The following is a 57671-nucleotide window of genomic DNA, read 5'->3' on the forward strand; positions in this document are numbered from 1 at the left end:
CGGTCCAGAAGCCAGCCGCCCGGGATCTGGCCGGCGACGTAGGCCCAACCAAATGCGGAGAAGATGAAACCGAGGGTGACGGCGTCGATGCCGAGGCTTTTTTGCAGGCTGGAGCCCGCGATGGCGATGGTTGCACGGTCGGCATAGTTGATCGTGGTCACCAGGAACAGCATGAGCAAGATCAAATAGCGGACGTGCGTCGGCTTGGTTTTCAGCATGTTCGAAACTCCCACTAATTATTTTTTTGTGCGGGTAAACGATCTTATGTGTGTGCTGCTCGCCCCTGCCCCTAAAACAGATGCGATCTGAAGCGGTACTGCCAGGTATCCGTTAGCGAAGCCCCGAGGGCAAAAAACCGCTGATCGCTCAGCGGTTTTGCGGCATCCGGGCGGTTACTGCTTGCCCTGCTTGTCCATCAGAGCAGCCAGCAAGTCCACTTCCTCGGAAGTCAGGTCAGTCAGCGGCGCGCGGACCGGGCCTGCGTCGTAACCGGCAAGCTTGGCGCCCGCCTTGACGATGCTTACGGCATAGCCGTGCTTGCGGTTGCGGATGTCGAGGTAAGGCAGGAAGAAATCGTCGATCAGCTTGCCGACGGTCTCGTGATCGTCTTTGGCGATGGCGCGGTAGAAGTCCATGGCCATTTTCGGCAGGAAGTTGAACACCGCCGACGAGTAAACCGGCACGCCCAGCGCCTTGTAGGCGGCGGCATAGACTTCTGCGGTGGGCAGACCACCCAGGTACGAGAAGCGGTCGCCCAGACGACGGCGGATCGAAACCATCAGCTCGATATCACCCAGGCCGTCTTTGTAGCCGATCAGGTTAGGGCAGCGCTCGGCCAGCTGTTCCAGCAGTGCAGGCGTCAGGCGGCAGACGTTACGGTTGTAGACGACAACGCCGATCTTGACCGATTTGCAGACCGCTTCAACGTGGAGGGCAACGCCGTCCTGGCTGGCTTCGGTCAGGTAGTGAGGCAACAGCAGCAGGCCTTTGGCACCCAGACGTTCGGCTTCTTGAGCCATCTGAATCGCCTGGCGGGTGGGACCACCGACGCCAGCCAGAATCGGCACTGTGGTTTCGCAGGTGTCGACGGCAGTCTTGATGATTTCGGAATATTCGTCGCCGGTCAGGGAGAAGAACTCACCTGTGCCGCCCGCTGCGAAAAGCGCGGAGGCGCCGTAAGGAGCGAGCCATTCCAGACGCTTGATGTAGCCAGCGCGGTGGAAGTCGCCCTGGGCATTGAAATCGGTAACCGGGAAGGAAAGCAGACCGTGAGAGAGGATGGACTTCAGTTCTTGTGGATTCATTATTCGAACACCCTGGGGAGCTATTTTTGTGGATGAAGCACCAGTCCTGCGCTGATGTCGTAAGTCATCGTACAACTGGGAGGGTGATCACTCAATAGCGTTTTGAAATATTTATGCCGGGTGAGGATGAGTGGTGCCTGGCTGCTCTCGCAAGTGGTAACGGTGCCTGATTATCAGAAGCCGCAGCCGCCCCAAGGGCTGCGCTAAATGGCGCTATTTGTAGGAGTGAGCTTGCTCGCGACCTGGCGCGAAGCGGCAGCATCCTTTTGAAGGCGGCATGTCGGAACGAACTGCAGCTTCAGCTTTACGACTGCTGCGCAGCCGATCGCGAGCAAGCTCACTCCTACGGCCTCCGGCCAGAATCAAGCGCTTTCACCGCCCTCTCGGATTATTCCGTAGTCCAGTGATCCAAACGTTGTAGTCCTTCTCTGAAACTGCTCGCGCACCTGCCTGGGAAACCTTCTGCGGGGCGCGGCACGTCGCTAAAGTCATTGCGGTTCAAATTCAAATTCTTAATCACCGCGAACCGCAAGGAACGAAACGAAATGGCAATTGATGCATTTTTAAAAATGGCTGACATCCCGGGTGAGTCACTGGATGCCCAGTTCAAAGACTGGATTGAGATGGAAGACTTTGATGTCGGCGCCAGCCAGTCAGCCTCCGCAACCACGACGAGTTCGGGCGGGGCCAGCAGTGGCCGCGCGAAAATGAGTGATTTGTACTTCCGAAAAGCTGTCGATAAAGCAACACCTAAGCTGCACGAAGCCTGCTGCAGTGGCAGGCACTTCAAAGAAGTGACGATCGCGTTAAATCGGGCGGGCAACGACAAGATCAAATACCTGGAAATAAAGCTTGAGGAAGTGATTGTTTCTTCAGTTTCGCTGAATGGCAACGGCAGCAAAGAAACCGGTTTCCCCACCGAAACAGTCCGCCTGAATTACGCACGGATCAAGATGACCTACATACAGCAGAAGCGCTCCGATGGATCAGGCGGCGGCCAGATAGTCGGGGGCTGGGATGGTGTTGCGAACAAGGTATACGCGTAAGGCAAACTCGCAGGAGGATGACTGGCATGGCTGGTAAAAATGAGCGGAACCCGAATATTGCTTACTGCACCTATGTGCTTAACGGCGAGCCGCTGAGCGAGTTGACGTGTGAGGGAATGACTTATGAAGCTTTCTCAGGGGACGTATCAAGTTATGTGAACAATTCACGCTACCAAGACGTGGTGAAGCTGGGTCCTTTGCCGCTTGGCAGGTATTACATCTTGGACAGGGAGTCAGGAGGCATGCTGGGCTGGCTGAGACAACCCGTGAATGATTATTTTGCGGAGACTGACAGAAGCGAGTGGCTAAGTCTTTATCGTGATGACGAGGTTGTTGATGACATGACGACTATCAATCACATTCAGAGAAGCGCATTCAGGATCCACCCAGTCGGGCCAAGGGGCATTAGCCAAGGCTGCGTCACTCTGACATCACAACTGGCATTCGACGAATTAAGAACAATTTTACGCAACAGGCCAGGCGAGATACTGGACGGCAGGAATATAAAATATTACGGCGTATTGGAGGTATTCGATAAGCCTCCAAGCAAGAACAACCAATGACGGTGCTGACTACTTTCATAAAAGTCATTATTACCCTCGCCCTTACCATCCTAATGACAAAGTGCGCGATGAATACCTGGCCCATTCCAGTGATATTGCGTACTGATCAAGGCTTGCTCGCTTACGCATGGTTGCTCACTTTGCTTGACCTAGAGGGCATCGAAGAGGGCGAGGAAATGCTGATCGCCATATCCCTGTGCATGGGCCTCGCCACTTCGACAGTAGTCTGCGCGCTGCTAACTAAGGGGCTACGAAAAATTAAACATGCGTTAACGAGCCGGAGCACAAGGCAATAGCTAGCAGAAAACTCCATCGGCATGAGTGAGCGAGGGCTAATAGAAGTGTGTGCCCATACCTCACGGGGCCGCACCTTGCCGATCCATACGTAGACCAGACACAACGATGAAAGGTTAGACAATGTGCGATGAAAGGCGACACAGCTTGGCGTGCAAGGCCTTAACATACTTAATTAAGGCCGTATTCATTCTAGGTCTCACTACCTTGCTTACAAGGTGGGCAATGACCCTATGGCCGATTCCCCGGATCCTTCATACCGACTGGGGCATGGGCGCTTATCTATGGCTGCAAAGACTTTTTCACCTGAACGGCTGCGAAGACGGGGAAGACATGCTCATTCTCTTGACGCTCAGCTTGACGCTCATGGTTTCAACGCTGACATGCTTAGCCCTCACCAAAGCCTTGCGAAAATGGAGACGCGCACCGATCGATCAAAACGTCGAATAACCCAGCCATAACCTTGTTCGATCAAGGGCACCGCAGCAACGCGATCCCCTATCAATCAATCCAGATCAAGCCCGCTGCGACTCAGCCTCTTCATGAGCATGGCGCAGGCGTTCGCGGCTGTTGGTCAGGTGCAGGCGCATGGCGGCGCGGGCGGCGTCGGAGTCCTGGCGCGCAATGGCGTCGTAGATTTCCTCGTGCTCTCGGCTCAGGCGGCTCATGTAGTGCTGGTTGTCGTCGTGGGCGAGGCGCGCGGAGTTCAGGCGGGTGCGGGGGATGATGCTCGTGCCCAGGTGATTCATGATGTCGGTGAAGTAGCGGTTACCGGTCGACAGGGCGATCGCCATGTGGAACTGGAAATCGGCGCCGACCGCATCGCTGGCATGGGCCGCGCTTTCGGTGAGTGCGTCGAGGGCGGCGCGCATGTCGGCCAGTTGTTCGGCGGAGCGGCGTTGAGCGGCAAGGCCGGCCGACTCGACTTCAAGGCTGATGCGCAGCTCAAGAATCGCCAGGACATCACGCAAGGTCACGATGGTCGCCGGATCGATACGAAAACCACTCGGGCTTGGCGTGTCGAGGACGAAGGTGCCGATGCCGTGCCGGGTTTCCACCAGCCCGGACGCCTGCAGCCGCGAGATGGCTTCGCGTACGACGGTACGGCTGACCCCCTGCTCTTCCATGATGGCGGACTCGGTGGGCAACTTATCGCCGCGCTTGAGTCCGCCACTACGGATGCGCTCGGAGAGTTCGGTAACCAACTCCTGCGCGAGACTGCGGTGCTTTCGGCGGGCGCGAGGCGGAGCGCTCTGATTTTCCATATCCAACATGCATCTCTAAATACGCTGAACGCTGATGATAGCTCACCAGGTTGTGTGATCACACAACAACCCCGGTGAGGCGCCTTGTTTACGACACTTTATCGCTTCAGCACTCTACGCTCAAAATGCCGTTTCGGTGAGCGGCTGCTCATGCAACTGACCGCCGTCGATGCGCACGTGCCGACGATGGAAGCGCTTGAGGCTGCTGCGGTGGCCGATACTGAGCAAGGTCACGCCCGCCAACTCGTCCAGCAACGCCTGATACAACGCAGCTTCATCCTCCTCGTCCATCGCTGAGGTGGCTTCGTCCAGGTACAACCAGTCCGGCGCGAACAACAGGGCGCGGGCGAACGCGACACGTTGCTGCTCGCCCGGCGACAGCATGCGCTGCCAGTGCTCGGTCTCGTCCAGTCGAGAGATCAGATGACCGAGGCGGCAGGTTTCCAGCACTTCAGCAAAGCGCTCGGCAGGATAGACTTCGGGCGCCTGGGGATAACTTAGCGCCTCCCGCAGCGTGCCGATCGGCAGATACGGTTTTTGCGGCAGGAAGAAGGCACGTTTTGCCGGTAACTTCACGGCACCGTGGCCTTCTTTCCACAACCCGCCCATCGCCCGCAGCAGTGTGCTTTTACCGCTCCCGGAGCGGCCGCTGAGCATTACCTTCTCGCCTGCGGCAATGCTGATGTTTGCGTTGTTCAGCAACTGGCGACCGCCGGCGAGGGACAGCGCGAGGCCTTCGAGCTGCAAGGCATCGCCCTCGTGACTGACCTTGATGGCCGGCACGCGCGCTTCGTTTTCGTCCATGGCCTGACGGAAACTGAGCAGACGATCGCAGGTGGCGCGCCACGACGCCAGTTGGGTGTACGCGTCGATGAACCAGCTGAAGTTCTCCTGCACATTGCCGAACGCCGAGTTGATCTGCATCAGCTCGCCCAGTTCGATCTTGCCGGCGAAGTAACGCGGCGCGGCCACGACAAAGGCGAAAACGATGGCGATCTGCGAGTAACCGGCGGTGAAGAACGTCAGGCGCTTCTGCACCTTCATAATCGTCCAGAAGTTGCTCCAGACCATGCCGAAACGCGCGCTCAGGCGCTGGTTCTCGTTGGCCTCGCCATCGGACAGGGCGATGCTTTCGGCGTTCTCGCGAACGCGCACCAGCGAGAAACGCATGTCGGCTTCGTATCGCTGTTGCTGGTTGCTCAGCACGATCAGGCGTTTGCCGATCAGGTGAGTCAACAAGCTGCCCACCGCTGCATAAATAAGTGCGGCCCAGAACATGTAGCCGGGAATGGTGATGCCGAACAGCTCGATGCTGCCGGACACGCCCCACAGAATCACCGAGAACGACACCAGACTGACGACGGTGCGCAGCAGGCCCAGGCTCAGGCTGAGGGTGTCGGACGTAAAGTTGTTGAGGTCTTCGGACAGACGCTGGTCAGGGTTATCGGTGTAACCGCCCTGCTCCAGCCGGTAGTAATTCTTGTGCGCGAGCCACTTGGCGAAATGCTGTTCGGTCAGCCAGCGACGCCAGCGGATGGTCAGCATCTGGGTCAAATACAAGCGATACACGGCACCGAGGATGGCGATGGCGGCAATGCCGCAGAAATACAGAATCAGGTGCGTGAAGGCCCCCAGATCCTTGTTCTGCAGCGCGTTGTAGAAGTCGCGGTACCAGCTGTTGACCAGCACCGAAATGAAGACACTGAACAGCGACAGTACGATCACTGCGATCAGCAGCACCCAGGCCATGCCTTTTTCTTCACTGCGCCAGTAAGGCGTGACCAGCTTCCAGACCCGGGAAAAGAAACTCCCGTTTACAGCGTCATTGACCCTGGATTCGTCTACATCAAAATTCATGGCAAAAAGCTCGGCAGCGGGCAGTTATAGGCGTTGGCGCCAATGTGCCAGACGCCACAGACGATCTTCCATGAATAAATGTTTAAGAAGCTGTCCGTGCTTAACGACGGACCGGGCGCTTCTGCAACTTGCGCTGCAAGGTGCGTCGGTGCATGCCCAGCGCACGGGCGGTGGCGGAGATATTGCCTTCGTGCTCGGTCAACACGCGCTGAATGTGCTCCCACTGCAAGCGGTCCACCGACATCGGATTTTCCGGCACCAGGGTGTCCAGATCGGCGTGTTCGGAGAGCAGCGCTGCCAGCACGTCATCGGCATCGGCGGGTTTGCACAGGTAGTTGCAGGCGCCGCGCTTGATCGCTTCGACTGCCGTGGCGATGCTCGAATAACCGGTCAGGATCAGCACGCGCATTTCCGGGTCCAGTTCCAGCAGCTTGGGCAACAGCACCAGCCCCGAGTCGCCTTCCATTTTCAGGTCGACGGCGGCGTAGTCCGGAATGTCCTGCTGCGCGAGGGCCAGGCCCTCGTCAGCGGAACCGGCGGTGCTCACGCGGAAGCCACGGCGCGCCATGGCCCGCGCCATCACGCGGGTGAAGGTGGCATCGTCGTCCACCAGCAGCAGGTGCGGCAGTTCTTCGCCTTCAACCTGGATTTCGTCAGTCATGCTTCATCTCCTCGTGCGTCACGGGGCAGGCGCAGCTCGGTCAGCGTGCCGCCTTCCTCGTGAGGATAGAGTTTCACCGAGCCGCCCGCGCGGGTCACGCTGGCCTTACTCAAGAACAGGCCAAGGCCGAAGCCTTTGCCCTTGGTGGTAAAAAAGGGTTTGCCGATCTGCTCGGCGATGGCCAACGGAACGCCGGCGCCATGATCGCGGATGCTGATGCGAATCTCGGTGGCGGTCCAGTCCAGATTCACCTCGAGCCCTTCGGCGCAGGCATCGGCGGCATTGTTCAGCAGGTTCAGCAGCGCCTGGGTCAGATCGGGCGGCGGCGCCAGCATCGGCACATCGCCCTGCCCCAGGCGCTGGAAGCGGTAGGTGGCTTCCGGGCGCATCAGGTGCCAGCGGTTGAGCGCCTGATCGAGCCAGTGCGTGACGGTCTGCTCCTGAACCGACAGCCGGCGATTTGCCTCAGCAGCGCGCACCAGTTGCTGCAGCGTCTCTTTGCACAGCTTGACCTGGTCCTGCAGCACCGAAAGATCTTCCTGCAACGCAGGGTCCTTGTGGTGATGCTGCATTTCCTTGAGCAGCACGCTCATGGTCGCCAGCGGCGTGCCGAGTTCATGGGCAGCCCCGGCAGCTTCGGTCGCCACCGCCAGCAATTGCTGGTCGCGCGCGCCTTCTTCCCGGCGCAAGGCACGCATGTGTTCCTGACGGCGCAGCTCTTCGGCCATGCGCGCGGCGAAGAAGGTGATCACCCCGGCCGCCAGCGCAAAGCTCAGCCACATGCCGTAGATCTGCATGTTCTCGCGGGCCACGAAGGCATCCAGCGGGAAAAACTTGGCCAGCATCAGGGTGTACAGCGCGAGTGCGATACCCGACAGGATCAGCGAGTAACGCCACGGCAACGTCACCGCGGCGATGGTCAGCGGCACCAGATAATAAGAAACGAAGGGGTTGGTCGAGCCGCCGGAGAAGTACAGCAGCGCGCTGTGGATAAACAGGTCAAACGCCAATTGCACCGCGTATTCGAGCTCGGTCACCGGCCACGAGGTGCGCAGGCGGATGGCCGTCAGCAGGCAGACGATCGCCGAAAAACCCAGAGTGATGTCCAGCTGCAGCCAGGGCAGCGGCAGCAGATCGAACAGGTAGGCGAACCCCACCGAGCCGGCCTGCGCACCCAGCACCAGAATACGGATGAAGGTCAGGCGCCAGAGGTTCTGACGGGTAGCGGAAAGCAGTTGCAAGGGGGCGAGCATGAGCTCTCCTGATGAGCGCTCCAGGCGAATCGGAGCGAGTATAACCAATGCGACAACAGTTGCCGTCAAAGTGCGTCAAAGCGCCACATTCATTTGAGGCCTATCAGACGGCGCAGGAACAAGCCTACGGGTTCACAGTCTCATGGGCATCCGTCCGCCAAGGGCTTGCCACACGCCTCGGGACGGTTCGCCAAACAAGGAGTTTTTATGTTCAGCCTTCGCCCCACTGCCACATTGCTCACCCTCGGCGCACTCGCGCTGGCCAGCACCCCTGCCCTCGCCGACGACGTTCACTACAACCAGGTTTCGGTCCGTGCCGAGGTCAGCCAGGAAGTGCAGCGCGACCTGATGACCGTCACGCTGTACACCGAAGCGCAGAACACCGATCCCGCCAAACTGGCGGCCGGCGTTACTGAAACCCTGAACAAGGCCCTGGGCGAAGCGCGTCAGGTCAAGGACATCAACATTCGTCAGGGCAGCCGCAACAGCTACCCGGTCTACGACGACAAAGGCCAGAAGATCACCGGCTGGCGTGAGCATGCGGAAATTCGCCTGGAAAGCGCCGACTTTGCCGCCCTGTCGAAGTTGACCGGCGACTTGCTGGGCGGCGACATGAAGATGGGCGGCATGGACTTCTCGATCTCCAATCCCGCGCGCAAGACCAGCGAGGACGCGCTGCTCAAGGACGCCGTCACCGCCTTCCGCGCCCGCGCAAAACTGGTGACCGACGCACTGGGCGGCACCGGCTACAAGCTGGTCAACCTGAACCTCAACACTTCCGGTTTCCCGCAGCCGTACCTGCGCGCGCCGGTCATGATGATGAAGGCCGCGCGTGCCGACGCCGCGCCAACGCCGGATGTCGAAGCCGGCACCAGCCAGGTCAGCGTCGCAGCAGACGGTGTCATCGAAGTCGCTATCCCTTGATGCACGCGGCGGCAGCCGGTGGCTGCCGCTCTTTCCCTCGCACGCTCCCACTTTTTCCGGCCATCCCGTGGCCCCTTCCCCATCAGCGCGCCCCCTGTCTCCTACGCCTCAGGGCGATTCGACCGATTTCCACGCTGGCCGGAATACATAGAATTGTCCCCGGCAACACTCACCCTCAACACGCACCTAAGGCCGCCTGATCCACAGGGCACGGCCGTGCACAGCTAATGATTCAAGGAAGAATCCGATCATGCCTTTTCAAGCTCAACCCCTCATCCCGGTCGACATGACCACCGGCACGTTACGCAGCACGTTCGCGCTGGACCTGCTGACCCAAGTGGCCGAAAAACTCGCGCCAGATTCTTTCGCCCTGAAGATGAGCAACGTCTTCGGCAACGACATCCCGCCTCACCGCTACACGAATCTGCAGGACAAGCTGCTGGCGGGTGAAGTACACAACCCTGGGGTCCTCCTCTCCCGGGATCTGGGCTTCGAAGCGGACTACGACAACCGCGAGCGTGTCATCCGCGTCGATTGGGCTTTCTTCGCTCGCACGACCGCCAATCCGCAGCACTACTGGTGGTTGTTGACGGCACTGCTCCACGAATTCGGTCACCACATCGACAACGTCCTGCGCCGGGAACTGACCGATGAGCACGCGCCAGTGGCAACCGATGCACCGTTCGAAGAGGGCCATCTGTTTACCTTGTGGTTGACCGAAACAGTCTCCCCGTCGCGAGACGACATGACCTTCGCCACGTATGCCGAAGAGACCTCCACCGAGCGTCATTACGCGATTTCCTGGAAGCAAGCCTGCGAAGCCATTCGCGACTATCTGGCCTCGACCGATCTGCGCTTCGAGCCATCGCACGCCCATTCTGATCGTGAGGCGTTCGAAGCGGGCACTGACACCAAAGGCAGCACTCACCAGACGATCGAATGGGTGCTGCAGGACTTCAAGCTCAGCCGAATGGAAATCGACGCCGTTTACTTCGGCAACTGGTTACGGGATTACTCTCAGGTCGTTGATCCCAAGATCACCCGCGCGGCGGACATGCCGGGCGAATTCCCGGCGACGCTGTCGCGCGACGCCTGGACCCGTCTGGTCGACGTGCTGGCGGCGAAAAAATTCATCGACCTGCGGATGCGCTACCCGAACGAAATGAAGGTCACGCCGGAGAAGCTGGGTGTCTATCGGCCGACGGAGCACATCGACAATCCGTTGGTCATCGATCCGCCGTTCCCGGACCCGAAAGTGCGTGATCCGGACTTTGAAGCCTGGGTGCTGCCCGGCGACCCATCCCTGGGTGCCGAGCTCGCCACGTCGATGAAGCGCTACATCGGTAATGCGGTCGGCTACATGGAGCAGGAGCTGCGGCTGGCCATGAAACACGGCCGTTCCCTCGACGGCCTGCGCAGCTTCGGCGCCGCACTGCATGTGGTCGAAGACTTGTTCGCCCATTCGAACTTCGTGGAGCTGAGCCTGATCAAGGCCGGGCATGTCAGGGTTCTGCCGTGGACAACGCCTGTTCACGTCAAATGGAATCTGCCCCTGGTCACAGGCACGTTCGGGGCCACCGACGTGGTCGCCAGTCTGGCAGGCCCCCTGGGCAAGATCCTCTTCTCCACCGAAGAGCTGCAGTTTGAAATCTCCCAGCCGGGTTATCGCTCGGACCGGGACAAAGTGATGCTGATACTGCTGAGCGAACATCCCGAACAGGCTTACTTCACTGCATTCAACGCGCTGCTCACGGCCAGGGACGGCATGGTGACGCTCGCTCAGGCGGTCGGTGTGGATACGCTCAGGCTCTACCGCTGGCTGCTCAACACCCCGGCAGCCATTTTGATCAATGCTTACAACAGCGCAGCGCAAGGCGTTCTGACCTGGATCGGCAACAGCGTCGACGATGCACAAACGCTGCTGGGCAGCGATCCAAACGAAGATCCAGACATCGAGCCCACCCACTCACAACTCTCCAAGGATCACGCTGAACACCCGCTTCACGATCTGGCGGCGCTGCTTGCCACCGAAGCCGTGCGCAGGGTCGCGCGTTCCATGGTCGACTACTGGGAGGGCAAACCTGGCGCAGACCCGGTCGCTGTGGCATCGGCCTTCTTTTGCCACCCGGCCGACAGCGAGTGGCAATACCCGATCGTCAACGCATGGGCGGCCAGCAATCCGGCGGAAGTGGCGCGCAGTGAATCAAAGAGTGAGCTGGACAGAACCCAGCAGTTGGCGATCGACGAGCTCCGCGCCATTCAGAACACGCTCATCAAGGACAGTCAGAACTACCTGAATGAGGTGCTAAACACCAAGCTGCCTGCGCCGTCACGCCTTCAGCGGTATCTGGAGGAAGGGTTCATGAAGCTGGCGTCCGAAACCACGTGGTGGAAAGACCTGCAGCAAATCATCAAGTAATAAGCTTATGAATTTCCGAGGCTTGTTGCCCGAGTGAGCCGTGCGGCATTCTTGGCTGTCTATCATCCTGTCGATGAATTCAGGCATGAGTGCCGCACTTAATGAGGTTCACATGGACACATCCTTCAAACCCCTGCTCTTGGCAGCGGCTATGGCACTTTGCGTTCCTTCGGTCCAGGCGGCCAGCACCCTCGTGTATTGCTCGGAAGCCAGCCCTGCCGGTTTCGATCCCAGCCAGTACACCAGCGGCACCGAGTTCGATGCGTCAGCAGAGACCGTCTTCAATCGCCTGACCCAGTTCAAGCGCGGCGGCACAGACGTCGAGCCTGGCCTGGCAACCCAATGGGACGTGTCCGACGACGGCTTGACCTACACCTTTCACTTGCGGCCTGGCGTGAAATTCCACACCACGGACTATTTCAAACCGACCCGCGACTTCAACGCCGATGACGTGCTGTTCACCTTCAACCGCCTGCTGAACCCGGATGACCCGTTCCGCAAGGCGTACCCGTCCGAGTCGCCGTACTTCACTGACATGGGCATGAACACCACCATCAAGCAGGTCGAAAAGGTCGACGATCAGACCGTCCGCTTCAAGCTGAACAACATCGATGCCGCGTTCATCCAGAATCTGGCAATGAGCTTCGCCTCGATTCAATCGGCTGAATACGCGGCGCAACTGATCAAGCAGGGCAAGGCTGGCGACATCAACCTGAAGCCGATCGGTACAGGGCCGTTCGTGTTCAAGCGCTATCAGAAAGACGCGCAGATCCGTTACGTCGGCAACACGGAATACTGGAAGCCGGAGGACGTGAAGCTCGACAACCTGATCTTCTCGATCAATACCGACGCCGCCACCCGCCTGCAGAAACTCAAGACCGGCGAATGCCAGATCAGCGGGTATCCGCGCCCGCAGGACATCGAAGAAGCGCAGAAGGACCCGAACCTCAAGGTGCTGAGCCAGGCCGGTTTCAACCTGGGCTTTCTGGCGTACAACGTGACTCATCCCCCGCTCGATCAACTGAAGGTGCGTCAGGCGCTGGACATGGCCATCGACAAGCCGGCCATCATCAAGGCGGTGTACCAGGGCGCCGGGCAGTTGGCACAGAACGCTCTGCCACCGGCGCAGTGGAGCTTTGATCCGAACATCAAGGACGCGCCCCACGATCCGGCAAAAGCGAAGCAGCTGCTCAAGGAGGCGGGCGTTGCACCGGGCACGCAGATCAACTTGTGGGCGATGACCGTGCAGCGCGCGTCCAACCCGAACGCGCGCATGTCGGCGCAGATGATTCAGTCGGACTGGGCGAAGATCGGCATCAAGGCCAACATCGTCAGCTACGAATGGGGCGAGTACATCAAGCGCGCCAAGGCGGGCGAGCATGACGTGATGATCTACGGCTGGACCGGTGACAATGGCGATCCCGATAACTGGCTCGGCGTGCTGTACAGCTGTGGCGCGGTCAAGGGCAGCAACTACGCCAAATGGTGCAACCCCAGCTACGACAAACTGGTGACCCAGGCCAAGCTGACCAGCAACCGCGATGAGCGCATCAAGCTGTACCAGCAGGCGCAGAACATCCTGAAAAAGGACGTGCCGATCACCCCGATCGCCAATTCCAAAGTATTTCAGCCGATGCGCAACGAGGTTCAGGATTTCAAACTCAGCCCGTTTGGCCTGACCCCCTTCTACGGCGTCAGCCTGACCAAATAATCAGGACAAACCAACAGCGAAGTAACACTTGATGACCGAAGCGGGTGCAATCGCCACGTTGCGATGCACCCTTTTGGTGCTGCAAAGATATCGATATGCGACACGCAAACGTTCAAGAGCGTCAGAAATTACACTTATGCGACATTCGTGTACGTTCGTGCCACTGTTTGTCACCTCGCTGGCGCCAACATCTTGCTTTGGGTATGGCGCCTGCATAAGTATCCGTGGGACAGGCTCAAAAGGCCGTACCCTCAATCAAAAAATGACAACAACTGAGGCCACCATGCTCAAAAAAGCGGTCATTCCGTTTCTTCTCGGCGCAGGTTTGATCGCCAGCGCTCCCTTCGCCCATGCAGCATCGAGTCTGGTGTTCTGCTCCGAAGGCAGCCCTGCTGGTTTCGATCCAGGTCAATACACCACCGGTACCGACTTCGATGCTTCGGCCGAGACCGTTTTCAACCGTTTGAGCCAGTTCGAACGTGGCGGCACCGCTGTCATTCCAGGCCTCGCCACCAGCTGGGACGTTGCCCCGGATGGCCTGACCTACACCTTCCACCTGCGTGAAGGTGTGAAATTCCACACCACGCCCTACTTCAAACCGACGCGTACCTTCAATGCCGATGACGTGCTGTTCACGTTCAACCGCATGATCAACAAGGACGACCCGTTCCGTAAGGCGTACCCGACCGAATTCCCGTACTTCACCGACATGGCGATGGACACCAACATCACCAAGATCGAGAAGGTCGACGATCACACCGTCAAAATGACCCTCGGCACCGTCGATGCTGCCTTCATCCAGAACCTGGCGATGAGCTTCGCCTCCATTCAGTCCGCTGAATACGCCGCGCAGTTGCTCAAACAAGGCAAACCGGAAGACATCAACCAGAAGCCGATCGGCACTGGCCCGTTCGTGTTCAAGAGCTACCAGAAAGACTCCAACATCCGCTTCACCGGGAACAAGGACTACTGGAAGCCTGAAGACGTCAAAGTCGACAACCTGATTTTCGCCATCACCACTGATGCCTCGGTTCGTGCGCAGAAGTTGAAGAAAGGCGAATGCCAGATCACCGCCTACCCACGTCCGGCTGACCTCGCTCCGCTGAAGGCTGACCCCGCGCTGAAGATGCCTGATCAGGCCGGCTTCAACCTGGGCTACATCGCCTACAACGTGATGCCGAAGATCAAGGGCGAAGACAAGCCGAACCCGCTGGCTGACCTGAAAGTACGTCAGGCGCTGGACATGGCCGTCGACAAGAAAGCTATCATTGACGCGGTGTATCAGGGCGCAGGCCAACTGGCCACCAACGCCATGCCGCCGACCCAATGGTCCTACGACACTACGATCAAAGATGCACCGTTTGATGTCGCCAAGGCCAAGGACCTGCTCAAGCAGGCGGGCGTGAAGGAAGGTACCGAAATCACCCTCTGGGCGATGCCGGTTCAGCGTCCTTACAACCCGAACGCCAAGCTGATGGCCGAGATGCTCCAGAACGACTGGAAGAAGATCGGCATCAACGCCAAGATTGTGTCCTACGAGTGGGGCGAGTACATCAAGCGCGCCAAGGCGGGCGAAAACGGCGCCATGCTGATTGGCTGGAGCGGCGACAACGGTGACCCGGACAACTGGCTGGGTACTCTGTTTGGCTGTGACGCCCTCAACGGCAACAACTTCGCCAAATGGTGTGACAAGCCGTTCGATACCTTGATCCATCAGGCCAAGGAAACCACCGATCAGGCCAAACGCACCGAGCTGTACAAGCAGGCTCAACATCTGCTCAAAGATGCCGTGCCTATGACCCCCATTGCTCACTCGACTGTTTATCAGCCAATGCGCAAGGAAGTTCAGGACTTCAAGATCAGCCCGTTCGGTCTGAACTCGTTCTACGGCGTCAGCGTCAGCGGCAAGTAATACGTCCAGATGACCACTCGGTCGCGTTGCCCCAAGGCGACGCGATCGCGTTGTTATGTGCTCGATCGTTAAATGAAATTGACTATCGTTAGATGCGTAGCGATTGGCGGCTAGCGCCTGTCCGACAGCCCCTGCCTACTTACGATAAGCACTTTTCCTACAAACTTTGAAGCACGCGTAACTATGGACTGTGGGGCGCCAGAGACATACCTTCTGACAAGCCGCAAATACAGTCCGTTGTCTATCTTGAACAGTGAGATGTATCAGGTGTTGACTCTCCATTTGCGCAAACGATTGCCATGGATTGCGCAGGCATTGCCATTTAATGCGCCTCTCACGATAAGGAATATCATGCGTCCAACTATCGTTATGCCGTCACTTATTGCCGCTGGCCTCCTGGCTATGACGCCCGTTGTTCAGGCCGCCAGCAAAAGCCTGGTCTTCTGTTCGGAAGGCAGCCCGGCCGGGTTTGATATCGGTCAGTACACCTCGGGCACTGACAATGATGCCGCCGAGCCGATCTACAACCGTTTAGCCGAGTTCGCACGGGGTGAGACCACCGTGGTACCTGCTCTCGCAACGAGCTGGGACATCTCCCCTGACAACCTGACCTACACGTTCCATCTGCGCGAAGGGGTCAAGTTCCACAGCAACAAGCTCTTCACGCCCACGCGCGATTTCAATGCCGACGACGTGCTGTTCACCTTCAATCGCATGCTGCACAAGGACCATCCATTCCGCGTGGCCTATCCGACGGAGTTCCCGTTCTTCACCAGCATGGGCCTGGACAAAAACATCAAGTCGGTGGAAAAGACCGACCCGATGACCGTAGTGTTCACGCTCAACAACGTTGATGCGGCATTCATCCAGAATGTTTCGATGAACTTTGCGTCCATTCTGTCTGCTGAATACGCTGACAAACTGATGGCTTCGGGTGATGTGCGCGACATTAACCAGGCGCCCATTGGCACCGGCCCGTTTGTGTTTCAGCGCTATCAAAAAGATTCGCAAATTCGCTACGTGAAAAATAAACAGTTTTGGGACCCGAGTCGGGTCAAGATTGATCAGTTGATCTTTGCGATCAATACAGATGCGTCGGTGCGGGTTCAAAAACTCAAAAAGAACGAGTGTCAGGTCACTTTGAATCCGCGCCCTGCGGACGTTGAATCGATCAAAGAGGACAAGAACCTGAGGGTCATCGAAAAGCCTGGGTTCAACCTCGGATACATTACCTACAACGTCCGCCATGCCCCGCTGGACAACTTGCAGGTTCGCCAGGCGCTGGACATGGCGGTGGATAAGAAAGCGATCATCGAGGCGGTGTACCAGGGCGCCGGGCAACTGGCCCAGAACGCCATGCCACCGACGCAGTGGTCTTACGACGACACGGTCAAGGACGCGCCCTACAACCCGGAAAAAGCCCGCGAGTTGCTGCGCGCCGCCGGCGTCAAGGAAGGCACCGAACTGACCCTGTGGGCGATGCCGGTCCAGCGCCCTTACAACCCCAACGCCAAGCTGATGGCCCAGATGCTCCAGGCCGACTGGGCCAAGGTGGGCATCAAGGCGACCATCGTCAGTTACGAGTGGGGCGAATACCTCAAGCGCAGCAAGAACGGCGAGCACGACATTTCGCTGATCGGCTGGACCGGCGACAACGGCGATCCGGACAACTGGATGGGCACGCTGTACAGCTGCGCGTCCATCGGCGGCAATAATTACTCGATGTGGTGCGACGAGAAATACGACGCCCTGGTCAAGGCGGCCGTCTCGAACACCAACAAAGACCAGCGGATCGCGCTGTACAAACAGGCTCAGCATTACCTGAAAGAACAGGTGCCCATTACGCCGATTGCCCACTCGACGGTGATTCAGCCGATGCGCAAGGAAGTGCAAGGTTTCCTGGTGAGCCCATTCAACCGCAACAACTTCTCGGGCGTCAGCATCGCCGACTGATTCAAAAACATGCCTGGGGGCGCAACCACGCCCTTTGGCATCGCTTTATCCGCGTTTCGCCGGATAGGCAAGAAAATGGCCCATGGGGCCGCACCACCGAGCGGGCTACACCATAAAAAGCCCGCCTCTAAAAAAGCAGCAATCGGGAGCTTCAGAACGTGAAAAAAGCCAGCACCGCTGTATTCGCCTTATCCGTCCTCGCCATCAGCGTCGCGGCCCAGGCAGAGCCGACCAGTCAGGAATTCGTTCCGACCACACTGGCCACCACCAACCTCCAGGGCGAAGCAAAGGGCTTTCTGGAAGACTCGAAACTGACCGGTTCGACCAAGAACTGGTACGCCAACGAACTGCTGCGCCGTGGCGGCGAGTTCCGCCGCAGCGAGAACGGCGTTGTGGTCGACAGTGACCCGCGCCGGATCAACTGGGTTCAGGGCACCATCGTTGATTACAGCTCGGGCTTCACCCAGGGCACTGTCGGCTTCGCCACGCAAATGGCGGTCTACAACGCCGTCGCGCTGGACCGTGACAAAGACGACCTGATGGGCGGCGCCAACCGTACGCTGACCGAAAACAATGGTGACCCTGTTGGACAGTGGAGCAAGTTGGGCCTGGGCAACATCAAGGCGCGCGTCTCCAACACGACCCTGACCGCCGGCCGTCAGTCGATGAACACCCCGGTGCTGGCTTACATCGGCAACCGTGCGCTGCCTTCGAGCTTCGAAGGGGTGAGCGTGCTGAGTGAAGAGTTCAACAACATCTCGATCCAGGCCGGCAGCTTCGACCGCGTATCGCCACGTACCGAACAGAGCCTGACCAAGTTCCGTTCCGAGTACACCAACAACACCGCCACCGCCGATCGAGTTGACATGGCGGGCGTTGATTACAAACCCTTCAAAAGCCTGACCACCAGCTTCTACGCGTCCAACGTCGAAGACTTCTGGCATCAGTACTACTTCGCTTTCACCCACGAACTGGGTGACCCCGATGTACTGGGCCTGAGCACCAACCTGAACTACTACAAGACCAAGGATTCCGGTCAGAAGAAGATGGGCGAGATCGACAACGACACGTACAGCCTGTCGTTGACCGCCACTCACAAGGCGCACAGTTTCAGCGTCGCGTACCAGGAAGTCGAAGGCGACACCTACTTCGACTACGTCCACGACACCAACGCCATCTTCCTGGCCAACTCCCTGCTGTCGGACTTCAACGGCCCGAACGAGAAGTCGGTGCAGCTGAGCTACCTGCTGAACATGGCTGACTACGGCGTGCCGGGTCTGAAATTCAACATCTATCAAGCGCGCGGTTTCGACATCGACGGCACCCATTACAAAGGCACCGCTTACGATGTCCGCGGCATGGACGGCGAAAATCACTACGAATACGGTGTCGGCTCGTCGTACACCCTGCAGTCCGGCCCGCTGAAGGCCTCCACGATGCGTGCGACCTACACCACGCACCGCGCGAGCGCCAACCAGGCCGACGGCAACATCAACGAGTTCCGTCTGGTGACCACCATTCCATTCAACATTATGTAATCAGCACGATCGATCGGGCCTCAAGGTGCGGTTTACCGAACTTCGTGGCCCGATACCGACTCACTTATGGCTTCATCACTTGCGGAGTGCGTTACTTGAAATCGACATTCAAACTCGCAACATTGCGCAGCGCGATCGCACTGGCGGTATTCAGCGTCGCGGTCGGCGTATCGGCCAAGCCTCTGGTGGTCTGCACCGAAGCCAGCCCGGAAGGTTTCGACACGGCGCTCTACACCACCGCCGTGACCGCCGATGCGTCGGCGGAAACCATTTACAACCGTCTGGTGGATTTCAAGCCGGGCACCACAGAGATCGTTCCCGCACTGGCGGAAACGTGGGAGATCAGCGATGACGGCCTGACCTACACGTTCCATCTGCGCAAAGGCGTCAAGTTTCACACCACCGAATACTTCAAACCGACCCGCGACATGAACGCCGATGACGTGGTCTGGAGCTTCCAGCGTCAACTGGACCCCAACCACCCTTGGCACAAACAGTCGGAGGTCGGTTACCCGTACTTCGAGAGCATGGGTTTCAAAGAGCTGCTGAAGAGCGTCGAGAAAGTGGACGACAGCACCGTCAAGTTCACCCTGACACGCCGCGAAGCGCCGTTCCTGGCTGACGTCGCCATGGCCTTTGCCTCGGTGTACTCGGCGGAATACGCCGATCAACTGCTCAAAGCGAACAAGACCGGCAACCTCAACAGCCAGCCCATCGGCACCGGTCCGTTTATTTTCCAGCGCTATGCCAAGGACGCTCAGGTCCGCTTCAAGGCCAACCCGGAATATTTCCGTGGCAAGCCGCCGGCTGACACCCTGATCTTCGCCATCGCTACCGACAACAACGTGCGCCTGCAGAAGCTCAGGGCCAACGAGTGTCAGGTTGCGTTGTACCCGAAGCCGGACGACATTCCGAACATCAAGAAAGACCCGAACCTCAAGGTCGATGAGCTGAACTCGATGACCACCGCGTACATCGCCATGAACACCACGCACAAATACATGAGCGATGTGCGCGTGCGTAAAGCAATCGAGATTGCGTTTGATAAGGAAGCCTACGTCAAAGCGCTGTTCGGCAAGGACAATGCCACCGTCGCCGTGAACCCGTATCCGGACACGCTGCTGGGTTACAACAAAGACCTGAAAAACCCTGCCCACGATCTGGACAAGGCGCGCGCCCTGCTCAAGGAAGCCGGCGTTCCGGAAGGCACCGTGCTGACCCTGTTCACCCGTAACGGCGGCGGTCCGACCAACCCTAATCCGGCCATGGGCGCACAAATGATGCAGTCCGACCTGGCCAAAGTCGGCATTAAGTTAGATATACGCGTCATGGAATGGGGCGAAATGCTCAAACGTGCCAAAAACGGCGAACACGACATGGTGTCGGCCGGCTGGTCAGGTGACAATGGCGACCCTGATAACTTCCTGACCCCACTGCTCAGTTGCGAGGCCGCCAAAAACGGCGAAAACTACGCGCGCTGGTGTAATCAGAAGTTCCAGACGTTGATCGATCAGGCTCGGGAAAAGACCGACCCGGCCGAACGCGCTTCGCTCTACGAGCAGGCTCAAGTGATCTTCAATCAGGACCTGCCGTGGATCAGCATGGCCCACACCAAGGTGTTCACTGCAATGCGCAACAACGTGGAGGGTTACCACATCAGCCCTCTCACCACTAATAACTTCGCTACCACCCAAGTGAAGTAGAAGAAGAATCCGGCGGGCTCTGCTACCCAGAGACCTGCCGGTACCTGATGAGGTACACGAGAAGATGTTTAGTTTTATCGCTCGCCGAGTGGGGTTGCTCATACCCACCTTCTTCGGCATCACCTTGCTGACCTTCGCCCTGATTCGCCTGATTCCGGGCGACCCTGTCGAAGTCATGATGGGTGAACGCCGGGTCGATCCGGAAATGCACGCCCAAGCCATGGAACGTCTTGGCCTGAACAAACCCCTTTATGCGCAATACATCGATTACGTCGGCAAGCTCGCCCATGGCGACCTGGGCGAATCGCTGCGTACGCGCACAAGCGTGTGGTCCGAATTCACTTCGCTGTTCCCGGCAACCCTGGAACTGTCGATTGCGGCGCTGATCTTCGCAGGCATTCTCGGGCTGCTGGCCGGTGTGATTGCGGCATTGAAGCGAGGGTCCCTGTTCGACCATGGGGTCATGGGCATCTCCCTGGCGGGGTACTCGATGCCGATCTTCTGGTGGGGCCTGATCCTGATCATGTTCTTCTCGGTATCCCTGGGCTGGACCCCGGTATCGGGACGTATCGACCTGCTGTACGACATTCCCCCCAAAACCGGCTTCATGCTGATCGACACTCTGCTCAGCGATGAAGAAGGTTCGTTCATGGACGCCCTGCGTCACCTGATTCTGCCGGCCATCGTGCTGGGTACCATCCCGTTGGCGGTCATCGCCCGGATGACGCGCTCCTCGATGCTCGAAGTCCTGCGTGAAGACTACGTGCGCACCGCCCGCGCCAAGGGCCTGTCGCCGGCTCGCGTGGTGTTCGTTCACGGCCTGCGCAACGCGCTGATCCCGGTGCTGACGGTGTTTGGTCTGCAGGTGGGCACGCTGCTGGCCGGTGCGGTTCTGACCGAAACGATCTTCTCCTGGCCGGGTATCGGCAAGTGGCTGATCGAAGCCATCGGCGCCCGTGACTACCCTGTCGTGCAAAACGGCATCCTGCTAATCGCCTGCCTGGTGATTCTGGTCAACTTCGTGGTGGACATCCTCTACGGCTTTGCCAACCCACGCATTCGTCATCAGCGCTGAGATCCCTTTTTATGAGCACACCTACTCCCGTAGCAGCAGTCGATCAAAGCCTGCTCTACCCGTCCGTCTACAAAGAGTTCTGGCAGCACTTCTCCAAGAACAAAGGCGCCGTCGCGGGCCTGGCGTTCATGCTGGTGATCGTGTTCTGCGCCCTGTTCGCGCCGTGGGTTGCCCCCCATGACCCGAGCGAGCAATACCGCGATTTCCTGCTGACCCCGCCGGTCTGGCTTGAAGGCGGCCAATGGCAGTTTCTGCTGGGCACCGATGAACTGGGCCGCGACCTGCTGTCGCGTCTGATTCAGGGTTCGCGCCTGTCGCTGCTGATCGGTTTGTCGTCGGTGGTGATGTCGCTGATTCCGGGCATCCTCATGGGCCTGCTGGCCGGTTTCTTCCCGAAAATCCTCGGCCCGACCATCATGCGTCTGATGGATATCATGCTGGCGCTGCCGTCGCTGCTGCTGGCGGTGGCCATCGTCGCGATCCTCGGCCCTGGCCTGATCAACACCGTCATCGCCATCGCCATCGTTTCCCTGCCGTCCTACGTGCGTCTGACCCGTGCAGCCGTTATGGGCGAACTGAACCGTGACTACGTGACCGCCGCGCGTCTGGCCGGCGCAACGCTGCCGCGCCTGATGTTCATCACCGTGCTGCCCAACTGCATGGCGCCGCTGATCGTTCAGGCCACCTTGAGTTTCTCCTCGGCGATCCTCGACGCTGCGGCGCTGGGCTTCCTGGGTCTGGGTGTACAACCGCCGACGCCTGAGTGGGGCACCATGCTCGCTTCGGCCCGCGACTACATCGAACGCGCCTGGTGGGTGGTGAGCCTCCCGGGTCTGACCATTTTGCTCAGCGTGCTGGCAATCAACCTGATGGGCGACGGTCTGCGCGATGCGCTGGACCCGAAACTCAAGAACGCCGCCTGAGGACGTCCGAATGTCTCTTTTAAACATCAAGAACCTCAACGTGCGCTTCGGCGACGCCACGGCCACCCCGGTCGTCGACGGCCTGGATCTGGCCGTCGACAAGGGCGAAGTGCTGGCGATCGTGGGCGAATCGGGTTCGGGTAAATCCGTGACCATGATGGCGCTCATGGGCCTGATCGAGCACCCCGGCATCGTCACCGCCGACGCCCTGGTCTTCGACGGCAAGGACATGCTCACGCTCAATGCGCGGCAGCGTCGCAAGATCGTCGGCAAAGACATGTCGATGGTCTTTCAGGACCCGATGACCGCGCTGAACCCGAGCTACACCGTGGGCTTCCAGATCAAGGAAGTGCTCAAGCAGCACTTGGGTCTGTCCGGACGCGCGGCCCACCAGCGCGCACTTGAGCTGTTGCAGAAAGTAGAGATCCCGGGCGCCGCTCAGCGTCTGGACGCCTACCCGCATCAACTCTCGGGCGGCATGAGCCAGCGTGTTGCGATCGCCATGGCCATCGCCGGCGAGCCGAAGCTGCTGATCGCCGACGAACCGACCACGGCATTGGACGTGACCATCCAGGCGCAGATCATGGACCTGCTGCTGGCCCTGCAGAAAGAGCAGGACATGGCGCTGGTGCTCATCACCCACGACCTCGCCGTGGTAGCCGAAACCGCTCAGCGGGTCTGCGTGATGTATGCCGGCCAAGCCGTGGAAGTGGGTCAGGTGCCGGGGCTGTTCGACGTCCCGGCGCACCCGTACAGCGAAGCACTGCTGGCGGCGATTCCCGAGCACAGCATGGGCGCCGCGCGCCTGTCGACGCTGCCGGGTATCGTGCCGGGGCGCTACGACCGTCCAAGCGGCTGCCTGCTGTCGCCGCGCTGCCCGTACGTCCAGGACAAATGCCGCCAGCAACGCCCGGGCCTTGACCCGAAAGCCCATAGCCTGGCGCGTTGCTTCTTTCCGCTGAATCAGGAGGTGGCGTGATGAGCGAAATCGTACTGACCGCTCGTGACCTTACTCGTCACTACGATGTGTCCCGTGGGCTGTTCAAGCCCCATGCAACCGTGCGCGCGCTCAACGGCGTGTCGTTCGAACTCGAAGCCGGCAAGACCCTGGCGGTGGTCGGTGAGTCCGGCTGCGGCAAGTCCACGCTGGCCCGCGCGCTGACGCTGATCGAAGAGCCTTCTTCGGGATCGTTGAAGATCGCCGGCCAGGAAGTCACCGGCGCGACCAAGGCACAACGCAAACAGCTGCGCAAAGACGTACAGATGGTGTTCCAGAGTCCTTACGCGTCGCTCAATCCGCGGCAGAAGGTCGGTGATCAACTGGGCGAGCCGCTGCTGATCAACACCAGTCTGTCCGCCGCCGAACGCCGCGAGAAAGTGCAGGCGATGATGGCTCAGGTCGGTCTGCGTCCCGAGCACTATCAGCGCTACCCGCACATGTTTTCCGGCGGTCAGCGTCAACGTATCGCGCTGGCGCGGGCGATGATGCTGCAGCCCAAAGTGCTGGTGGCGGACGAACCGACGTCTGCCCTCGACGTGTCGATTCAGGCTCAGGTGCTGAACCTGTTCATGGACCTGCAGCAAGAGTTCAACACCGGTTACGTGTTCATCTCCCACAACCTGGCGGTGGTGCGTCACGTCGCCGACACCGTGCTGGTGATGTACCTCGGTCGCCCGGCCGAGATGGGTCCCAAGGACGAGATCTATAACCGTCCGCTGCACCCGTACACCCAGGCGCTGCTGTCGGCGACCCCGACGATCCACCCGGACCCGTCGAAGCCGAAGATCAAAATCGTCGGCGAACTGCCTAACCCGTTGAACCCTCCGTCCGGCTGCGCGTTTCACAAGCGCTGCCCGTACGCGACAGAGCGCTGCGCCGCCGAAGTGCCGGAACTGCGCTGGGTCGACAACCGGCAGGTTGCCTGCCATTACGCGGAACAGTTTGTGGCGTGATGGTTGAGTAAGAAAAAGGCCGTTGCGTGTGAGCGCAACGGCTTTTTTTTGTGGCTGGCGTAGGACTGGCTTTAGCCGGGAATTGCATTGTAGGACTGGCTTTAGCCGGGAATTGCTTTTAGTAGGACCGGCTTTAGCCGGGAATGACCCGACAGGCTCACAAGCAGATCCGATCAATACACATCACGCCGATACCGACCCTGCTCGATCAAATCCCGAACGGCGTCTTCACCAAGCAGCGCGTTCAACGTCGCATCGACACCCGCCGCCATACCTTCGAGGCTGCCGCAGATGTAGATCACAGCGCCCTCGGCCAGCCAGCGACGCAGCTCATCAGCGGCCTCCCGCAATCGATCCTGCACGTAGATCTTCTCAGCCTGATCCCGGGAAAACGCCAGGTCCAGACGCGCCATTTCCCCACTCGCCAGCCAGCCGTTGAGTTCCTCCGCGCAGTGGAAATCGTGGGCAGCGTGGCGCTCGCCAAACAGCAGCCAGTTGCGCTGCTCACCCGACGCGACGCGCGCCTTGAGCAAGCTGCGCAGGCCCGCCAGTCCGGTGCCGTTACCGATCAAGATCATGGGTGCCGATTCGGCCGGCAGGTGGAAACCACTGTTCCGACGCACCCGCAGACTGATCGCGTCGCCCACCGCAGCATGCTCGGTCAGCCAGCCCGAACACAGCCCGAGGCGGCCATCGGGGTGCATCTCCTGACGCACGATCAGCTGCAACACACCGTCCTGGGGAATCGACGCGATCGAATACTCGCGCATCGCCAGCGGCACCAGCGCATCGATCAACGCCTGCGCGTGCAAGCCCACCAGATGACTGCGATTCACCGGTAATTGCCGCGAGCACAAGGCTTGGCCGAGGGTCTCGCTCAAGCCATCGACAGTGACCTGCGTTTCAGCAGCGATGCCCAACCCGGACAGGAACTGCTCGACCGCAGAGGCCGGGTTGCGTGGCAACACCTCCACCAGATCGCCGGCCTCCCAGAGGGTTGTCGAATCGGCTGTCAGGCCGAGCATGAACACTTTCGAACCCACGCTTCCGGGGTTCAGCCATTCCCGGGCCACCAGCGTCCAGTTGTGATACTCCGGCGCTTGCCAGACGGTCGTCGGCGTCGAGCCGGTCAACTGGCCCAGTTGCTGTTGCCAGTGTTGCAGCGCCGCACCGTCGCCGCTGTCCACTTCCACCGGTGCGAACAGCGTGCGTCCGCCGCGCTCCGCCAGCCAGCCATGCAGCCGCTGAGCGAACCCGCAGAACTGCTGATACTGACGATCGCCCAGCCCAAGCACCGCGTAGTTGAGATTGTCCAGCGCCAGCGGCCGACCCAGCACCTTGCGCTCAAATCCGCGGGCGCTGTCGGGCGCCTCGCCGTCGCCGAAGGTACTCACGACGAACAGCGCATTGCGGCTCTGATAGAGGTCCTGCTCGGTGATGTCGCCCAGACGCTGCACCTTCACCGGCACCCCGGCGGTTTGCAGCTGGCCGGCCGTCTGCCAGGCGAGTTGCTCGGCGAACCCGCTCTGGCTGGCAAAGCCGATCAACCAGGCCGCGCCCTGCTCGCCCGTCGTCGTCGACACTTCACCGCGGGCGTTGCGAATGTCGCGCTTCTTGCGTCGGCGGTCCAGGTAGAGCAACCAGCCGGTGACGAAGAACAGCGGCATCAATAGCGCGGCAACGGTGACGACGATGCGCCCGATCAGGCCGAAGTAGCTGCCGGTGTGCAGCGCATAGTTGCTGATCAACAACTGAGAACCGAGGCCTTTCTCGGAATAGCGCGACACCGCCTTAAGCGTGCCATCGGCCGGATCGAGGCTGATCTGGTTCAAGGCACGGGCATGCGGCGCGGTTTTAAGGAGGTAAAACACCGTGGCCATCTGGCCCGGTGCCTGGGGCATGCGCAGGTTGTAGGCCTTGAGATCCGGGCCGGCAGCGCTCTGGATGGTCTGCCAGATGGCGTCATAGTCCGGGGCCGAGGCCGCGATTTCCTTGGGCGCCTCTTTCGCAGCAGGGACTGGACGCGCCCCTGCGCCACGGCGCTGCTCGCCCGCCACGGGAGGATCGCCAATCAGCTTGGTCATGCCGTTGCTGAACCAGTCGTAGGACCACATCAGACCGGTGATCGCCAGCAGCAGATAGATGATCAGGCACCAGGTGCCGAACACCGAATGCAGGTCCCAATTGAAACTGCGTCCCTTCTTCGCCCAGTCCATGGTCAGCCAGACGCGCCAGTTCAGCGGCTTGCGCGGCCAGCGTAGATAGAGCCCGGAGAGGCAGAAGAAAATGAGGATCAACGTGCAAGCTGCGGTGACTTGCTTGCCGTATTCCCCTGCAGCCAGGAATCGGTGCAGGTTGAGGATGAACCCGAAGAAGTCCTGACCGACGGCGTCCTCGGTGAACGCGCCGGTGTAGGGGTTGAAGTTGTGCATCTCGCCGCGGCGCTGGCCGGGCGGCGGTGTGAACCAGACCTGGGCGATCCTGTCGCCGCCGACATCGATGCGGAACATCGCTACCTTGTCTTTGCCCTGGGCTTCAACCTTGCTGACCATTTCCGCCAGTGACAGTTGGCGACCCTGGGGCTGCACGAACAACACGTCAGGGTTGAGCGCGTCGACGATTTCGTCTTCGAAGGAGTACAGCGCGCCCGTGATCCCCATCAGGGCAAGCACAAGACCGGCCGTGATCCCGAAGAACCAGTGCACTTGAAACAGGACTTTCTTCAACACCCTCGACCCCTCACTCACCCGCTACGGCGCGCATTATGCGCACAAACGGCATACATTCTCATCTGTGGCTGATTCTTGATGCAGAACCAGTGGGAGCGGTCTTGCCCTGACACCCCGCGCTCGCCTGGCCAGCGCAAAACTTGTGGGAGTGAGCTTGCTCACGAAGAGGCCGGTACATTCAGCCACTTTCTCTGAAGACTGAAAGTAAGCATTCGCGAGCAAGCTCGCTCCCACAAGTGACGTGTCCGAATCCGGATCAGAAGTGGAAGCTGGCACTCATCAGCGCGGTACGCCCGGCGGCCATGTGGGCGTAGTGGGTGGTGAAGACCTGATCGTAATAACGCTTGTCGGTCAGGTTCTGCACGTTCAGCTGCAGGTCAACGTTCTTGGTCAGCGCGTACGTGGCCATGGCGTCGTAGCGCCAGTAGGACGGCACTTCCACCGAGTTGGCTTCGTTGCCGAAACGCGAATCGACGAAGGTCGCGCCGCCGCCCACGGTCAGCTTCGGCATCAGTTCGTAGGTCGACCAAAAATTGAAGCTGTTGCGCGGCGTGCTCGGCATGTGATTGCCCTCGTCCGCCTTGCTGGTTGCGCTGACGATCTCGCTCTCCATGTAGGTGTAGCCGCCGTAGACTTTCCATTTGCCGGTAATGTTGCCGCTGTAGGTCAGCTCCAGACCATCGACACGCTGCTCGCCGTCCAGCACCTGAAACGTCGCGTTGTCAGGATCGGTCACCCGCGCGTTGGTCTTCTCCGTGCGGAACAGCGCAGCCGTCAGCGACAAATTGTCGTCGAAGAAATCCCACTTGGTGCCCAGCTCGTAGTTGCGGTTCTTTTCCGGATCGAGGTTGGCGTTGTTCGCCGCGATTTCCAGGCCGCCATTGCCGCTGGTCTCACCCGACGGATTGCTGGACGTCGACCACGCCGCGTAGATGCTGCCGTTCGGCAGCGGCTTGTAGGTCACGCCGACCTGGTAATTCCACAGCTGGCTGGTGTTCTCGCGCTTGAAGCTGCCCGCCACCGAGCCGCGGCCGCCAGTGCTGTAACCGCTGGAGCGCACGTCGTAATCGTCATAGCGCAGGCCCAGGTTCAACGACCACTGTTCGTTGAATTTCAACGTGTCGAAGACATAGGCGGCACTGGTTTTGGTGTCGGTATCGGTGAACGCGCGGCTGTCGGTGATGGTGCCGTTCCAGTCGTCTTTCGGCGACGGGTTGGACAGGCTGGTGCAGTCGCCCGACGCCAGCAGCGCAGCGTTACAGGTCGAGCCGATGGTCCCGCCGCTGGCACTGAGCACGTTGTAGCCGCGGTTGTGGGTGTCCTGATAGGAAAATTCGAGACCGGTCACCAGACTGTGCTCGACAAAACCGGTGTTGAATTTTGCCTGCAGGTCGGTCTGGTTGACGAAGCCGCTGGAGGTGGAGTTGCGGCTCTTCGCCGAGCGCGAGACCAGTCCCCTGGCGACGTTGCCGCGGCTGTCGTCCGGGTTGGTGACGATGTAGTCCAGGGTCGAGCGCGACATGCGGAAGCTGTTGGAGATCGTCAGGTTGTCGTTGAGGTCATGTTCGAGGCGGATCGTGCCGCTGTCGTTGACGCTTTTGCGGTAGTCGCGGTCGGTCAGGCCGTAAAAGTTGTTTTCGTTGACGTGGGCCGGCTTGTCGACCACGTACTGGCTGCGGCCGGTGGTGTTGGTCAGCGGAATGCCGTAGTCGGGCATGTCGTCGGTGGACAGGTGGTAGTAATCGACCTTGACCCGCGTGTCCGTGCCCAGACCGAACGCGAACGAAGGCGCAACGCCCCAACGGCTGTTATCGACATCGTTGCGGCCGGCGACGTTGGAATCATGCTTCATGAGGTTCAGCCGGAAGGCGGACGTGTCGGTCATCTGCTTGTTGACGTCGAGGGTGTAGCGCTGGGTCTGGTCCGAGCCGAAGGTGTAGCCGCCGTTGAAGGCATCGCCCAGGTGAGCGCCTTTGGTGACGAGGTTCAGGCTGCCACCCGTGGAGCCTGCGCCGGTGAACGCCGAGCCCGGGCCCTTGCTGACCTCGACCGACTCGACGTTGAAAATCTCCCGGCTCTGCGCCGCGACATCGCGCATGCCGTCGACGAACACGTCACTCTCCGCGTTGAAGCCACGAATGATCGGGCGATCCGCATTCGGGTTACCGCCCTCGCCCGCACCAAAGGTGATGCCGGGGGTGGTGCGCAAGGCGTCAGTCAGGCTCGTGGCCGCGGTGTCGCGGATGACTTGCTGCGGGATCACCGTGACGCTCTTTGGCGTCTCGCGCAGGGGCGCGGTGTACTTTTTCGAGGCCGATTCTTCGGTCTTGTAAGCCGCGTCGGCCCGCTCGCCGTCGATGTTGGTGGCCCCGAGATTCAGGGCATCCGATGAAGGCTCCGCAGCCTGCGCCACATGGGCGGCGGACATCGCGGCAAGGGCGACGCTGACGGCGCCGACGATGGAGCGCTGCGAGTGGGCGGTAACCGGTTGTGCTTGGCGCGACATTTTCCTTCCCCAAGGAAACAATAAGGCGGCGGAATATAGTTGAGACTGCTTCGCATTCGCAGAAAACTTACATTCTTTACACTTTCCCATTACTCAATTTTCACATCCACCCATTCACGCGCGCGGGTGACGTTTTACACGACCAATAAGAATCACTATCATCCGCCGCCTCATTCCTCCCACAGGTCGCGCTTCATGCTCCTACATATCCCCGGTCTGTTTTCACCCGAGGAGGTGCGACGCATCCGACAGGCGCTGGAAGACACCGAATGGGCCGACGGCAAGATCACCGCCGGGCACCAATCGGCGAAAGCCAAGCACAACCTGCAACTGCCGGAAGGTCATCCACTTGCCGTAGAGATTGGCGCGGCGATGCTTGAGCGCCTGTGGCAGAACCCACTCTTCATGTCCGCTGCCCTGCCCCACAAGGTCTTCCCGCCATTGGTGAATTGCTACACCGGCGGCGGCAGTTTTGATTTGCACATCGACAACGCCGTGCGCCAGGTCAAGGGCAGCGCCGAGCGCGTGCGCACAGATCTGTCATCGACGCTGTTCTTCAGCGATCCCGACGATTACGACGGCGGCGAGCTGGTGATTCAGGACACCTTTGGCACCCGTCAGGTGAAGCTGCCAGCGGGCGATCTGCTGCTTTATCCGGCCAGCAGTCTGCACAAGGTCAACGCCGTCACACGGGGCGCGCGGTACGCCTCGTTCTTCTGGACCCAGAGCCTGGTGCGGGACGATGGCCACCGCACGCTGCTGTTCGACATGGACGCGGCCATCCAGCAACTCAGCCGCGACGTGCCTGATCACCCCTCGCTGCTTCAGCTCACCGGCACCTATCACAACCTGCTGCGGCAGTGGGTAGAGGTCTGAGTGATGAGCTGGAATCTGCGACGTGAAGAGGTGCTCGATGGCGACCAGCTGCGCGCCATGCTGGAAGAAAGTCCGGCGAGTGCCGCACGGGCGATTCTCAGCGCCGCGCAGGCCAACATCGTCGACGCCCAGGCGCTGCTCGGGCAGATCCTGCTCGACGGCGCCGGCATCGAGCAGGACCCGTCGCTGGCGATGACGTGGTTCCAGATCGCCGCACGCAACGGCCATGCGATGGCCCACAACATGCTCGGTCGCTGCCAGGAACATGGCTGGGGTTGCGAGCCAGATGCGGCGAAGGCCGCCGAGTGCTATCGACTGGCAGCGCAGGCCGACCTGGACTGGGGCTTCTATAACTACGGCAACCTGCTAGCCACTGGTCGGGGCGTTAATAAGGATCAGGCACGCGCACTGGCCTGCTACCGCAAGGCCGCACACATGGGTCATGCCAAATCAATGAACATGCTCGGCCGCTATCTGGAAGAAGGCGTGAGCTGCGAGCAGGATCTGCCCGCCGCGCACCATTGGTACCGACGCTCGGCAGAGGCCGGCGACTTTCGCGGTCAGTTCAGTCATGCGGCCGTTCTGGCTGATCAAGGAGACATTCAACAATCGCTGCACTGGCTTGGAACGGCTTTGCGCAATGGCAACCTCAACTTTCTGCGGGTCAGTCGCCAGACGCTGTTGTCGTCACCCCATCCAGAGATTAAAAGACTGGCCATCGACTACTTCACCAAAGCATCGGCCATTGGCACCGCTGAAGATAAAGCAGCCCTGTCTCACTTTCTGAAAAACGCCAAAACGGCTGCATAAACACGTTCTGACACAGGTTTGAATTTAACGGCATCCCCCCGACTTAGCGGGGCGGAAGCCGTGGTGAGTTCAGCAAGTAATTTTCCCTACAACAGTTGAAGGCATGCGTGCTTTGACATAAGACTCAAGCGCCCACTAGTCTCAGATCACTGCCATAAAGGCAGTGATAGAAACTCCGTAATCGGCACCAGGATGGCGCCACTATCAAAGAAAGGACTCTTTCATGAATTATGCATTGAGCAATGCCTTCAACACCTCAACTAACAAGGCCGCCGAAGAAGCAGCGCTGGCACCAAGGGCGCTTATTGACGCCTCCCTTGGACAGCAGGAAGACAGTGTGCGCACCACGGGTCTTATCCTGACCAAAGAGCAGATCATTGATCTGTATCGCTATGAACAAAAAGGCCTGCACTTACCCACCACCGCCGAAGCCGTCAGTGTTTACCTTGGCTATGACCAGCAAAACCCGCCAGGCCGTGGACTGGCAGTCAGCGACTTCACCAAAACGTTCAGTATTATCAAGGTTCATGCCAGTCAATGGGACGGTCTGCGCCAGCGAATCAAACTGATCAGCAGCGAGCTCAAACTCTTCGCGACCTTCATGAACACGACGGGAAAACGCGTGGTTCGGGAGTTGGACACTGTCTCTGCGTCGGACGCACTGAAAGATCTTGGAATTATCACGCTCGAAGACCTCAAGCGGGTCGAAAAGGAAATGGGCACCGCGCTTCCGGACATCACACTGAACGACGATGACAAAGACGCGGTTGAAAGCGTCAGCTATTTCCTGGATCGGATACTGGCTCGCGTCGATACTGAGGAAAAGCGCAGCAATCGCTTGAAAGCGGATCTGGACGCATTTTCTCGGGAACTGTCCAACACGGTTCGGCCCGAAATCTCGCTTCGCCTGGTCGCCATCGACAACAACAACTTCAAAGATGACGTGATCCGGCTTCAAAAAGAAATTGAAGACTTCGATAAACAAATCGACGAGAAGAGCGCCAGCTACAAACAGATGGTCAATGATTCACTAAGCGCTGCGTCCAAACTGAATGTGATTGGTTTGGGCATGGCCATCTACTTTGGTGTAGAGGCCGAAAAAGTCCGAAAGGAAAGAAACGCCCTTAAAAAACAGCGCAATGTTAAAAACACCGAGATGGGCACCAAAAGCACAGTACTTCGACGCCTTAACGACGTTAAAGGCGATATGCAGGACCTCGAATTGCTGACGCTTCAGGCTGATGTGGCAACCCAAAACCTCGTCACCGTCTGGAACAAACTTTATCTGTACATCAAAACTTCTCAAGAAGAGTCAAAACGCATTAACGACGCATTGAAAGTTCGCTTCCTGGCCTACCACTTCGAACAGGTCATCGAGCCATGGGCGCTGATTAAAGACGAGGCGGACGACCTGTATGCCGTATTCGCCGAAGCCGATGCAGAAATCAAAAAATATCGTTAATCAATAATCTTAAGGTTTTCCCAATGAATATCCTTCGTTTCAATACCGATGTAAACGCCGTATCGCCTGACATTGGCGTGGTCAAAGTCTGCATTCAGCAAATGCTCGACCTCACTGCCGTCGCCAATTTTTCGTTCGATCAAACACGCTATCTGCCGTCGATTCATGTAAAAGCGGCAGGACTGTATGGCTCGCTCACTCAAGCCCAGCGAGCACTGGATGAGGCGGCACTCAAGATGGAAGTGAGCGCCTCTCAAGGACTCAAGAAGCTCAATGCCCTGCGCGGCGCGATCACGGAAACAGCCTCCGACGATGATCTGGAGGATAACGCTTACTTCCGGGCGCAAGCGATCATTAGCCTCAAGCGGGGGATGAACGCTGCCGCGAAGGACGCACAGCAACGCTTTAAATCGCTTGCAGATGTGAGGTTCGACCCGGCACTCACCCGCAAATACAAAAGCGGGCTGGACGCCGAGCTGGCGCAATTGAATCTGGCGCAGATCGCCTCCGAAGAAAAAATCGAGGCGCTGGAGGTTTCACGAAAGGTCTTGAACGATGCAATGGCGGTGCTTGAGAAACGCAACTTTGCAGACATCGCCAAGGACACCGTGCTCAGCGTGGAGAACATCTCCGCAGTTGGCATGGCTGCTCCCGAAGCAGAGCTCATCAGGCTCGCTGTCGAGCATATGAAAAAGACCCTGGAAGACATCAGCAAAGCGCTTAACTATCTCACCATGTACGATCAGCGCGAACGCCTGATCAAGCAAATCGCAGCGTTTAAACCCGGCCACGATGAGCGAGCGGCCGACCTGAAGATGACCGCCGCTAAAATCACGGTGATCGACAGCGTTCATGCCCTGTATCAGACCTTCTTTAACGCGCGAGCTGAGTACGCAAAGTTCGATCAGGGGATTACTGCATTTTTCGACCATCTGGAACTGGGTGATAAAGCAGGATATGAGGACCGTTTCGTCTCCATCGCGCCATCGCTGATTGATTACCTGAAAACCATTCGCTGAAAGCTCACTATTCACAGCCGTGACGGCAAGGACGCCGTCACTGCCTGCACAGGACAAGGATGTCGATATGTCAGCACCTCTGTTTAAGTGGGCCCATTTCGATGCGCTCAATCGCTACCGCATTACCTTGCATCAGGCATTCGAGACCACCGAACGAATCAAGGCAGATCTTGGCCTGGCGTCGGATCGGGCGTTCATCCGCCTTCACCAGCCAGCACTTGAACACATGCACATTCAAGTACAGGCACAGCTTCGATACTGGCCCGAGATACTGGAGTGGCCCTACAGGATCTTTTACGAACAGTCGGATCTGGTGGCCGATCTTGAGCGCTTCAGTTCGGACTATTTCCGTGTCGTTGATGCGCTCACCCGCTCTGAACGCAAAAAATTGCTCTCGACACTGGATCTATCTCAACCGCCCTTCGAGTTGAACGGACGCCTGAAAATACTGAGTCCGACAGCAGGCTACCCTTTCGCCATGCAAGTGAAGCAGCAGGTATTTGATCTGTGGATCAAATACGATCGCGCTGCTTTTACGGCCAAAGATCTGTATTCGCGTTCATCGCTTGTTTTGCCGCGACTGGTGGATTTTATGCAGGGAGCCATCAACGCATACGCTAACAATCGGAAGCTCGACCCCATGGGTTCCGACGGCAGAATTGTCGGGGTCAGGGCGATGATCAATGACATGAAGAATCTGCATGCGCAAATCGCAGACGCCACGAGGGACCTTGGTGAGGGGTATGCAAATCTGGCGAGGTTTTTGTCCGGCTCGTTGAGTGACTTCAAAGACCTGTTCACGTCGATTTCGATTGAGCGGTTTGGGGAGATGATTGAATCAGCGATGCCTCGTCTTGAGTTGGCTGAAAAACTGATCAGCCACACAAGGCAGTGAAACAAAAAACCCGCGATCGCTCGCGGGTTTCTTTATGAACGGCAGCGTTTACACGTAGTAAGACTTCAGCGGCGGGAAGCCGTTGAACTCTACAGCGCTGTAGCTGGTGGTGTAGGCACCGGTGGACAGCCAGTACAGGCGGTCACCGATGGCCAGGTTCAGCGGCAAGCCGTACTTGTAGTTCTCGTACATGATGTCGGCGCTGTCGCAGGTTGGGCCAGCGATAACCACTTCTTCCACTTCGCCTTTCTTTTCGGTCCAGATCGGGAACTTGATGGCTTCGTCCATGGTTTCGATCAGGCCGGAGAACTTGCCCACATCCGTGTACACCCAACGCTCGACGGCAGTGCGGGATTTACGCGACACCAGCACCACTTCGCTGACCAGAATACCGGCGTTGGCGATCAACGAACGGCCCGGCTCCAGGATGATTTCCGGCAGGTCATCACCGAAGTCTTCTTTCAGGTAGCGAATGATTTCTTCAGCGTAGGTTTCCAGGCTGTTGGTGCGGGTGATGTAGTTGGCCGGGAAGCCGCCGCCCATGTTGATCAGCTTGAGCACGATGCCGTCTTCTTCTTTCAGACGCTCGAAGATCACTTTCACTTTGGCGATCGCAGCGTCCCAGACGCTGATGTCACGCTGCTGCGAACCGACGTGGAACGAGATGCCGTAAGGCACCAGGCCGAGTTCACGGGCGAGGATCAAAAGGTCCATCGCCATGTCGGTCTGGCAACCGAACTTGCGTGAAAGAGGCCAGTCAGCCGTGGTCGAGCCTTCGGTGAGAATACGCACGTAGACTTTCGAGCCCGGCGCAGCCTTGGCGATGTTGCGCAGGTCGGCTTCGGAGTCGGTGGAGAACAGACGCACGCCCTTCTCGTAGAAGTAGCGAATGTCTTTGGATTTCTTGATGGTGTTGCCGTAGCTGATGCGATCCGGGCCAACGCCGCGATCCATCACTTTATCCAGCTCGTAGATCGAGGCGATGTCAAAACTCGAGCCTTTTTCCTTCAGCAGGTCGATGATCTCGACCGCAGGGTTGGCTTTGACCGCGTAATAAACTGTCGCAAATTCGAAGCCTGCACGCAGGTCGTCGTAGGCCTTGCTGATCATCGCGGTGTCGATGACCACGAACGGGGTTTCTTGCTTGTCGGCAAACGCCTTCATTTTCTCGAAGGTGCTTTTCTCGAAATAGTCTTCGACCTGGATCGACATGCGGGGACTCCTGTTGGCAAACGGTAAAAAACAATGGGTGTGAGCGCGCGGCTCGTGAACGTCCTCCGTATCCCCACTTTGGTTCGCCTACTTCCCAAGGCTGCTCGGCCGAAAGCAAAAAGGCCATCCGGTGATACACCACGGTTGGCCTTGCTGTCTCGTCGTCAGTACTTGAGCCGGATGGATCGTTTCCAGCATGGACGTTCGGCGCGAACTGTAGGACCTGAGGGGCCGGAGATCAACTAAAAATGTCGCGTTTCTGCCCGTTTTTGCCAGACGGGAATCCACGCGCGTTCAATCAACCCGTAGTAACCGACCGATGTGACAGGGTGATGTTCACCTTTCCGAAAAAAACACGGTGCCTGGGTGCTCCCGACCGCTCGACGCCCCTCCCTGCCATCTGTCGTCCACTGTCATTTCTGACAGGTTTCAAACGACCGCAAATGCTCAACACTGGTGCCTCATGACGAGAGGATGCGCCCCATGAAAACACCGCCGATCAACCACCCGACTGAACGAGCCGATGTACCGACTTCCGGTCCGTCAATAACGTCCTGGTTCTCGGAAAATGAGGCCGAACTGCTATACGTAGAGCAGTACGTGCCCACAGCCGGGGACAACATCCATATTTACTGGTCAGGCTGTAATTTCTATTTTGGTGAGCGCGGGGGATACGCAGGCATCCAGCACCAAAACGATAACCTGGTGGGGGGCCAGATTTTTACTTACAACAATATCTGTTCGATCTGGGACCTCGCCTCCGATCCGGCTGAAGCCGAGGTCCGCCTGGATTATGGGATTGAAGGCCTGTATTCAGGGCATTTCGGCGGCGAGGGGACTGGCCTGCACACCTCTCACCCGATGCCATGGCGCCTGGATCAGTGGTACGCCATCGTGATCAGACGTTGGTTCATTCCTGGCGAATCGGTGACGCGCATGGGCATGTTCATGTACGCCTACGCCGATGCGAAATGGACGCACTATATGTCCGCTTCCGTTCCCGGCCCTGATATTCCCATTTCAGGGGCTACCTGCACGGGCTTTCTGGAACGTTTCAATGGCGACGCGCTGGGCTACCACGGTTATTACGGCCAGCACTTCCGGATGAGCAGAGACGGTTCGTGGCAACAACCGTCTCATTACGTGGCAACTGCCGGAGGCGACCCTGACACCTGGAATGCCATGCTGGTGGGTGACGGCGATAACGTTGGCGACGCCAACATCATGCTTATTGCCGGTGGCAGCTATGGCAATACCCACAGCACGATCCAGTTGGAGCCCAACCAGTTTGATCCTAAACCGAAACCGGCGATGTTGACGGCAGCCATCTTATCCGTATCCGTCGTCCCGCAAGTGGGTACCGAAGCAGTGATCGTGGCCTGGAAGAATGACGAGTCGACGCCACCGCAGTTGAGCTACTCAATAGAAATCCGCTCTCTCCCGGGAGATGTGCTCGTGGCGTTCGATGCCGAAGCGCTTCCTCAAAAACGATCGTCCATTTTTAGCACGGCGGTGTTCGCTGCCGGAGATTACGAGGTGACACTCACTGTCACCGACATCTTCAACCAGAGCTCTCTTCCGGCCGAAACCACATTCCGGGTCTCAGCACCGGTGAGGCGTTCCCGCAGCCTGTGGCGCAGAGTGCAAGCATGGGTGCGCAAATGTGCGCGTCGTTTTATGAACACGCGGTAGTCCGCTGCATGACAGGACGTTGCCACCCGCAGCGCCCTGTCAGGGATTCGCCACGAAAGCCACGTGTCCGTCAGACGTCGGCTACCTGATCATCAGAAAGGCCTTACCCGGCGCTCATCCTTCACTCCAGACCAGCGACAACCACCGCCATTACGATTGGGATCTCTCGGTCTTGCTACGAACACGACGTGACGCGCCAACTTGAGCTCTGACTCATGAATGATTTCTACCCGCGCTATATCAATCACGTCCCTTGGCAGTGCGTCCGTAATTTGTAGCGCGACCGATATCGTCGACTGCATTCAGTCTGTAGTCGCCGATGTGATTTAAAGACTCCTTATCTATCGGAACTAAAACTCAAGAAATTGACGATGTCACTAGAAGCCTATTTGCAGATCGAAGGTGTCCCCGGTGAAACCCTGTCAGAGGGCTACGAAAACTGGATCGAACTTCAAGACTTCGATCTCTCTGCCAGCCAAACAGCCTCCGCCACGTCTACCTCATCTGGCGGCGCTACTTCAGGCCGGGCTTATATGAGCGATATGCTTGTCCGAAAAGCGGTTGACAACGCAACCCCTAAACTTCATGAAGCGTGCTGTAGCGGAAAGCACTTTAAACAGGTATCGGTGCATCTATTTCGTGCAGGAGACCCAAAGGTCAAATACCTCGAAATAAAACTAGAAGAGGTCATCATCAGTTCATTCACAATACTAGGCAACGGTGATCACGAAAGTAGCTTTCCGAGCGAACTCGTCGCACTAAACTATAGAAGAATTCAGCTTATTTATGCAAAGCAAAGTCGACAGACAGGACAGGGCGCGGGGCAGATAGCCGGCGGCTGGGATGCCATCAGCAACAAGATATTTTCGTAATTCGCAAGCAAACTTGCAGGAGCAAAAAAATGAATTACGAAATGCCCGCTATAATTCCTCCGGGTGTTAATGTGGACGTCCATATGAAGATCGCGAATGAGCAATGGAACCGAGATCCTGCCACCGGGGCATTCATGAGTTGGTTTTACTACAAGGTTCGTAACCGCAGTCCATGGGATTACAAGCAGCAAAATCCTGCTTGGGAAGACTTCGGAAACTTTCACTATGGTGCCGTGGGTACGGCTGGGCAGCTGAGTGAGCAGCTTTTATTAAGAGCGGCTGGGTATGCCCAAAAACAAGCCAAAATACAAAAGATTGATCATAATTGGGGTTATTGGTTCTGGCTTCCTCCATACGGGGATGACCCTAAAGACCAGAAGTGGATAAAAATGGGGATCTTGTATGCAAAATCCAAAGGATACTAAATTAAGACTCACCTACAAACATGCATTCTGGTTGCTTGTTGCAGTTTTGATTTTCAATGCATCGTTCGGCGACTTTTTTGAATTCGGAAGCGACGCAGATGAAGTAGTTTTGAAACGGCAGCTCCCTCAGGGCGACTGGCTATACATCAGCCGCTACGGCGCGATGGCGACTGATCGGGACACTTTGCGATTTTTTATCAGCAGACCGCTTGAGGGCGATGATTCAGAAGTGCTGAAACAGCTCAATAACGCGAGCGAATTCATGATCACGGACAGCGCCGTGGATAATGTCCACATTCAAGACACGCCCAATGGCGTAGCGATAGAAGTCAAAGGGGCCGTCTATCGCTATTTCAGTAAAGAGTACGTCACTGAAGGCAATCAGTTAAGAAGCTACCGGATCACATTGACACAATCAGACGACAGCTCCAGAAACTGAACTCCGAACCGAAATGCTCATTAGTCCAAATCTACTGAACCCATGAGATGACGGCGGCATGGATTTAACTCGCACGGGGAAGTAATTAGTTTGCTCTACGCAATGACCAGCTCAAGATCCCAGTCTGGATCAACTGACCGAATAGGCTTGTAGGAATTCTAAAAATGAAAAGCCTTAAACTGAGACCCGCACTCTTGCTTACGACGGCCCTGATCGTGAGTTCAGTGGCGATCCTCAACATCGGCTACTACGACACACATTGGGCGGAAGAAAACATCACCGTGTTCTTTATTAAAAAAGAACCCACCCTACAAATGAAATTCGAGAACATGTTCTCGACCGATAGCGATTTCGATCCGGTGCATGAGCTAAGCGATAACGATCGCCATGACTTGATCGATACTGCCGATACCCTCTAGGGTATATCACGCGAATAGAAAACGAAGCGGACAGAGATGGATGCCTCAAGGCATATATAGATTCATTCAAAAAGTAGTTGTCGGCATCAGGTTAGAATTTTCGAAACGCGGTTTCTACACTGCCGCGAACCTCACCGCCTATAAAAATCCGCTTCTACAGATGACGTGCATTGCATCTGCAGAAGCGAACCACCTGCGTTAAGCCAGCCCGGGCACGAAAAGCACCCAGGCCATTCGACTCAACTCAACGCAGCCTGCTCCGCCAACTCGGCCGGCGAAACGATGCTGGTCTTCATCCCGCGGGACTGGCCGGAACTCAGATAGGCCGCAATCGACTCCTGCGTCACTTCACCCAGGAACACGTTTTCGGCATCCAGCACCGGCAGCCACGAGCGATTGAACTCGTACATGCGCGACAGCAGGATGCGCAGGTGTTCGTCGTAGGCAGCGGTGGCGTTGAACGGGCGCAGGTATTGCTCGCACGTGCCGGCCTGGCGGTGCAGGTCGCGGCGGCGGACGTAACCCATGGCCTTGTTTTCGGCATCGGTGACGACCACGTAGCGGCGGTCGTTTTCGTCCATGATTTCCAGCGCATCGGCGACCGGGGTTTCCGGGCTCACGGACGGCGCGTTGTCCGCCGCGTCCTCGGCCTTGACCAACAGCAGGCGCTTGAGCGTGCTGTCCTGGCCGACGAAGTTGCTGACGAAATCATCCGCCGGGTGCGCCAGCAGCGTGTCCGGATGGTCGATCTGCAGCAGCTTGCCGGCGCGGAAGATAGCGATCTTGTCGCCCAGCTTGATGGCTTCGTCGATGTCGTGGCTGACCATGATCACGGTCTTGTTCAGCGCGCGCTGCATCTCGAAAAACTCGTTCTGGATCATCTCGCGGTTGATCGGGTCGACCGCACCGAACGGCTCGTCCATCAGCAGCAGCGGCGCGTCTGCAGCCAGCGCACGAATCACACCGATCCGCTGTTGCTGACCACCCGACAACTCGCGGGGGTAGCGATGCAGGTACTGCTTGGGTTCCAGCTTGATCATGCTCATCAGTTCGCGGGCGCGGTCGTGGCATTTCTGCTTGTCCCAACCCAGGAGCTTGGGCACGACCACGATGTTTTCTTCGATGGTCATGTTGGGGAACAGGCCGATCTGCTGAATCACGTAGCCGATGTTGCGGCGCAGGGTGACTTCGTCCAGACCGGTGGTGTCCTCGCCATTGATCAGCACCTTGCCGGAGGTCGGCATGATCAGCCGGTTGATCATTTTCAGCGTCGTACTTTTGCCGCAACCCGACGGACCCAGGAACACGCAGATCTCGCCTTCATTGACGGTCAGGCTCACTGAATCGACGGCCTTCACTTCCTTGCCGTTGCTCTGGAAAGTCTTGGTGAGGTTCTGCAGCTCAATCATTTGTTTGGCGATCATTTCAGGAGTCCTTTTGGAGTCAGCGAGCGTTGCAGCCATTGCAGAAGCAGGTCGGCGAAGATGGCCAGAATGCTGACCAGCACGGCGCCGACGATCAGCATCGACATATCGCTGCGGCTGATAGAAGCAAGAATAAGTACACCCAGGCCGCCGGCGCCGATGGTGGCGGCGATGGTCATGACACCGATGTTCATGACCACGGCGGTGCGTACGCCAGCGAGAATCACCGGCACGGCGATCGGCAGTTCGACCATGCGCAGGCGCTGGCCGAAAGTCATGCCGATGCCCTTGGCGGCTTCACGAATGCCGGGCTCGACGCCGGTCAGCGCCAGGTAGGTGTTGCGCATGATCGGAAGCAGCGAGTAGAGAAACACGGCGGTAATCGCCGGCATCGGGCCAAGGCCCTGACCGAACTTCGAATAGAACGGCAAGAGCAAACCGAACAGGGCAATCGACGGGATGGTCAGCAGCACGGTGGCGCTGGCCTGCAACGGTCCGGCGAGGGTCGGGAAGCGCGTCATCAACACGCCCAGCGGCACACCGACGACGATCGCCAGCGTCACCGCGATGCCGACGAGGGTGATGTGTTGCAGGGTCAGGTGCATGACCTGATTCCAGTCCAGATGGGAGAAAGCGCTGAGGAAACTCATGGTTTCTCCTCCTGTTTTGCCGCCGGCGCCGGATGGACTGGCACGCTGTCGGCGGAAGGATTGATCGGATGCTCGCGCAGGAATTCAGCCGCCACCACGGTAGGACTTTCATGGTCGACGTCGATGCGCGCATTCAGCGTGCGCATGGTCTGGTTATCCAGCAGCGCGGCGAGCGGCTTGAGCAAATCGGCCAGCTGCGGGTGCTTGTCCAGGTACTCTTTGCGGATGACCGGCGCCGCGGTGTAGTCCGGGAAGTAGTGCTTGTCGTCCGCCAGCACCTTGAGCTTGAACGCATTCAGACGGCCGTCGGTGGTGTAGACGAGGCCCGCAAAAACCTGCCCGTTGCGCAGCGCGGTGTAGACCAGGCCGGCGTCCATCTGACGGGTGTTTTCACGGCCCAGGTTCATGCCGTAATGCTTGACCATGCCCACCAGACCGTCGGAACGGTTGGCGAACTCGGTGTCCAGCGCAACGATGTGGCCTTTATCGGCCTCAGCCTTGAGCACCGTGGTCAGGTCGGACATGTTGTTGACCTGCGGATACTGCTGCGCAATTTTGTCCGGCAGCGCCAGCGCGTAGGTGTTGTTGAACTTGGAGGGGGACAGCCAGACCAGCCCCTTCTTGGCGTCCAGCTCCTTGACGCGCTGATAGGTCTGCTCGCTGTCGAGCTTCTCATCAACATGGTTGTAGGCAACCAGCGACACGCCGGTGTACTCCCACAGCAGATCCAGCTGGCCGCTTTCCTGGGCACTGCGCGCCAGGTTACTGCCAAGGCCGCCGGTGATCTGAACCTGATAGCCCTTGTCGCGCAGGTACTGCGCGGTCAGTTCGGCCAACATGGTCTGCTCGGTGAACACCCGCGCGCCGATGCGAAGCACGGGCATTTCGGCCGGTGCATCCGCGGCCTGGACGAAACCGGACAGCAACATCCCGACGCCCATGATTAATGTGCATAACTTCTTCATACCAATTCCTTTCTCAGCGGGGCTCGACTTATCGAGCCAGGCCGCGTTCCAGCCAGAGACGGCTTGCCAGGGTCACGGCGCCATCGAGCAACAATGCGAGCAACGCGGTACACGCGGCGCCCAGCACCAGTTGTGGCTGATTGTTCAGGGCGATGCCGGGGAAAATGAGGCTGCCCAGGCTGTTCGCGCCAATGAGGAACGCCAGTGGCGCCGTCCCGACGTTGATCGCCAGGGCCACGCGCACACCGCCGATGATGATCGGCACGGCATTGGGCAACTCGACACGCCACAGCACCTGGCGCGGTGTCATGCCGATGCCGCGGGCGGCTTCTTTGAGAGAACCCTGAACGTTTTTCAGGCCTTCGTAGGTGTTGCGCACGATGGGCAACAACGAAGCGAGGAACAAAGCGAAGATCGCCGGACCGCTGCCGATGCCCAGAATACCCAGAGCGATGGCCAGTACGGCGAGAGGAGGAACGGTGTTACCGATGTTGAAGATCTGCATGAAGCGTTCGGCGCGGCCAACCATGTTCGGTCGGCTAAGGACAATGCCGGTCGGGATCCCGACCACCAGTGCCGCCAGCATCGAAGCCAGCACAAGCACCACATGGGCTTGCAGATAAAACAGCAGATCATCCTGATATTGCCTGATGGTACTGATGCCGATCCATTGGACCAGCAGGGCCAGGAGTGCGATGACAATCACACCTCCCAACAGCCCCTTGCCATAGCGATTTGCCACGGGCGGACTCCTTATTTCAGTCGGCGAACGTCTGGCGTGGAACTGGCCTCTTCAGGCAGCACGCGAACGTTCGCGAAGAGCAGCGGGTGGGTCGCCGGAAAGGTTGATACCTCGGCGAAAACACAAGCCATGAGCGCAGCTTCGTCAAGCTAACTTGCTGATTTTGCAACCCTTGGCGTGTAGCGATACCAGGGAATGGACGTCTCCTTAACCGCAAAGGTTCCCACGTGCGATGGTATCTGGCCACCCTTTATTGACTGAACGGTTCGGTTATTGCTCCGGTTTGGGCTATAATCGCCGCCCTTTTTTTGAATCACCTCTCGGGCGATTTCCCATGACCAGACAGGCCGCCGAAGTCGCGAAACGCCGCACTTTCGCCATCATTTCCCACCCCGATGCGGGTAAGACCACCATCACTGAAAAGCTGCTGCTGATGGGCAAGGCCATTTCCGTCGCCGGTACGGTGAAGTCGCGTAAATCCGACCGCCACGCCACGTCCGACTGGATGGAAATGGAGAAGCAGCGCGGCATTTCCATCACCACCTCGGTCATGCAGTTCCCGTATCGCGATCACATGATCAACCTGCTCGACACTCCGGGCCACGAAGACTTTTCCGAAGACACCTACCGCACGTTAACCGCTGTCGACTCGGCGCTGATGGTGCTCGATGGCGGTAAAGGGGTTGAGCCCCGCACCATCGCACTGATGGACGTCTGCCGCCTGCGCGATACGCCGATCGTGAGCTTCATCAACAAGCTCGACCGCGACATTCGCGACCCGATCGAGCTGCTCGACGAGATCGAAGCGGTCCTGAAGATCAAGGCCGCGCCCATCACCTGGCCGATCGGTTGCTACCGCGACTTCAAGGGTGTCTATCACCTCGCCGACGACTACATCATCGTGTACACCGCCGGTCACGGTCATGAGCGTACCGAGGTGAAAATCATCGAGAAGCTCGACTCCGACGAAGCGCGCGCTCATCTGGGTGATGAGTACGATCGCTTTGTCGATCAGCTGGAGTTGGTGCAAGGCGCCTGTCATGAGTTCAACCAGCAGGAATTCCTCGACGGCCAACTGACGCCGGTGTTCTTCGGTACCGCGCTCGGCAACTTCGGTGTCGACCACGTACTGGATGCGGTCGTGAACTGGGCGCCGAAGCCGCTCGCCCGCGTCGCCAACGAGCGCACGGTGGAGCCGGTCGAGGAGAAGTTCACCGGCTTCGTGTTCAAGATCCAGGCGAACATGGACCCCAAGCACCGCGACCGCATCGCGTTCATGCGCATCTGCTCGGGCAAGTACGACAAGGGCATGAAAATGCGCCATGTTCGCACCGGCAAGGACGTGCGCATCGGTGACGCGCTGACGTTCTTCTCAAGCGAGCGCGAACAGCTGGAAGAAGCCTACGCCGGCGACATCATCGGCCTGCACAACCACGGCACGATTCAGATCGGCGACACCTTCAGCGAAGGCGAGGCCTTGGGTTTCACCGGCATCCCGCACTTCGCCCCGGAGCTGTTCCGCCGCGTACGCCTGAAGGATCCGCTGAAGTCCAAGCAGCTGCGTCAGGGCCTGCAGCAGCTGGCCGAGGAAGGCGCCACTCAGGTGTTCTTCCCGCAGCGCAGCAACGACATCATCCTTGGCGCCGTCGGTGTGCTGCAGTTCGATGTGGTTGCCAGCCGCTTGAAGGAAGAATACAAGGTCGAATGCGCCTACGAGCCGATCACCGTGTGGTCAGCCCGCTGGATCGATTGCAGCGACAAGAAGAAGCTCGAGGAATTCGAGAACAAGGCCGTGGAAAACCTGGCCGTGGACGGCGGTGGTCACCTGACCTACCTCGCGCCAACCCGGGTCAACCTGGCCTTGATGGAAGAACGCTGGCCTGACGTGAAATTCCGCGCAACGCGGGAGCATCACTAAGCACGCCTGACCCGGTGTGATCGTTCCCACGCTCTGCGTGGGAACGCCGCTACTGACGCTCCGCGTCAGCCGACTGCGGACGCGGAGCGTCCATGGATGCATTCCCCCGCGGAGCGTGGGAACGATCAGTTGTCCCCCTACTTCACCACCATCCCCACGCCCCGCCCACGGGGATCGGACGCGGTTTCGACTTTCGCGCCGTCAATCTTGATCGCCTGCACATTGCCCATCGACCAGCCTTGGTCCTTCACCGTGTAACCCATGGCCGTCAGCTCGTCGGCCACCGGGGTCGCCAGCGGTGCAAATTTCTCGGTGTAGATCGTGTCCTTCGGCAGCAACTGGTGATGAACCCGCTGCGCCGCAACCGCGTCTTTGAGCGGCATGTGGAAGTCATAGATATTGTTCAGCACCTGAAACACCGTGGTGAAAATCCGTGAGCCACCCGGCGTGCCCAGCACCAGCGTCACTGCGCCGTCGCGGGTGACCAGACTCGGGCTCATTGAGGACAACATGCGCTTGCCGGGCTGGATAGCATTGGCATCCCCGCCCACCACGCCAAACGCATTGGCAACGCCCGGCTTGGAACTGAAATCATCCATCTCGTCGTTCAGCAAAAAGCCCCCGCCCTTCACCACCACGCCGCTGCCGTAATCCCAGTTCAGGGTGTAGGTGTTGCTGACCGCGTTGCCCTTGGCATCGACGATAGAGAAGTGGGTGGTCTGGTGCGACTCAAGCCCGGCCTTTACGTTCTCGGTGGGCGAAATTGCCGTCGGGTTGACCTCGTGGGCGCGCTTGGCCAGATAGGCGTTGTCGGTCAACTGACTCACCGGCGCCACTGAAAAGTCCGGATCCCCCAAGTAGTTGGCGCGATCGGCGAACACGCGTTTTTCAATCTCAGCGAGCAAGTGGATGTAGCGCGCCGAGTTGAGCGGCACGTCTTTGAAATCATCAGAAAGCAGCTGCTTCATGCCGATCAACTGCGCCAGCGCGATACCGCCGGAACTGGGCAGCGGCGCGGTGTAGAGCGTGTTGCCGTTGAAGTTCACATGGAGCGGCTTGCGCCAGATCGCCTTGTAATCGTGCAGGTCCTCTTTGGTGATCAGGCCGTTGTCGTGCTGCATTTGCGCCACCAGCAGGTCAGCCGTCTGGCCCTGGTAAAACTCGTTGGCGCCCTTGTTGGCGATGCGTTCCAGGGTCTTGGCCAGCTCCGGCTGACGGAAGGTCTCGCCGGTCTTCATGTCGCCAAAGTAATCCGCGAAATTGGTCTTGCCGTTGAGCTGCTTGATCGCCTCGGCGCCATACATGTACTGCTTGTCGGCGACCTTGAAACCGTTTTTGGCGTAACCAATGGCCGGCGTCAGCAACTCGGCCCACGGCAGCTTGCCGAATTTCTGGTGGGCTTCCCACAGCCCCATCACGGTGCCGGGCACCCCCGACGCGCGTGCGCCCACCAGACTCATGCCCGGAATGACCTCGCCCTTCTCGTCCAGGTACATGTTGCGCGTCGCCGCTTTCGGCGCGGCTTCGCGGTAGTCGAGAAAGTACGGTCGGCCGTTCATGAACAGGGTCATAAAGCCACCGCCGCCAATGTTGCCCGCTTCGGGGTAGGTGACCGCCAGGGTGAACGCCGTGGCGACTGCGGCATCGACGGCGTTGCCGCCTTTTTTCAGAATCTGCGCGGCGACCTGGGCACCGTATTGATCCGGGGACGCGACGGCGCCGCCTTCCAGCACCACCGCATACACCGGCGAACTCGCGGCGAAGATCACCGACAGGGCAAGGGTTTTGAGGGTCACTGCACGCATGGGGCTTCCTTGATGACGAATGCGACAGCTTGTTACTGATGTGCTGTCTGGAGGCTGAAGAGACTAACGGTCCGGCTGCACATTAATGATGAAACTTGCCACAAACGCAAACGGCCAGGCCCCTAAACCGCAGCACGCTCAGGTTGATCCCGGACGGGAAACACCACTGCCCTCTCCCGCCGCAGATTGAGTGCCAAGACACTCGCCAGCACCACGATCGACCCCACGATCACCCGCTGCGATGGCAACTCGCCCAACATGAACGAAGCAATGGCGATGGCCATCGGTGGCGTCAGGTACAAACTCATCGACGCGCGGCTGACGTCCATGTGCTTCAAGACATACGCCCAAGCCAGATACGCCAGTGCGCTGGGGAACAGCCCCAACACCCCCACTGCCACATTAACCCGCACCGGCGCGTTGAGGATTTCGCCGATCAGCCCCGGCAGATAAACCAGCAGGAACACCGTGCCGGCCCAGACCGTGTAACAGACCATGGTCAGGCCGTCGTACCGATGGCTATGACGCTTCTGCAGTGAGAAATACACGCTCCAGGAAAACGCCGCCAACAGAATCAGCAGCCCGCGCGCATCCATATGGCCGATGCCGCGATCACCGGTGACGACAATCGCGGCGCCCACCAGGCCGAGCGCGACACAGCCCCAACGCCAGGCGCTGACCCGCTCCTTGAACACGAAATGCGCCAGCAGCGCGGTAAACAACGGCGTCGATTGCACCAGCACGCTGGACGCCCCGGCGCTCACCCCGGCCTGCCCAAAGTTGAGCGCGATGTGGTGCAGGCTGACGGCGAAGAAACCCAACACCGCGAGCAACGGCAGGTCCTTCAGGCGCGGCAACGCGATACGGTGCGACGAGGCGATTAACAGCATGAACACCGACGCGATCAGAAAACGAAGCAGCGCCAGATGCCCGGGCTCGTAGGCCTGCAAACCAATGCGAATGCCGGTCGGCGAGAACCCCCAGCAGGCGACCACAAAGACAGTGGCAAGGGCAACTTTCATCGCCTGCCAAGGCACCGCGCCATTAACCGCGATATTCGAATCAACAACCGGCTCAGCCACCACGCTCATCTCGATACTCCCACCGACAAGCCCGACGCCTGCCCATGGTCGCGAGTATCGAAACATCCTATGCTCACCACAACCGAACAATAATGACGCAATCACTCACTATTGGTGATGAATGGAACTGGCACAGATCCGCATGTTCAAGACCGTCGTCGACACCGGCAGCATTGCCCGCGCGGCGGAGGTCTTGCATTGCGTCCCGTCGAACATCACCGCGCGCATCAAGGCGCTTGAGGCGGAGCTGGGCACCGAGCTGTTTTACCGTCAGGGCCGTGGATTGCGCATCAGCCCGGCGGGGGAAATCTTCCTGACCTACGCCGGCAAGATGCTCAGCCTGGCCGACGAAGCCAAGCGCGCGGTGCATCCGGATGCCGCGCCGTCCGGGCCGTTGCGCATCGGCGCCATCGAATCTTCGGCCACGGCGCGGCTGCCGCGACTGCTGGCGCGCTTTCATGCGCGTTACCCGCAAGTATCACTGGAGCTGACGACGGGCACCGGCACGCAACTGCTCGACGCGACGCTCAACCAGAAGCTTGATGGCGCCATTGTTGCCATCGACGTCAAACGCCCACGGCTCAAGCGCACGTCGATGTACCGGGAGGATCTGGTGCTGATTGCGGCCGAGTCGCTGGGCCCGATACGCAGCGCGTCGGATCTGCAGGGCAAATCGATTTTCATGTGGCCCGAAGGCTGCCCTTATCGCGCAGCGCTGGAGCGATGGTTGCAGCACGACGGCCAGACTCAGCCCATCGTCAGCATCGCCAACTACGGCACCATCGTCGGTTGCGTCAGCGCCGGGGCTGGCGTGGCGCTGGTGCCCAAGGGTGTTTACGAGCAGTACCGCAAAGGCTCTGGCTGGGTCGGTTATGAATTCCCTGAACTGACCTCCATCGACAACCTGTTTTACTGGCACGAGAACGCCGAACATCACCCGGCGCGGGAGGCATTTGTGGAGATGTTGCGGGCGGAGTTCAGCGGGATTAGTGAGGCGTGATACCTGCCTGTAGGAGCGTGGCTTGTCCCGCGATCTGCTGCGCAGCAGTAGCAAAACCATTCCAATCAAGTCCTCCAGACAGACCGCGTTTGCAGGGTTTGCTGCCGGTTCCCGGCAGATCGCGGGACAAGCCACGCTCCCACAGGGAATGTAAGCAGGTTCACGCGGCGTACACCGCCAGCTTCTCCTGAATGAAGTCCAGAAAGCACTGAATCCGCAACGCCAGCTGCGAGTTGCGGTAGTACACCGCGTGGATCGGCTGGCGATAGCCGCTGTTGGCCTGGGGCAGGATGACGTTGAGGCGGCCTTGGCGGATGTCTTCGTGGGTCATGAAGTGAGACAAGCAGACGATGCCCTCTCCCGCCAGCGCCAACTGGCGCAACGTCTCGCCGCTGGAGGCCGACACCGTTGGCTGGATGAACAGCCGATCCCCGTCGGCGTGGCGCAACGGCCAGTGATTGAGGGTTTCGGTCTGGGTGAAGCCGAGCAGTGAATGCCCGCTCAGTGCTGGAACGGTTGTCGGCGTGCCGTGTTTTTCGAGGTATTCAGGACTGGCCAGAATGTTCAGCGGGCTGCTGCCGAGGGGCCGGGCATGCAGGGTCGAATCGGCCAGTACGCCAATGCGGATCGCCACATCGGTGCTCTGCTCCAGCAAATCAATGATCAGATCGTTACTGTTCAGCTCCAGCTGAATGTCCGGATACAACGTGCGAAACTCGGCGACGTACGGGACGATTGAATGCAGCATGAAGGGCGACGCCGCGTTGATCCGCAACCGGCCGGACGGCGTCTGCTGGCGCACCGACATGCGCTCTTCCAGCTCTTCCATCTGATCCAGAATCTGCCGGGCCCGCTCAAGGAAATACTTGCCCTCCTCGGTCAGGTCCATGCGCCGCGTGGTGCGGTTGATCAACGTCGTGCCCAGCTTGCCTTCGAGTCGAGACAAGGTGCGGCTGATCGCCGAGGGCGTCTGCCCGACCTGCTCGGCCGCCGCAGAAATCGAGCCGCTTTCGATCACCGTGACAAACACCTGCAACTCATCCGACCTGGCTTTCACTGTTGTCTCCCGCTCGCAAGAGACTGGATATTAGCGTGCTTGGGGGCGAGCTATAAGCTGCAAGCTGCAAGCCGTAAGTGAGCCGTGAGCCGTGAGCCGTGAGCTTGAAGCTTGCCGCTTGAAGCTTGAAGCTTGTAGCTCGCTACTCCCCTTCAAATCCCGAACACCGACCCCAAGTGCGCTTCATACCGCTTCACGTCTGCTTCGACATTCGGCATCTTCATCACGTCCACGGCCAGAAAGGTTGGCAGGCCGGTCATGCCGAGGAACTGGTTGGCCTTGTGGAACGGGAAGTACACGGCATCCACGCCCTTGGCTTCGAAAAAGTCTGCCGGGTCGTCGAACGCTTGCTGCGGCGCGTTCCAGGTGGCGGAAATCAAGTACTGCTTGCCATGCAGCAAGCCGCCGCTGCCATACCGCCGGGACGCATCGGAGCGAGTGCGACCGTCGTTGGCGTACAGGCTGCCGTGACCTTCGGTGAAGACTTCGTCGATGTACTTTTTCACCGTCCACGGCGCGCCCATCCACCAGCCCGGCATCTGCCAGATGATCACGTCCGCCCAGAGAAACTTCTGCACTTCCTCGGCCACGTTGTAGCCGCCGTCGATGAAGGTCTGCTGCACGTCGAACCCGGCGCGGTCGAGAAGCGCCATGCCGGCTTCATGCAGCGTGGTGTTGTAGCGGCCGTCGGAATGGGCGAATTGTTTGCCGCCGTTGAGAAACAGTACTTTTTTCATATCAAGCCTCGTCCGCCGTCAATGCAGTCCGCCGTTCAGCGGTACCGGATTGAGGGTCTTCAATTGGAATGGACGGCAGAATAGCGGTCAGGCGAGCGGCGAATAAGCAGGCAGCGGGCAAAATACCTTTGCGGGGGAATCACGAATGGGCCAGTGATTGATGAATTCTTGTCATCGCGCAGGCGGGTGAGAAAGCCGACCAATGCGGCTCGTTTACCCGGCGATCATCAGGTGCGCGCCCAGCAGTGCCATGCCGATGAAGAACATGCGCTTGAACACCAATGCGCTGATGCGTTGACGCAGCCATTGGCCGAACATCATGCCGAGCAACGCGGGAATCAGCGCCAGCAAGGAAGCGCCCATTTCAGCGCTGCCCACCGCGCCGTTCCAGAAAAGACCGACGCCCAGCGCCAGGGTCGAGACAGTGAAGGACAGCCCAAGCGCCTGCACCAGTTCGTTACGATCCAGCCCCAGGCCCTGAATGTAGGGCACCGCCGGAATGACGAAAACGCCAGTGGCCGCGGTGACCAGGCCGGTGATAAACCCGCACAAAGGCCCGAGCCAGCGCTCGGCAGCAGGCGGCACCTTGAGCGTCGGCAGAAACAAGCCGCACAGCGCGTAGACAAACAGCGCGCCGCCCAGCGCCCTCGCCATGCCGTGCCCGTTGCCAAGCCCCAGCGCGTAGGAGCCGAGCATGGTGCCGATGACGATCGTCAGCAGCAGCGGCCACAACCGCGTGCACAGTCCGCGCAGATGCCCGCCGGTCGCCAATTGCCAGAGGTTGGTCAAGGTTGAGGGGATCAGCAGCAGCGCCGCCGCCTGGGTCGGCAGCATCATCACCCCCAGCAGGCCCATCGCAACCGTCGGCAGCCCCATGCCGATGACGCCCTTGACCGTGCCGGCCAGCAGAAACGTCAGCAGCACCAGCACTGACAACGTCCAGCCGAGGTGTTGATAAAGCGATAGGAAACCATCCATGGGCGCATCCTGCGAAAAGGTCGACGAGGGGAAAAATCGGGTGGTGCAATGGGTGCCACTTCAGCACATTCGGGCACCTGCGGTAACAGAAAAATAATCAGCGCCACTCATCTGAAGAGCGGGTTGATGTCAGCTTTCCATTTCTGCCAACCCGACTTGCCATTTGTAACGTTTCATCGGCAGCCGGTTTTTCCTAGGATCCCTTGACGTCGTCGACGCCTGGCTCGCCAGCAATCACGTGTTTGAGGGGGAATGCATATGTCCGATGCAACTGAGCGCCTGTGGGGCGCGCGCTTCAAGTCCGCGCCGGCGGAAGCGATGGCCAACCTGTCACGCTCGCCCGCCGTCTATTTTCGCATGACGCCTTATGACGTGGCAGGCTCCAAGGCCCACGCCCACGAGCTTGAGCGCGCCGGTTTGCTGGACGCCGACGAAACCCGCCGCATCATCGATGCGCTGCAATCGATTGACGAGGATTTTGCCGCCGGCACGATTCAGCCAATTCCCGCCGACGAGGACGTGCACACCTTTATCGAGCGCCTGCTCACCGAACGCCTCGGCGCACTGGGCGGCAAGCTTCGCGCCGGGCGCTCGCGCAACGATCAGACGGCCAATGACATGCGGCTGTTTCTGCGTGACCGGATTCGCGTGCTGACCCTGTCGATTCTTGATCTGCAGCAGGCATTGGTCAGGCAGGCCGAAGCCCATATCGAGACCGTTGCGCCCGGTTTTACTCACCTGCAACAAGCGCAGCCGATTGTGTTCGGTCACCATTTGATGGCCCACGCCCAGGCGATTCATCGGGACATCCAGCGCCTGCAGGATTGGGATCAGCGCTTCAATCTATCGCCCCTCGGTGCCGCCGCCATGGCCGGCTCCGCCATCGCCCGCGACCCTCAACGTTCGGCGGCGGAAATGGGCTACGCCGGCCCGTGTGAAAACTCCATCGACGCCGTCGCCAGCCGTGATCACGTGGCCGAGTTTCTGTTCTGCGCGAGCATGCTGGGGATCAATATTTCGCGCATGGCCGAGGAGTTCTGCATCTGGACGTCTCGGCAGTTTCGCTGGGTCGAGCTGGACGATGCCTACGCCACGGGCAGCTCGATCATGCCGCAGAAGAAGAACCCGGACATCGCCGAGCTGGCCCGGGGTAAATCAGGCCGTTTGATCGGTTCGCTGACCGCGATTCTGTCGGTGCTCAAGGCGCAGCCGCTGTCGTACAACCGCGATTTGAGCGAAGACAAACACGCCATCTTCGACGCTCTGGACACGCTGAATCTGGTGCTGCCTGCCTTTGCCGGCATGGTCCGCACGATGAAGGTGCGCAAGGACGAGTTGCTGCGTCAGGCCCCCCTGGGGTTCACCCTGGCGACGGAAATTGCGGACTGGCTCGCCGTTCGCGGCGTGCCGTTCAAGGAAGGCCACGAGATCACCGGACAACTGGTTCAGCTGTGCGAGGCGCAGGACATCGGGCTGCCGGAGCTGACGCCAAAGATGCTCGCCGACACCGACCCGCGCCTGACGCCAGAGGTGTTGGAGAGCCTGACACTGGAAGCGGCACTGGCGGCGCGCAGCGGCTGGGGCGGAACGTCCCCGGTGCGAGTGGCCGAGCAGATCGCGCGATTTAAGGCGCATTTGGTGGCCCAGGAGCAGTGGGCCAAGAATTACAACGGCCCGCGGGGTTAATTGTGGTGCGACCGCGTGCGCATTGTAGGACCGGCTTTAGCCGGGAATGCCTCGGACAGGACGCCGTGAAATGAGGCTGTTTATGCTGCTCTCTTCACCGCCGTCTTCCTGTGAACACAGCACCTGTGGGAGTGAGCTTGCTCACGAAGACGGCATTCCAGCCGCTAAATATTCAGCGGATGTTAATGCCTCTTCGCGAGCAAGCTCGCTCCCACAAGGTAGTGCGGCGCATGCAAAACCTTAGTGGAATCGCGAGCCCCAAGGATGTACTCGATTACCTAGTGGGACCGGCTTTAGCCGGGAAGAGGCCGGCGGATGTGCACCCTCAGTTTTCCTCCTTGATGTACGCCTCAACCACCGCCGAGAAGTCCTTGCCTCCGTCACCGCGCAAACTCATCGCCTGATACAGCTGCTGCGCCAGCGCGCCCATAATCACGGGTTGGCGCGCGGCTTTGGCGGCCTCGGTTGCCAGGCCCAGGTCCTTGAGCATCAGCTCTGCGCCAAACCCTCCGGTGTAGCCGCGCGACGCCGGGGCGGTTTCCACGACGCCGGGCCACGGGTTGTACATTTCCGAGCTCCAGCAGCGTCCGGTCGAGCTGTTGATGATGGTCGCCAGCACGCCGGTGTCGATGCCCAGGCTATTGCCCAGCGCCATGGCTTCCGCCACGCCGATCATGGAAATGCCCAACAGCATGTTGTTGCAGATCTTCGCGATCTGCCCGGTGCCGACCTCGCCGCAATGGACGATGTTGCGGCCCATCTGCGCCAGGATCGGCTTGAGCACCGTGAAGTGCTCAACGCTCGCGCCGACCATGAACGTCAGCGTCCCGGTCTGCGCGCCACCGGTCCCGCCGGACACCGGCGCATCGCCGACCACCACGCCTTGTTTCGCCGCTGCCGCCGCCACATCGCGGATGGTCTGTGGATCAATCGTGCTGCAATCCACCGCCGGCACCCCTGCACTGATGCCAGCCAGTACGCCGTCTTCATTCAGGTAAACCGCGCGAACGTGAGCGGCCGCCGGAAGCATGGTGATGACCAGGTCCGCGCCCTGAGCCGCATGTTTGGGCGACTCACTGATGCGGCTGCCCAATTCGGCCAGTTCGGCCAAGACCTGTTGGTTGACGTCGAACAAATGCAGCTGATGCCCGGCACGGATCAGGTTCCGCGCCATCGGCGCACCCATATTGCCCAGGCCGATGAAGGCGATTTTCATGGTTGTTCTCCTTGTTCAATTCCAGTGCCACCGGCGACGCAGGCCCCTTGTGGGAGCGAGCTTGCTCGCGAAGCGATCGTTCAGAAAGCGCAACGCTGAATGACGCAACGCGATCGCGAGCAAGCAAGGCCCGCTCAAAGCGCGTCGCACTCAACGCAAATTGATCGTCGTATTCACGCCGTCATTCACGCTGTCGTCATCGAACCAGCGGCTGGTGACGGTCTTGGTCTGAGTGTAGAACTGCACCACCTGTTTGCCGTACGGTCCCAGATCACCCAGCTTCGAACCGCGCGAACCGGTGAAGCTGAAGAACGGCACCGGCACCGGAATCGGGATGTTGATGCCGACCTGACCTACGTCGATTTCACTCTGGAATTTGCGCGCTGCCGCACCGCTCTGGGTGAACAGCCCGACGCCATTGCCAAACGGGTTGGCGTTGACCAGGGCGATGGCCTGATCCAGCGTATCGACCTCCAGCACCACGAGCACCGGCCCGAAGATTTCCTGAGTGTAGATCTGCATCTCCGTCGTCACGCCGGTGAACAGCGTCGGCCCGACGAAATTGCCGTCCTCAAAACCTGCCACCGTGATACCGCGCCCGTCCAATTCGAGGGTCGCACCTTCCTGAACGCCGCTTTCGATCAAATCAAGAATCCGCTGTTTAGCGCGCCTGGAAATCACTGGCCCGACATCGGTGCCCGCCTCGCTTCCCGCATTCACCTTGAGCTTCTGCGCCAATGCCTTCAGATCGGGAATCCACTGCTTCGCCGCGCCGACCATGACCACCGCCGACGTCGCCATGCAGCGCTGACCCGCCGCACCGAAACCGGCGCCGACCAGCGCGTTGAGGGTCTGCTCACGGTTGGCATCGGGCAGCACGACGGCATGGTTCTTCGCGCCCATCATCGACTGCACGCGCTTGCCGTGTTTGCCCGCCAGGTCGTAAACGTGAGTGCCCACCGCCGTCGAGCCGACGAAGGACACCGCCTTGATGTCCTTGTGGGTGCAGATCCCGTCGACCACCTCTTTGCCGCCATGCACAACGTTGAGCACGCCCGCTGGCACGCCCGCCTCAACCGCCAGCTCCACCAGCAGCATGGTCGACATCGGGTCCTGCTCGGATGGCTTGAGCACGAAGGTGTTGCCGCAGGCAATGGCCATCGGGAACATCCACAGCGGAATCATCGCCGGGAAGTTGAAGGGCGTGATCCCTGCGCAGACGCCGATGGGCTGACGCAGCGTGTAGGTGTCCACGCCACCGGCGACGTTCTCGGCGAATTCCCCCATCTGCAGTGTGCCGATGGAGCACGCGTGCTCGACCACCTCCAGGCCGCGGAAGATATCGCCCTCGGCGTCGGCAATGGTCTTGCCCTGCTCGGCGCTGAGCACGACGGCGATGCGCTTGGAGTGTTCACGGATCAGCGCCTGCAACTTGAGCATGATGCGCATGCGGGCACCTATCGGCGTGTGCCGCCAGGTGGTGAATGCCTTCTGCGCGGCGGCGACAGCGGCATCGACCTCGGCGGCCGTCGCGAAGGGCACGTGGGCCAGCACTTCCTGGGTGGCAGGGTTGACCACGTCGAGCCACTCGGTGGTTTGCGACTCAACCCATTCACCGCCGATCAGCAGCCTCACGCGGGCCACGGTGGTGTTGTGTTTATTCAGTGACACGTTCATTGCCATTGCTCCATTCAAGGCAGCGCGCCGGCCTGGCCGCGCTGAAAAAAGTCGATTTCAGGCAGCGCGATGGCGAGGGGGATCGCGCTTCATCAGCGCGGTACAGACCAACGCCACCAGCGCCATGCCGATCAGGTAGGCGATCACGTAGCGCGGACTGCCGCCGCCCATGGCCAGTAATTGCGTGGCGATCATCGGCGCGAATCCGCCGCCCAGAACGCCCGCCAACTGCACCGAGACGGAGATGCCGCTGTAGCGAATTTCCGCCGGGAATTGCCGGGCGAACAGCAGGGATTCCGGGGCGTACAGAATCGGGAAGACCACGCCGACCGCCAACACCATCGCCCACCACACCATCTGCGGTTCGCGGGTGCCGAGCATGGCGAAGAACGGATAGACGAAGGCGCAGAGCAGCAGAAGCCCGGCGAAATACAGACGTTTCTGACCGACCTTGTCGGACAGGTGCCCACACAGCGGCATCGTCACCAGAGAAAGTGCAGCGCCAGCCGTGATCGCGCTCAGCACGTCAGCGCGAGGGATAAGCAACTGGTTGGCGGCGTACGCCAGGGCGAAGGTCACCGACATGTAAAACCAGGCATTCTCGGCGGTGCGTGCGCCGATGATGGTCAGGGTTTCTTTCGGATGGTCGCGGAACACTTTGAACAGCGGCACCTTGACGGCGATGTTGTCTTGTTTGAGCTTCTCGAAATCGGGCGACTCCGGGACTTTCAAACGAATCAACCAGCCCACGCCCAGCAGCACGACGCTGGCGAGAAACGGAATCCGCCAGCCCCAGCTGAGCATGTCGGCCTCCGGCAATTTGGCGACCATGCCCATCGCCAGCGAAGCCAACACCAGCCCTGCGCCAACGCCGGTTTGCGGCAGGCTGCCGTAGAAACCTTTGCGGCCCTCGGGCGCATGTTCGACGGCCATCAGCACCGCCCCGCCCCACTCGCCGCCGACGGCCATGCCCTGCAAGAAACGCATCGCGACGAGCAGCACTGCGGCCCAATAGCCGATCTGT

At 59.3% G+C, this 57671-nt stretch carries 48 protein-coding genes (2 of these 48 only partly in view); 27 read left to right on the forward strand and 21 right to left on the reverse strand.

From position 1 onward, the window contains the following. Positions 1–218, reverse strand: the 5' portion of a protein-coding gene (locus tag BBI10_RS16525) for an MFS transporter (protein ID WP_065990145.1). It extends 1153 nt beyond the left edge of the window; the window shows 218 of its 1371 coding nt (coding positions 1–218); it begins with the start codon at positions 216–218; its stop codon lies off the left edge, out of view. 174 nt (positions 219–392) lie between these two features. Beyond that, positions 393–1304 (reverse strand): 5-dehydro-4-deoxyglucarate dehydratase, encoded by a 912-nt coding sequence (kdgD, locus tag BBI10_RS16530; protein ID WP_065990147.1) that lies wholly within the window; start codon positions 1302–1304, stop codon positions 393–395. Between the two features lie 545 nt (positions 1305–1849). Between kdgD and BBI10_RS16535 the strand changes: the two genes are divergently transcribed. From BBI10_RS16535 to BBI10_RS16550, 3 genes are all read left to right on the forward strand, one after another. Further along, a complete protein-coding gene (locus tag BBI10_RS16535) occupies positions 1850–2350 on the forward strand; it encodes an Hcp family type VI secretion system effector (RefSeq protein ID WP_065990148.1) in 501 nt (166 codons plus the stop codon). A 26-nt stretch (positions 2351–2376) separates the two neighbouring features. Continuing rightward, positions 2377–2913 carry a DUF2778 domain-containing protein gene (locus tag BBI10_RS16540; protein ID WP_065990150.1) on the forward strand — a complete coding sequence of 179 codons (537 nt, stop codon included), beginning with the start codon at positions 2377–2379 and terminating at the stop codon, positions 2911–2913. A gap of 519 nt (positions 2914–3432) precedes the next feature. Beyond that, the gene (locus BBI10_RS16550; RefSeq protein WP_141695204.1) at positions 3433–3657 is read left to right on the forward strand and encodes a hypothetical protein; all 225 of its coding nucleotides are present in this window, start codon (positions 3433–3435) and stop codon (positions 3655–3657) included. A 65-nt stretch (positions 3658–3722) separates the two neighbouring features. On the opposite strand, the gene BBI10_RS16555 is transcribed toward BBI10_RS16550, so the two are convergent. The 4 genes from BBI10_RS16555 to BBI10_RS16570 all read right to left on the reverse strand — a co-directional run bounded on the left by BBI10_RS16555 (position 3723) and on the right by BBI10_RS16570 (position 8243). Further along, positions 3723–4472, reverse strand: coding sequence for a FadR/GntR family transcriptional regulator (locus BBI10_RS16555; RefSeq protein WP_065990157.1), 750 nt, complete (start codon positions 4470–4472; stop codon positions 3723–3725). Between the two features lie 120 nt (positions 4473–4592). Further along, positions 4593–6329, reverse strand: a complete 1737-nt coding sequence (locus BBI10_RS16560) for an ABC transporter ATP-binding protein/permease (protein WP_065990159.1) — start codon at positions 6327–6329, stop codon at positions 4593–4595. A gap of 100 nt (positions 6330–6429) precedes the next feature. Then, complete coding sequence (locus tag BBI10_RS16565) at positions 6430–6990, reverse strand: response regulator transcription factor (RefSeq protein WP_065990162.1); 561 nt, start codon at positions 6988–6990, stop codon at positions 6430–6432. After that, entirely contained in the window at positions 6987–8243 is a 1257-nt protein-coding gene (locus tag BBI10_RS16570) for an ATP-binding protein (RefSeq protein ID WP_065990166.1), read from the reverse strand. The genes BBI10_RS16565 and BBI10_RS16570 overlap by 4 nt, the downstream gene beginning before the upstream one ends. 207 nt (positions 8244–8450) lie before the next feature. Here BBI10_RS16570 and BBI10_RS16575 point away from each other — a divergent pair, with 207 nt between their 5' ends. From BBI10_RS16575 to BBI10_RS16625, 11 genes are all read left to right on the forward strand, one after another. Further along, a complete protein-coding gene (locus BBI10_RS16575; protein WP_065990170.1) occupies positions 8451–9167 on the forward strand; it encodes an SIMPL domain-containing protein in 717 nt (238 codons plus the stop codon). 250 nt (positions 9168–9417) lie between these two features. Beyond that, positions 9418–11586, forward strand: coding sequence for an HET-C-related protein (locus tag BBI10_RS16580; RefSeq protein WP_065990172.1), 2169 nt, complete (start codon positions 9418–9420; stop codon positions 11584–11586). A gap of 112 nt (positions 11587–11698) precedes the next feature. After that, positions 11699–13297, forward strand: coding sequence for an ABC transporter substrate-binding protein (locus tag BBI10_RS16585; RefSeq protein WP_065990174.1), 1599 nt, complete (start codon positions 11699–11701; stop codon positions 13295–13297). 283 nt (positions 13298–13580) lie between these two features. Next, complete coding sequence (locus BBI10_RS16590) at positions 13581–15209, forward strand: ABC transporter substrate-binding protein (protein ID WP_065990175.1); 1629 nt, start codon at positions 13581–13583, stop codon at positions 15207–15209. A gap of 351 nt (positions 15210–15560) precedes the next feature. Then, positions 15561–17162 (forward strand): ABC transporter substrate-binding protein, encoded by a 1602-nt coding sequence (locus BBI10_RS16595; protein ID WP_065990177.1) that lies wholly within the window; start codon positions 15561–15563, stop codon positions 17160–17162. 158 nt (positions 17163–17320) lie between these two features. Continuing rightward, positions 17321–18700 (forward strand): OprD family porin, encoded by a 1380-nt coding sequence (locus tag BBI10_RS16600; RefSeq protein WP_065990179.1) that lies wholly within the window; start codon positions 17321–17323, stop codon positions 18698–18700. A gap of 95 nt (positions 18701–18795) precedes the next feature. After that, on the forward strand, positions 18796–20403 hold the full coding sequence (locus tag BBI10_RS16605) for an ABC transporter substrate-binding protein (protein WP_065990181.1): 1608 nt from the start codon (positions 18796–18798) through the stop codon (positions 20401–20403). A gap of 64 nt (positions 20404–20467) precedes the next feature. Next, positions 20468–21478: an ABC transporter permease subunit gene (locus BBI10_RS16610; RefSeq protein ID WP_065990182.1), complete on the forward strand. Its 1011-nt coding sequence runs from the start codon at positions 20468–20470 to the stop codon at positions 21476–21478. Positions 21479–21489: 11 nt separating this feature from the next. After that, complete coding sequence (locus tag BBI10_RS16615) at positions 21490–22401, forward strand: ABC transporter permease subunit (RefSeq protein ID WP_065990185.1); 912 nt, start codon at positions 21490–21492, stop codon at positions 22399–22401. A gap of 10 nt (positions 22402–22411) precedes the next feature. Beyond that, positions 22412–23380 carry an ABC transporter ATP-binding protein gene (locus BBI10_RS16620; RefSeq protein WP_065990186.1) on the forward strand — a complete coding sequence of 323 codons (969 nt, stop codon included), beginning with the start codon at positions 22412–22414 and terminating at the stop codon, positions 23378–23380. Continuing rightward, complete coding sequence (locus tag BBI10_RS16625; protein WP_065990188.1) at positions 23380–24354, forward strand: peptide ABC transporter ATP-binding protein; 975 nt, start codon at positions 23380–23382, stop codon at positions 24352–24354. The genes BBI10_RS16620 and BBI10_RS16625 overlap by 1 nt, the downstream gene beginning before the upstream one ends. A gap of 173 nt (positions 24355–24527) precedes the next feature. Here BBI10_RS16625 and BBI10_RS16630 read toward each other — a convergent pair whose 3' ends face one another. Both BBI10_RS16630 and BBI10_RS16635 read right to left on the reverse strand, forming a co-directional pair. Further along, positions 24528–27080, reverse strand: a complete 2553-nt coding sequence (locus BBI10_RS16630; RefSeq protein ID WP_065990271.1) for a PepSY domain-containing protein — start codon at positions 27078–27080, stop codon at positions 24528–24530. Positions 27081–27339: 259 nt separating this feature from the next. After that, a complete protein-coding gene (locus tag BBI10_RS16635; protein WP_065990190.1) occupies positions 27340–29589 on the reverse strand; it encodes a TonB-dependent receptor in 2250 nt (749 codons plus the stop codon). Between the two features lie 195 nt (positions 29590–29784). Here BBI10_RS16635 and BBI10_RS16640 point away from each other — a divergent pair, with 195 nt between their 5' ends. The 5 genes from BBI10_RS16640 to BBI10_RS16660 all read left to right on the forward strand — a co-directional run bounded on the left by BBI10_RS16640 (position 29785) and on the right by BBI10_RS16660 (position 34651). Next, positions 29785–30465 carry a Fe2+-dependent dioxygenase gene (locus BBI10_RS16640; protein WP_065990192.1) on the forward strand — a complete coding sequence of 227 codons (681 nt, stop codon included), beginning with the start codon at positions 29785–29787 and terminating at the stop codon, positions 30463–30465. A 3-nt stretch (positions 30466–30468) separates the two neighbouring features. After that, the gene (locus BBI10_RS16645; RefSeq protein ID WP_065990200.1) at positions 30469–31275 is read left to right on the forward strand and encodes a tetratricopeptide repeat protein; all 807 of its coding nucleotides are present in this window, start codon (positions 30469–30471) and stop codon (positions 31273–31275) included. A gap of 223 nt (positions 31276–31498) precedes the next feature. After that, on the forward strand, positions 31499–32737 hold the full coding sequence (locus BBI10_RS16650) for an alpha-xenorhabdolysin family binary toxin subunit A (RefSeq protein ID WP_065990204.1): 1239 nt from the start codon (positions 31499–31501) through the stop codon (positions 32735–32737). A gap of 23 nt (positions 32738–32760) precedes the next feature. After that, complete coding sequence (locus tag BBI10_RS16655; protein WP_065990206.1) at positions 32761–33756, forward strand: alpha-xenorhabdolysin family binary toxin subunit B; 996 nt, start codon at positions 32761–32763, stop codon at positions 33754–33756. 67 nt (positions 33757–33823) lie between these two features. Next, entirely contained in the window at positions 33824–34651 is an 828-nt protein-coding gene (locus BBI10_RS16660) for a hypothetical protein (RefSeq protein WP_065990208.1), read from the forward strand. Between the two features lie 48 nt (positions 34652–34699). Here the strand turns inward: BBI10_RS16660 and BBI10_RS16665 are convergent, their stop codons facing one another. Further along, positions 34700–35863, reverse strand: a complete 1164-nt coding sequence (locus BBI10_RS16665; RefSeq protein WP_065990209.1) for a type III PLP-dependent enzyme — start codon at positions 35861–35863, stop codon at positions 34700–34702. Positions 35864–36346: 483 nt separating this feature from the next. Here BBI10_RS16665 and BBI10_RS16670 point away from each other — a divergent pair, with 483 nt between their 5' ends. The 5 genes from BBI10_RS16670 (at position 36347) to BBI10_RS16690 (ending at position 39710) form a co-directional block, all read left to right on the forward strand. After that, complete coding sequence (locus tag BBI10_RS16670) at positions 36347–37555, forward strand: DUF3472 domain-containing protein (protein WP_065990211.1); 1209 nt, start codon at positions 36347–36349, stop codon at positions 37553–37555. Between the two features lie 371 nt (positions 37556–37926). After that, positions 37927–38427, forward strand: coding sequence for an Hcp family type VI secretion system effector (locus BBI10_RS16675; RefSeq protein WP_065990212.1), 501 nt, complete (start codon positions 37927–37929; stop codon positions 38425–38427). Positions 38428–38456: 29 nt separating this feature from the next. Then, entirely contained in the window at positions 38457–38852 is a 396-nt protein-coding gene (locus BBI10_RS16680; RefSeq protein ID WP_065990216.1) for a polymorphic toxin type 44 domain-containing protein, read from the forward strand. Continuing rightward, positions 38830–39291 (forward strand): hypothetical protein, encoded by a 462-nt coding sequence (locus BBI10_RS16685; RefSeq protein WP_065990217.1) that lies wholly within the window; start codon positions 38830–38832, stop codon positions 39289–39291. The genes BBI10_RS16680 and BBI10_RS16685 overlap by 23 nt, the downstream gene beginning before the upstream one ends. Before the next feature lie 164 nt (positions 39292–39455). Next, positions 39456–39710: a hypothetical protein gene (locus BBI10_RS16690; RefSeq protein ID WP_083233145.1), complete on the forward strand. Its 255-nt coding sequence runs from the start codon at positions 39456–39458 to the stop codon at positions 39708–39710. A 239-nt stretch (positions 39711–39949) separates the two neighbouring features. Here BBI10_RS16690 and BBI10_RS16695 read toward each other — a convergent pair whose 3' ends face one another. The 4 genes from BBI10_RS16695 to BBI10_RS16710 are packed head-to-tail and all read right to left on the reverse strand — an operon-like array spanning position 39950 to position 43491. Next, positions 39950–41119, reverse strand: coding sequence for an osmoprotectant ABC transporter ATP-binding protein OsmV (locus BBI10_RS16695; RefSeq protein ID WP_065990273.1), 1170 nt, complete (start codon positions 41117–41119; stop codon positions 39950–39952). 11 nt (positions 41120–41130) lie between these two features. Beyond that, positions 41131–41784, reverse strand: coding sequence for an ABC transporter permease (locus tag BBI10_RS16700; protein WP_065990219.1), 654 nt, complete (start codon positions 41782–41784; stop codon positions 41131–41133). Continuing rightward, positions 41781–42749 (reverse strand): glycine betaine ABC transporter substrate-binding protein, encoded by a 969-nt coding sequence (locus tag BBI10_RS16705; RefSeq protein WP_083233146.1) that lies wholly within the window; start codon positions 42747–42749, stop codon positions 41781–41783. The genes BBI10_RS16700 and BBI10_RS16705 overlap by 4 nt, the downstream gene beginning before the upstream one ends. A gap of 28 nt (positions 42750–42777) precedes the next feature. Next, positions 42778–43491, reverse strand: coding sequence for an ABC transporter permease (locus BBI10_RS16710; protein WP_065990221.1), 714 nt, complete (start codon positions 43489–43491; stop codon positions 42778–42780). Between the two features lie 334 nt (positions 43492–43825). Here BBI10_RS16710 and BBI10_RS16715 point away from each other — a divergent pair, with 334 nt between their 5' ends. Continuing rightward, positions 43826–45409 carry a peptide chain release factor 3 gene (locus tag BBI10_RS16715; RefSeq protein WP_065990225.1) on the forward strand — a complete coding sequence of 528 codons (1584 nt, stop codon included), beginning with the start codon at positions 43826–43828 and terminating at the stop codon, positions 45407–45409. A 137-nt stretch (positions 45410–45546) separates the two neighbouring features. Here BBI10_RS16715 and ggt read toward each other — a convergent pair whose 3' ends face one another. Both ggt and BBI10_RS16725 read right to left on the reverse strand, forming a co-directional pair. Then, a complete protein-coding gene (gene ggt / locus BBI10_RS16720; RefSeq protein ID WP_065990227.1) occupies positions 45547–47214 on the reverse strand; it encodes a gamma-glutamyltransferase in 1668 nt (555 codons plus the stop codon). A 122-nt stretch (positions 47215–47336) separates the two neighbouring features. Further along, complete coding sequence (locus BBI10_RS16725) at positions 47337–48236, reverse strand: DMT family transporter (protein ID WP_065990275.1); 900 nt, start codon at positions 48234–48236, stop codon at positions 47337–47339. Between the two features lie 181 nt (positions 48237–48417). On the opposite strand from BBI10_RS16725, the gene BBI10_RS16730 reads away from it, so the two are divergent. Then, a complete protein-coding gene (locus BBI10_RS16730; protein WP_065990228.1) occupies positions 48418–49296 on the forward strand; it encodes a LysR family transcriptional regulator in 879 nt (292 codons plus the stop codon). A gap of 160 nt (positions 49297–49456) precedes the next feature. On the opposite strand, the gene BBI10_RS16735 is transcribed toward BBI10_RS16730, so the two are convergent. The 3 genes from BBI10_RS16735 to BBI10_RS16745 form a co-directional block, all read right to left on the reverse strand. Continuing rightward, a complete protein-coding gene (locus BBI10_RS16735) occupies positions 49457–50353 on the reverse strand; it encodes a LysR family transcriptional regulator (RefSeq protein WP_065990230.1) in 897 nt (298 codons plus the stop codon). Positions 50354–50505: 152 nt separating this feature from the next. Next, the gene (locus BBI10_RS16740; protein ID WP_065990233.1) at positions 50506–51090 is read right to left on the reverse strand and encodes an NAD(P)H-dependent oxidoreductase; all 585 of its coding nucleotides are present in this window, start codon (positions 51088–51090) and stop codon (positions 50506–50508) included. Between the two features lie 213 nt (positions 51091–51303). Then, positions 51304–52068 carry a sulfite exporter TauE/SafE family protein gene (locus BBI10_RS16745; RefSeq protein WP_065990235.1) on the reverse strand — a complete coding sequence of 255 codons (765 nt, stop codon included), beginning with the start codon at positions 52066–52068 and terminating at the stop codon, positions 51304–51306. Between the two features lie 258 nt (positions 52069–52326). Between BBI10_RS16745 and argH the strand changes: the two genes are divergently transcribed. Continuing rightward, positions 52327–53754: an argininosuccinate lyase gene (gene argH, locus BBI10_RS16750; protein WP_065990237.1), complete on the forward strand. Its 1428-nt coding sequence runs from the start codon at positions 52327–52329 to the stop codon at positions 53752–53754. A gap of 325 nt (positions 53755–54079) precedes the next feature. Here the strand turns inward: argH and mmsB are convergent, their stop codons facing one another. The 3 genes from mmsB to BBI10_RS16765 all read right to left on the reverse strand — a co-directional run. Then, on the reverse strand, positions 54080–54970 hold the full coding sequence (mmsB, locus tag BBI10_RS16755; protein WP_065990238.1) for a 3-hydroxyisobutyrate dehydrogenase: 891 nt from the start codon (positions 54968–54970) through the stop codon (positions 54080–54082). Positions 54971–55120: 150 nt separating this feature from the next. Then, on the reverse strand, positions 55121–56647 hold the full coding sequence (locus tag BBI10_RS16760) for a CoA-acylating methylmalonate-semialdehyde dehydrogenase (RefSeq protein ID WP_065990239.1): 1527 nt from the start codon (positions 56645–56647) through the stop codon (positions 55121–55123). A 57-nt stretch (positions 56648–56704) separates the two neighbouring features. Continuing rightward, positions 56705–57671, reverse strand: partial view of an MFS transporter gene (locus BBI10_RS16765; protein ID WP_065990240.1) — the 3' portion only. 362 nt of this gene lie beyond the right edge of the window; the window shows 967 of its 1329 coding nt (coding positions 363–1329); the start codon falls outside the window, past its right edge — the gene reads right to left on this strand; the stop codon is at positions 56705–56707.

This window comes from Pseudomonas graminis (assembly GCF_001705435.1).
GTDB lineage: Bacteria > Pseudomonadota > Gammaproteobacteria > Pseudomonadales > Pseudomonadaceae > Aquipseudomonas > Aquipseudomonas graminis_B.

Excerpts from the sequence above, each read along its gene's own strand:
- kdgD (WP_065990147.1), bottom strand. The coding sequence starts at position 1,304 with ATGAATCCACAAGAACTGAAGTCCATCCTCTCTCACGGTCTGCTTTCC.
- BBI10_RS16535 (WP_065990148.1), top strand. The coding sequence starts at position 1,850 with ATGGCAATTGATGCATTTTTAAAAATGGCTGACATCCCGGGTGAGTCA.
- BBI10_RS16540 (WP_065990150.1), top strand. The coding sequence starts at position 2,377 with ATGGCTGGTAAAAATGAGCGGAACCCGAATATTGCTTACTGCACCTAT.
- BBI10_RS16550 (WP_141695204.1), top strand. The coding sequence starts at position 3,433 with ATGACCCTATGGCCGATTCCCCGGATCCTTCATACCGACTGGGGCATG.
- BBI10_RS16555 (WP_065990157.1), bottom strand. The coding sequence starts at position 4,472 with ATGGAAAATCAGAGCGCTCCGCCTCGCGCCCGCCGAAAGCACCGCAGT.
- BBI10_RS16560 (WP_065990159.1), bottom strand. The coding sequence starts at position 6,329 with ATGAATTTTGATGTAGACGAATCCAGGGTCAATGACGCTGTAAACGGG.
- BBI10_RS16565 (WP_065990162.1), bottom strand. The coding sequence starts at position 6,990 with ATGACTGACGAAATCCAGGTTGAAGGCGAAGAACTGCCGCACCTGCTG.
- BBI10_RS16570 (WP_065990166.1), bottom strand. The coding sequence starts at position 8,243 with ATGCTCGCCCCCTTGCAACTGCTTTCCGCTACCCGTCAGAACCTCTGG.
- BBI10_RS16575 (WP_065990170.1), top strand. The coding sequence starts at position 8,451 with ATGTTCAGCCTTCGCCCCACTGCCACATTGCTCACCCTCGGCGCACTC.
- BBI10_RS16580 (WP_065990172.1), top strand. The coding sequence starts at position 9,418 with ATGCCTTTTCAAGCTCAACCCCTCATCCCGGTCGACATGACCACCGGC.
- BBI10_RS16585 (WP_065990174.1), top strand. The coding sequence starts at position 11,699 with ATGGACACATCCTTCAAACCCCTGCTCTTGGCAGCGGCTATGGCACTT.
- BBI10_RS16590 (WP_065990175.1), top strand. The coding sequence starts at position 13,581 with ATGCTCAAAAAAGCGGTCATTCCGTTTCTTCTCGGCGCAGGTTTGATC.
- BBI10_RS16595 (WP_065990177.1), top strand. The coding sequence starts at position 15,561 with ATGCGTCCAACTATCGTTATGCCGTCACTTATTGCCGCTGGCCTCCTG.
- BBI10_RS16610 (WP_065990182.1), top strand. The coding sequence starts at position 20,468 with ATGTTTAGTTTTATCGCTCGCCGAGTGGGGTTGCTCATACCCACCTTC.
- BBI10_RS16615 (WP_065990185.1), top strand. The coding sequence starts at position 21,490 with ATGAGCACACCTACTCCCGTAGCAGCAGTCGATCAAAGCCTGCTCTAC.
- BBI10_RS16620 (WP_065990186.1), top strand. The coding sequence starts at position 22,412 with ATGTCTCTTTTAAACATCAAGAACCTCAACGTGCGCTTCGGCGACGCC.
- BBI10_RS16625 (WP_065990188.1), top strand. The coding sequence starts at position 23,380 with ATGAGCGAAATCGTACTGACCGCTCGTGACCTTACTCGTCACTACGAT.
- BBI10_RS16635 (WP_065990190.1), bottom strand. The coding sequence starts at position 29,589 with ATGTCGCGCCAAGCACAACCGGTTACCGCCCACTCGCAGCGCTCCATC.
- BBI10_RS16640 (WP_065990192.1), top strand. The coding sequence starts at position 29,785 with ATGCTCCTACATATCCCCGGTCTGTTTTCACCCGAGGAGGTGCGACGC.
- BBI10_RS16645 (WP_065990200.1), top strand. The coding sequence starts at position 30,469 with ATGAGCTGGAATCTGCGACGTGAAGAGGTGCTCGATGGCGACCAGCTG.
- BBI10_RS16650 (WP_065990204.1), top strand. The coding sequence starts at position 31,499 with ATGAATTATGCATTGAGCAATGCCTTCAACACCTCAACTAACAAGGCC.
- BBI10_RS16655 (WP_065990206.1), top strand. The coding sequence starts at position 32,761 with ATGAATATCCTTCGTTTCAATACCGATGTAAACGCCGTATCGCCTGAC.
- BBI10_RS16660 (WP_065990208.1), top strand. The coding sequence starts at position 33,824 with ATGTCAGCACCTCTGTTTAAGTGGGCCCATTTCGATGCGCTCAATCGC.
- BBI10_RS16665 (WP_065990209.1), bottom strand. The coding sequence starts at position 35,863 with ATGTCGATCCAGGTCGAAGACTATTTCGAGAAAAGCACCTTCGAGAAA.
- BBI10_RS16670 (WP_065990211.1), top strand. The coding sequence starts at position 36,347 with ATGAAAACACCGCCGATCAACCACCCGACTGAACGAGCCGATGTACCG.
- BBI10_RS16675 (WP_065990212.1), top strand. The coding sequence starts at position 37,927 with ATGTCACTAGAAGCCTATTTGCAGATCGAAGGTGTCCCCGGTGAAACC.
- BBI10_RS16680 (WP_065990216.1), top strand. The coding sequence starts at position 38,457 with ATGAATTACGAAATGCCCGCTATAATTCCTCCGGGTGTTAATGTGGAC.
- BBI10_RS16685 (WP_065990217.1), top strand. The coding sequence starts at position 38,830 with ATGCAAAATCCAAAGGATACTAAATTAAGACTCACCTACAAACATGCA.
- BBI10_RS16690 (WP_083233145.1), top strand. The coding sequence starts at position 39,456 with ATGAAAAGCCTTAAACTGAGACCCGCACTCTTGCTTACGACGGCCCTG.
- BBI10_RS16695 (WP_065990273.1), bottom strand. The coding sequence starts at position 41,119 with ATGATTGAGCTGCAGAACCTCACCAAGACTTTCCAGAGCAACGGCAAG.
- BBI10_RS16700 (WP_065990219.1), bottom strand. The coding sequence starts at position 41,784 with ATGAGTTTCCTCAGCGCTTTCTCCCATCTGGACTGGAATCAGGTCATG.
- BBI10_RS16705 (WP_083233146.1), bottom strand. The coding sequence starts at position 42,749 with ATGAAGAAGTTATGCACATTAATCATGGGCGTCGGGATGTTGCTGTCC.
- BBI10_RS16715 (WP_065990225.1), top strand. The coding sequence starts at position 43,826 with ATGACCAGACAGGCCGCCGAAGTCGCGAAACGCCGCACTTTCGCCATC.
- ggt (WP_065990227.1), bottom strand. The coding sequence starts at position 47,214 with ATGCGTGCAGTGACCCTCAAAACCCTTGCCCTGTCGGTGATCTTCGCC.
- BBI10_RS16725 (WP_065990275.1), bottom strand. The coding sequence starts at position 48,236 with ATGAAAGTTGCCCTTGCCACTGTCTTTGTGGTCGCCTGCTGGGGGTTC.
- BBI10_RS16730 (WP_065990228.1), top strand. The coding sequence starts at position 48,418 with ATGGAACTGGCACAGATCCGCATGTTCAAGACCGTCGTCGACACCGGC.
- BBI10_RS16740 (WP_065990233.1), bottom strand. The coding sequence starts at position 51,090 with ATGAAAAAAGTACTGTTTCTCAACGGCGGCAAACAATTCGCCCATTCC.
- BBI10_RS16745 (WP_065990235.1), bottom strand. The coding sequence starts at position 52,068 with ATGGATGGTTTCCTATCGCTTTATCAACACCTCGGCTGGACGTTGTCA.
- argH (WP_065990237.1), top strand. The coding sequence starts at position 52,327 with ATGTCCGATGCAACTGAGCGCCTGTGGGGCGCGCGCTTCAAGTCCGCG.
- mmsB (WP_065990238.1), bottom strand. The coding sequence starts at position 54,970 with ATGAAAATCGCCTTCATCGGCCTGGGCAATATGGGTGCGCCGATGGCG.
- BBI10_RS16760 (WP_065990239.1), bottom strand. The coding sequence starts at position 56,647 with ATGAACGTGTCACTGAATAAACACAACACCACCGTGGCCCGCGTGAGG.